Source organism: Methylocella sp. CPCC 101449 (assembly GCF_031921685.1).
GTDB lineage: Bacteria > Pseudomonadota > Alphaproteobacteria > Rhizobiales > Beijerinckiaceae > Terripilifer.
In genome coordinates, this window is the sequence record NZ_JAPDHU010000001.1 from 747,786 (window position 1) to 805,456 (window position 57,671).

The 57,671-nt window shown below is 63.6% G+C and carries 50 protein-coding genes (1 of these 50 only partly in view); 28 read left to right on the forward strand and 22 right to left on the reverse strand.

Annotation, left to right across the window (positions count from 1 at the left end; all coding sequences use genetic code 11):
• Positions 1–33: 33 nt before the first annotated feature.
• Positions 34–1,029 carry a glucokinase gene (locus OIM99_RS03370; RefSeq protein ID WP_311848911.1) on the reverse strand — a complete coding sequence of 332 codons (996 nt, stop codon included), beginning with the start codon at positions 1,027–1,029 and terminating at the stop codon, positions 34–36.
• A 121-nt stretch (positions 1,030–1,150) separates the two neighbouring features.
• Here OIM99_RS03370 and OIM99_RS03375 point away from each other — a divergent pair, with 121 nt between their 5' ends.
• The 8 genes from OIM99_RS03375 (at position 1,151) to OIM99_RS03410 (ending at position 9,587) form a co-directional block, all read left to right on the forward strand.
• Positions 1,151–1,612, forward strand: coding sequence for a MarR family winged helix-turn-helix transcriptional regulator (locus tag OIM99_RS03375; protein WP_311848913.1), 462 nt, complete (start codon positions 1,151–1,153; stop codon positions 1,610–1,612).
• 5 nt (positions 1,613–1,617) lie between these two features.
• Positions 1,618–2,886 (forward strand): HlyD family secretion protein, encoded by a 1,269-nt coding sequence (locus OIM99_RS03380; RefSeq protein WP_311848915.1) that lies wholly within the window; start codon positions 1,618–1,620, stop codon positions 2,884–2,886.
• A 3-nt stretch (positions 2,887–2,889) separates the two neighbouring features.
• A complete protein-coding gene (locus OIM99_RS03385; RefSeq protein ID WP_311848916.1) occupies positions 2,890–4,422 on the forward strand; it encodes a DHA2 family efflux MFS transporter permease subunit in 1,533 nt (510 codons plus the stop codon).
• 168 nt (positions 4,423–4,590) lie between these two features.
• Entirely contained in the window at positions 4,591–5,262 is a 672-nt protein-coding gene (locus OIM99_RS03390) for a dienelactone hydrolase family protein (protein ID WP_311848917.1), read from the forward strand.
• A 158-nt stretch (positions 5,263–5,420) separates the two neighbouring features.
• A complete protein-coding gene (locus OIM99_RS03395; RefSeq protein WP_311848919.1) occupies positions 5,421–5,915 on the forward strand; it encodes a tripartite tricarboxylate transporter TctB family protein in 495 nt (164 codons plus the stop codon).
• 12 nt (positions 5,916–5,927) lie between these two features.
• Complete coding sequence (locus OIM99_RS03400; protein ID WP_311848920.1) at positions 5,928–7,427, forward strand: tripartite tricarboxylate transporter permease; 1,500 nt, start codon at positions 5,928–5,930, stop codon at positions 7,425–7,427.
• 117 nt (positions 7,428–7,544) lie between these two features.
• Positions 7,545–8,519: a tripartite tricarboxylate transporter substrate-binding protein gene (locus OIM99_RS03405; RefSeq protein WP_311848921.1), complete on the forward strand. Its 975-nt coding sequence runs from the start codon at positions 7,545–7,547 to the stop codon at positions 8,517–8,519.
• Positions 8,520–8,696: 177 nt separating this feature from the next.
• Positions 8,697–9,587, forward strand: coding sequence for a dioxygenase (locus OIM99_RS03410; protein WP_311848922.1), 891 nt, complete (start codon positions 8,697–8,699; stop codon positions 9,585–9,587).
• Between the two features lie 389 nt (positions 9,588–9,976).
• Here OIM99_RS03410 and OIM99_RS03415 read toward each other — a convergent pair whose 3' ends face one another.
• Genes OIM99_RS03415 through OIM99_RS03425 form a run of 3 tightly spaced genes read right to left on the reverse strand, consistent with a single transcriptional unit; the run spans position 9,977 to position 12,991 of the window.
• Positions 9,977–11,494, reverse strand: coding sequence for a tripartite tricarboxylate transporter permease (locus OIM99_RS03415; protein WP_311848923.1), 1,518 nt, complete (start codon positions 11,492–11,494; stop codon positions 9,977–9,979).
• Complete coding sequence (locus OIM99_RS03420; protein WP_311848924.1) at positions 11,491–12,027, reverse strand: tripartite tricarboxylate transporter TctB family protein; 537 nt, start codon at positions 12,025–12,027, stop codon at positions 11,491–11,493. The genes OIM99_RS03415 and OIM99_RS03420 overlap by 4 nt, the downstream gene beginning before the upstream one ends.
• Positions 12,020–12,991, reverse strand: a complete 972-nt coding sequence (locus OIM99_RS03425; protein WP_311848925.1) for a tripartite tricarboxylate transporter substrate-binding protein — start codon at positions 12,989–12,991, stop codon at positions 12,020–12,022. Before OIM99_RS03425 ends, OIM99_RS03420 begins: the two co-directional genes overlap by 8 nt.
• Positions 12,992–13,238: 247 nt before the next feature.
• Between OIM99_RS03425 and OIM99_RS03430 the strand changes: the two genes are divergently transcribed.
• A complete protein-coding gene (locus OIM99_RS03430; protein WP_311848926.1) occupies positions 13,239–13,613 on the forward strand; it encodes a hypothetical protein in 375 nt (124 codons plus the stop codon).
• Between the two features lie 197 nt (positions 13,614–13,810).
• Here OIM99_RS03430 and OIM99_RS03435 read toward each other — a convergent pair whose 3' ends face one another.
• Both OIM99_RS03435 and OIM99_RS03440 read right to left on the reverse strand, forming a co-directional pair.
• The gene (locus OIM99_RS03435) at positions 13,811–15,040 is read right to left on the reverse strand and encodes a flavin-dependent oxidoreductase (protein WP_311848927.1); all 1,230 of its coding nucleotides are present in this window, start codon (positions 15,038–15,040) and stop codon (positions 13,811–13,813) included.
• A 19-nt stretch (positions 15,041–15,059) separates the two neighbouring features.
• Complete coding sequence (locus OIM99_RS03440; protein ID WP_311848928.1) at positions 15,060–16,094, reverse strand: ABC transporter substrate-binding protein; 1,035 nt, start codon at positions 16,092–16,094, stop codon at positions 15,060–15,062.
• A gap of 192 nt (positions 16,095–16,286) precedes the next feature.
• Here OIM99_RS03440 and OIM99_RS03445 point away from each other — a divergent pair, with 192 nt between their 5' ends.
• On the forward strand, positions 16,287–17,384 hold the full coding sequence (locus tag OIM99_RS03445) for an amidohydrolase family protein (RefSeq protein WP_311848929.1): 1,098 nt from the start codon (positions 16,287–16,289) through the stop codon (positions 17,382–17,384).
• Between the two features lie 60 nt (positions 17,385–17,444).
• Here OIM99_RS03445 and OIM99_RS03450 read toward each other — a convergent pair whose 3' ends face one another.
• The 4 genes from OIM99_RS03450 to OIM99_RS03465 all read right to left on the reverse strand — a co-directional run bounded on the left by OIM99_RS03450 (position 17,445) and on the right by OIM99_RS03465 (position 20,512).
• Positions 17,445–18,560, reverse strand: a complete 1,116-nt coding sequence (locus OIM99_RS03450) for a 5-methyltetrahydropteroyltriglutamate--homocysteine S-methyltransferase (RefSeq protein ID WP_311848930.1) — start codon at positions 18,558–18,560, stop codon at positions 17,445–17,447.
• A gap of 218 nt (positions 18,561–18,778) precedes the next feature.
• A complete protein-coding gene (locus OIM99_RS03455) occupies positions 18,779–19,165 on the reverse strand; it encodes a DUF6460 domain-containing protein (RefSeq protein WP_311848931.1) in 387 nt (128 codons plus the stop codon).
• A 124-nt stretch (positions 19,166–19,289) separates the two neighbouring features.
• Positions 19,290–19,724, reverse strand: a complete 435-nt coding sequence (locus OIM99_RS03460) for a hypothetical protein (RefSeq protein WP_311848932.1) — start codon at positions 19,722–19,724, stop codon at positions 19,290–19,292.
• A 122-nt stretch (positions 19,725–19,846) separates the two neighbouring features.
• Positions 19,847–20,512: a response regulator transcription factor gene (locus OIM99_RS03465; protein ID WP_311848933.1), complete on the reverse strand. Its 666-nt coding sequence runs from the start codon at positions 20,510–20,512 to the stop codon at positions 19,847–19,849.
• Between the two features lie 152 nt (positions 20,513–20,664).
• On the opposite strand from OIM99_RS03465, the gene OIM99_RS03470 reads away from it, so the two are divergent.
• Entirely contained in the window at positions 20,665–22,440 is a 1,776-nt protein-coding gene (locus OIM99_RS03470) for a symporter-like protein (RefSeq protein WP_311848934.1), read from the forward strand.
• Here the strand turns inward: OIM99_RS03470 and OIM99_RS03475 are convergent.
• Complete coding sequence (locus tag OIM99_RS03475) at positions 22,437–23,081, reverse strand: cysteine hydrolase (protein WP_311848935.1); 645 nt, start codon at positions 23,079–23,081, stop codon at positions 22,437–22,439. The genes OIM99_RS03470 and OIM99_RS03475 overlap by 4 nt on opposite strands.
• Positions 23,078–23,410 (reverse strand): hypothetical protein, encoded by a 333-nt coding sequence (locus OIM99_RS03480; protein WP_311848936.1) that lies wholly within the window; start codon positions 23,408–23,410, stop codon positions 23,078–23,080. Before OIM99_RS03480 ends, OIM99_RS03475 begins: the two co-directional genes overlap by 4 nt.
• A gap of 105 nt (positions 23,411–23,515) precedes the next feature.
• On the opposite strand from OIM99_RS03480, the gene OIM99_RS03485 reads away from it, so the two are divergent.
• The gene (locus OIM99_RS03485; protein ID WP_311848937.1) at positions 23,516–23,884 is read left to right on the forward strand and encodes a helix-turn-helix domain-containing protein; all 369 of its coding nucleotides are present in this window, start codon (positions 23,516–23,518) and stop codon (positions 23,882–23,884) included.
• Here OIM99_RS03485 and OIM99_RS03490 read toward each other — a convergent pair.
• The 3 genes from OIM99_RS03490 to OIM99_RS03500 form a co-directional block, all read right to left on the reverse strand.
• Positions 23,881–25,539, reverse strand: a complete 1,659-nt coding sequence (locus tag OIM99_RS03490) for a cisplatin damage response ATP-dependent DNA ligase (protein ID WP_311848938.1) — start codon at positions 25,537–25,539, stop codon at positions 23,881–23,883. The genes OIM99_RS03485 and OIM99_RS03490 overlap by 4 nt on opposite strands.
• Positions 25,536–26,570 (reverse strand): ligase-associated DNA damage response exonuclease, encoded by a 1,035-nt coding sequence (locus tag OIM99_RS03495; RefSeq protein ID WP_311848939.1) that lies wholly within the window; start codon positions 26,568–26,570, stop codon positions 25,536–25,538. Before OIM99_RS03495 ends, OIM99_RS03490 begins: the two co-directional genes overlap by 4 nt.
• 176 nt (positions 26,571–26,746) lie before the next feature.
• Positions 26,747–26,968 (reverse strand): hypothetical protein, encoded by a 222-nt coding sequence (locus tag OIM99_RS03500; RefSeq protein ID WP_311848940.1) that lies wholly within the window; start codon positions 26,966–26,968, stop codon positions 26,747–26,749.
• Positions 26,969–27,212: 244 nt separating this feature from the next.
• Here OIM99_RS03500 and OIM99_RS03505 point away from each other — a divergent pair, with 244 nt between their 5' ends.
• Genes OIM99_RS03505 through pdeM form a run of 3 tightly spaced genes read left to right on the forward strand, consistent with a single transcriptional unit; the run spans position 27,213 to position 31,476 of the window.
• Entirely contained in the window at positions 27,213–28,142 is a 930-nt protein-coding gene (locus OIM99_RS03505; protein ID WP_311848941.1) for a methyltransferase domain-containing protein, read from the forward strand.
• 6 nt (positions 28,143–28,148) lie between these two features.
• Positions 28,149–30,752 carry a ligase-associated DNA damage response DEXH box helicase gene (locus tag OIM99_RS03510; RefSeq protein ID WP_409371462.1) on the forward strand — a complete coding sequence of 868 codons (2,604 nt, stop codon included), beginning with the start codon at positions 28,149–28,151 and terminating at the stop codon, positions 30,750–30,752.
• Positions 30,753–30,771: 19 nt separating this feature from the next.
• Positions 30,772–31,476, forward strand: coding sequence for a ligase-associated DNA damage response endonuclease PdeM (gene pdeM, locus OIM99_RS03515; protein WP_311848942.1), 705 nt, complete (start codon positions 30,772–30,774; stop codon positions 31,474–31,476).
• Positions 31,477–31,482: 6 nt separating this feature from the next.
• On the opposite strand, the gene OIM99_RS03520 is transcribed toward pdeM, so the two are convergent.
• The 3 genes from OIM99_RS03520 to OIM99_RS03530 all read right to left on the reverse strand — a co-directional run bounded on the left by OIM99_RS03520 (position 31,483) and on the right by OIM99_RS03530 (position 37,064).
• Positions 31,483–32,253: a TIGR02186 family protein gene (locus OIM99_RS03520; protein ID WP_311848943.1), complete on the reverse strand. Its 771-nt coding sequence runs from the start codon at positions 32,251–32,253 to the stop codon at positions 31,483–31,485.
• A complete protein-coding gene (locus OIM99_RS03525) occupies positions 32,250–33,173 on the reverse strand; it encodes a sulfite exporter TauE/SafE family protein (protein ID WP_311848944.1) in 924 nt (307 codons plus the stop codon). The genes OIM99_RS03520 and OIM99_RS03525 overlap by 4 nt, the downstream gene beginning before the upstream one ends.
• 243 nt (positions 33,174–33,416) lie before the next feature.
• Positions 33,417–37,064 carry a hypothetical protein gene (locus tag OIM99_RS03530; protein WP_311848945.1) on the reverse strand — a complete coding sequence of 1,216 codons (3,648 nt, stop codon included), beginning with the start codon at positions 37,062–37,064 and terminating at the stop codon, positions 33,417–33,419.
• A 66-nt stretch (positions 37,065–37,130) separates the two neighbouring features.
• Between OIM99_RS03530 and OIM99_RS03535 the strand changes: the two genes are divergently transcribed.
• Complete coding sequence (locus OIM99_RS03535; RefSeq protein WP_311848946.1) at positions 37,131–37,940, forward strand: hypothetical protein; 810 nt, start codon at positions 37,131–37,133, stop codon at positions 37,938–37,940.
• A 110-nt stretch (positions 37,941–38,050) separates the two neighbouring features.
• Here OIM99_RS03535 and OIM99_RS03540 read toward each other — a convergent pair whose 3' ends face one another.
• The gene (locus OIM99_RS03540) at positions 38,051–39,085 is read right to left on the reverse strand and encodes a tripartite tricarboxylate transporter substrate-binding protein (protein ID WP_311848947.1); all 1,035 of its coding nucleotides are present in this window, start codon (positions 39,083–39,085) and stop codon (positions 38,051–38,053) included.
• A gap of 215 nt (positions 39,086–39,300) precedes the next feature.
• Between OIM99_RS03540 and OIM99_RS03545 the strand changes: the two genes are divergently transcribed.
• The 5 genes from OIM99_RS03545 to trpB all read left to right on the forward strand — a co-directional run bounded on the left by OIM99_RS03545 (position 39,301) and on the right by trpB (position 46,675).
• Positions 39,301–41,094, forward strand: a complete 1,794-nt coding sequence (locus OIM99_RS03545) for an acyl-CoA dehydrogenase C-terminal domain-containing protein (protein ID WP_311848948.1) — start codon at positions 39,301–39,303, stop codon at positions 41,092–41,094.
• A 94-nt stretch (positions 41,095–41,188) separates the two neighbouring features.
• On the forward strand, positions 41,189–42,397 hold the full coding sequence (locus tag OIM99_RS03550; RefSeq protein WP_311848949.1) for an acetyl-CoA C-acetyltransferase: 1,209 nt from the start codon (positions 41,189–41,191) through the stop codon (positions 42,395–42,397).
• A 21-nt stretch (positions 42,398–42,418) separates the two neighbouring features.
• A complete protein-coding gene (locus OIM99_RS03555) occupies positions 42,419–44,632 on the forward strand; it encodes an FAD-dependent oxidoreductase (RefSeq protein ID WP_311848950.1) in 2,214 nt (737 codons plus the stop codon).
• A gap of 103 nt (positions 44,633–44,735) precedes the next feature.
• The gene (locus OIM99_RS03560; RefSeq protein WP_311848951.1) at positions 44,736–45,428 is read left to right on the forward strand and encodes a phosphoribosylanthranilate isomerase; all 693 of its coding nucleotides are present in this window, start codon (positions 44,736–44,738) and stop codon (positions 45,426–45,428) included.
• A gap of 29 nt (positions 45,429–45,457) precedes the next feature.
• Positions 45,458–46,675 (forward strand): tryptophan synthase subunit beta, encoded by a 1,218-nt coding sequence (gene trpB / locus OIM99_RS03565; RefSeq protein ID WP_311848952.1) that lies wholly within the window; start codon positions 45,458–45,460, stop codon positions 46,673–46,675.
• 189 nt (positions 46,676–46,864) lie between these two features.
• Here trpB and OIM99_RS03570 read toward each other — a convergent pair whose 3' ends face one another.
• Positions 46,865–47,494, reverse strand: a complete 630-nt coding sequence (locus OIM99_RS03570) for a LysE family translocator (RefSeq protein ID WP_311848953.1) — start codon at positions 47,492–47,494, stop codon at positions 46,865–46,867.
• A 122-nt stretch (positions 47,495–47,616) separates the two neighbouring features.
• Here OIM99_RS03570 and OIM99_RS03575 point away from each other — a divergent pair, with 122 nt between their 5' ends.
• The 7 genes from OIM99_RS03575 (at position 47,617) to ppa (ending at position 55,117) form a co-directional block, all read left to right on the forward strand.
• A complete protein-coding gene (locus OIM99_RS03575) occupies positions 47,617–49,950 on the forward strand; it encodes a xanthine dehydrogenase family protein molybdopterin-binding subunit (protein WP_311848954.1) in 2,334 nt (777 codons plus the stop codon).
• Positions 49,951–49,987: 37 nt separating this feature from the next.
• Positions 49,988–50,473, forward strand: coding sequence for a 2Fe-2S iron-sulfur cluster-binding protein (locus tag OIM99_RS03580; protein WP_311848955.1), 486 nt, complete (start codon positions 49,988–49,990; stop codon positions 50,471–50,473).
• Complete coding sequence (locus OIM99_RS03585) at positions 50,473–51,267, forward strand: xanthine dehydrogenase family protein subunit M (protein ID WP_311848956.1); 795 nt, start codon at positions 50,473–50,475, stop codon at positions 51,265–51,267. The genes OIM99_RS03580 and OIM99_RS03585 overlap by 1 nt, the downstream gene beginning before the upstream one ends.
• Before the next feature lie 70 nt (positions 51,268–51,337).
• Positions 51,338–52,177, forward strand: coding sequence for a tryptophan synthase subunit alpha (gene trpA / locus OIM99_RS03590; protein ID WP_311848957.1), 840 nt, complete (start codon positions 51,338–51,340; stop codon positions 52,175–52,177).
• 10 nt (positions 52,178–52,187) lie between these two features.
• Entirely contained in the window at positions 52,188–53,072 is an 885-nt protein-coding gene (gene accD, locus OIM99_RS03595; RefSeq protein ID WP_311848958.1) for an acetyl-CoA carboxylase, carboxyltransferase subunit beta, read from the forward strand.
• A 6-nt stretch (positions 53,073–53,078) separates the two neighbouring features.
• A complete protein-coding gene (locus tag OIM99_RS03600; RefSeq protein ID WP_311848959.1) occupies positions 53,079–54,404 on the forward strand; it encodes a folylpolyglutamate synthase/dihydrofolate synthase family protein in 1,326 nt (441 codons plus the stop codon).
• Positions 54,405–54,568: 164 nt separating this feature from the next.
• Entirely contained in the window at positions 54,569–55,117 is a 549-nt protein-coding gene (gene ppa, locus OIM99_RS03605; protein ID WP_311848960.1) for an inorganic diphosphatase, read from the forward strand.
• A 142-nt stretch (positions 55,118–55,259) separates the two neighbouring features.
• Here the strand turns inward: ppa and trxA are convergent, their stop codons facing one another.
• Positions 55,260–55,583, reverse strand: a complete 324-nt coding sequence (trxA, locus tag OIM99_RS03610; protein WP_311848961.1) for a thioredoxin — start codon at positions 55,581–55,583, stop codon at positions 55,260–55,262.
• A 127-nt stretch (positions 55,584–55,710) separates the two neighbouring features.
• Positions 55,711–57,671: the 3' portion of a double-strand break repair helicase AddA gene (gene addA, locus OIM99_RS03615; RefSeq protein ID WP_311848962.1), read on the reverse strand. It continues 1,453 nt past the right edge of the window; the window shows 1,961 of its 3,414 coding nt (coding positions 1,454–3,414); its start codon lies beyond the right edge, outside the window — the gene reads right to left on this strand; its stop codon occupies positions 55,711–55,713.

Sequence of the window (57,671 nt, forward strand, 5' to 3'; positions counted from 1 at the left end):
AGGGGCCAGCCAAGACGTGCTGTTTTGTCGCCATCAAACCCAGCAGCGCGCCGGATAGTCGATCACATAATCCTGAGGTGCGGCGGCGACGCGCGCCATGCCGCGCGCCACGATCGTCTCCTCGGTCAATAGACGCACGGGAATGGAGCGCAGCAGCGGCTGCATCGGCGCCTTGGCTTCGAAGGCGGCACGGAAAGCGGTCTCATCCAGGAAGTCGAGCAGTTTCGGCAGAACGCCGCCGGCCAGCGTGACGCCACCGCGCGCCATCAGCACCAGCGCCAGGTCGCCTGCATAGCGCGCTACCAATTGCCAGAAGTGCCGCAAGGTCGCGGCTTCCGGCCCTTGCGGAGCGGCGCGTGCCGCCGCGCCGAGAGCCGCCGCCGTCAGCGGATCGGGTGGCCTGCCCGCTGCCGCGAGACGGGCCGCATGCAGACGCTCGAGCCCCGGACCGGACAACAGCCATTCGGCCGATACGCGACCGAGCGCTTTGTCGAGATGGCTCCAGATCCGCGCTTCCTCCTCGGAGGCCGGGCCGAAATCGATATGCCCGGCTTCGCTGGGCAGCACGAGCAGGCCTGCGGGCGTCTGCGCCAGGGCCGCCATTCCCATGCCGGTGCCGGGGCCGAGCACGATGCGTGTGCCGTTCCCGGTCTGCGGATCACCGATGTACCGGGCATCGGCCAGGCCGACGATCGGCAAGGACAGCGCCTGCGCCTCGAAATCGTTGAGCAGCAGCCCTTGGTCGAGCCCCAGGCGGACGGCAATCGCCGCACCATCGATCGCCCAGGCGGCGTTGGTGAGTTGCAGCCGCCGTTCGGCCATCGGCCCGGCGGCGCAGACGATCAGTGAGCGGGCAACAAGCCCGGCCTCGCCCAGAACATGCGCGGCGGCTTCGCCCAGATCGTCCCAGTCATGGGTCGGCAAAGTCCCGAGGCGCCGCAGCACGCCGCCGGGGACGTCGACATGCGAGAAACGCATGTTTGTGCCTCCGACATCGCAGAGCAGCAGCGGAAATGGGAAAATCTTCATCAATATCAACTATCTCCCATCACATTGGGTTGCACCAGCTTGAAATTGGCGCATGGCACTGCAGCCATTTACCCGCTATATGATAACGCGAGTTATTATCTCGCCTGTTATGAACGGCGTCATGAATCCCGATAAAAACCCCGAAAACGAGCCACTTTTCCTTCTATACGACGTCGGTCGGCTGATGCGCACGCGTGCCGATCAAGCCGCCCGTTCGATGGGAATGACCCGCGCCCAATGGGTCATCCTGCTGTGGGTGGAGATGCGGCCCGGCCTGTCGCAGAACGAACTCGCCAGCCTGGTGGAAGTCGAGCCGATCACGGTCGGCCGCCTGGTCGATCGGCTGGAGGCTCGTAGTATGATCGAGCGACGCAACGATCCGAAGGATCGGCGCATCCATCGTCTGCATCTCGCCGACGAGGCCAAGCCGACCCTCGATAAGATCCAGGCCTATCGCACCAACCTCAACGCGCAATTCGCGCAGATCCTGGGGCCCGAAGCGTGGGCGCAGTTGCGCCAATCGCTGGCCAAGATCAAAGCGCAGATCGTCGATGATTCCGCTCTCTTTCATAAATTCGGATAGCCTGCATGACGTCCACCCGTGACAATTCCAATGCCTCCGCCGTGGTCGTCGAACTGCGCGAGGCACGCGAGGACAGCGAAGCACCGCGCGCCGATGCCTCCGGCCGCAACGCGCCCGACGAGCGCGCGGCCGATGCGGTGCGCGACAGTATCGCGGCCAACACGGCGCGCAGCGGCCGCAAGCGGCTGCGCGGCATCCTGATGCTGGGCGGCATCGCCGCCGTTCTCATCGTATCGGGTGTCATGTGGCTGCGCGGCGGCCGTTATGTCTCGACCGACGATGCCTATGTGCGCGGCGCGAAGCTGATGGTGTCGACCGACGTGTCGGGCATCGTCGCCTCAGTCGACGTGAAACAGGGCCAGCGCGTCAAGGCTGGAGACGTGTTGTTCCGTCTCGACGATCGGCAGTTCCGCAATGCTTTGGAACAGGCGCGCGCGCAACTGGCGCAGACCAAGCTCAATGTTGAAGCGCTGCGGCAAGACTATAAGCGCATTCAGGAAGACATCTCCACCGAGGCGGCGCTGGTCGATCTCGCCCGCACGGCGTTCGAGCGCGCGCAGGCCCTGGCGCGCAGCAATTTCGGCACGCGCGCCCAACTCGACCAGACGCGCTACACGCTGGCCGCGGAAGAGAGCAAGCTCGCCTCGCTGAAACAGCAGGCGGCGGTGGCGCTCGTGCGTCTCGGCGGCAATCTCGACACGCCGATCGCCAACAATCCGCAGGTCATGCAGGCGCAGGCGCAAACCGACGAAGCGCAGCGCATGTTCGATCGCGCCGTGGTGCGCGCGCCGTTCAACGGCATCGTCACCGCCGTCGAGCAATTGCAGGTCGGCACATACCTCGTGTCGCAGACGGCGGCGCTGACCAATACGGGCGCCGTCGGCCTCGTCTCGGAAGAGCGCGTGTGGATCGATGCCAATATCAAGGAAACCGATCTGACCTATGTCAGGCCCGGCAACCATGTCTCCTTCACCGTCGATGCCTATCCGCGCCATGAATGGAGCGGCCATGTCGACACGATCTATCCGGCGACCGGCGCGGAATTCTCGATCCTGCCGGCGCAGAATGCCGGCGGCAACTGGGTCAAGATCGTGCAGCGCCTGCCGGTACGCATCGCCATCGACCGCTCGCCGGACGATCCGCCGCTGCGCTCGGGCATGAGCGCCGTGGTCGACATCGATACCGAGCACACGCGCAGCGTTTCCGATATGTGGCATCTGATTGGTCTCGGCAGCCGCACGGCAAACTCCGAGACTCGCACCGAGAAACGCTGATCCATGGCCGGCGCGTCGCCCGTCCCTCATCGCGGCATCATCGTCATGTCGACGATTGCCGCGACCTTGATGCAGACGCTGGATTCGACTATCGCCAATGTGGCGCTGCCCCATATGCAGGGCTCGCTGTCGGCGACCGCCGATCAGATCACCTGGGTTCTCACCTCCTATATCGTCGCCACCGCCGTCATGACCGCGCCGGTCGGCTGGCTGTCGACACGCTTCGGCCGCAAGAATTTCTTCGTCTTCTGCCTCGCCGGCTTCACCATCGCTTCGGCTCTCTGCGGACTGGCGCAATCGCTCGAGCAAATCGTGCTCTATCGCGTCATTCAGGGCATGACGGGCGCGGCGATCGTGCCGCTGTCGCAATCGATCATGATGGATCTCTATCCGCCCGAAGAGCGCGGATCGGCCATGGCCATGTGGGGCATGGGAGTCATGGTCGGGCCGATCATCGGCCCCACCCTCGGTGGCTGGCTCACCGACATGTACGACTGGCGCTATGTCTTCTTCATCAACGTGCCGGTCGGCATCGCCGCCGTCTTCGGCATCTGGACCTTCCTGAAGGCACCCGCCGCCAATCGCTCGCTGCGTTTCGACTGGACCGGCTTCGTCGTGCTGGCGGCCGGGCTTGGTGCGCTGCAATTGATGCTCGATCGCGGCGCACAAAACGAATGGTTCGCCTCGCTGGAAATCGTCGCCGAGACGGTGATCGCCGGCCTCGGGCTCTATCTCTTCGTCGTGCATATTTGCTTGGCCGAAAAGCCCCTTATTCCGCTCGGCCTTTTCGCCAATACGAATTTCTCCATCGGTTTGGTGATGATGTTGTGCATCGGCGCCATTCTCGTCGCCAGCGTGGTGCTGCTGGGCACCTATTTGCAGACGCTCGGCGGCTATTCGGTGTGGGAAGCCGGCCTTTTGCTCGCGCCACGCGGCCTTGGCACCATGGCGGCGATGATGCTGGCCGGGCGGCTCGCCGACCGGTTCGACCCGCGCCTGGTGATGCTGTTCGGTTTCAGCACGCTGGGCTTCGGCCTGGTGCAGATGGCGACCTGGACGCCTGACATCGACCGTTTCACCATCGTCTGGGTGACCATGGTGCAGGGCTTCGCGCTCGGCATGATCTTCGTGCCGCTGCAGGTGCTGGCCTTCGCGACCATGCCGCCGCAATACCGCACCGATGGCACGGCCTTTTTCAGCCTGGTGCGCAATGTGGGCAGCGCGGTGGGCATTTCCGTCACCACTTTCGTGCTGTCGAACGCCACCCAGCTCGCCCATGCCCGCATCGCCGAGACCCTGACGCCGTTCAATCGGATGATCCAGACCGGCGGCGCCTATCTGTTGTGGAACAGCGCCACCGGGCGCGGACGGGCGGCTCTCAACGGCGAGGTGACCCGCCAGGCCATGCAGATCGCCTATGCCCAGGACTTTCTGTTGCTCGCATTGGTTGCAGTCCCCCCAGCACTCATGCTGATCCTGATGCGCCGGCCCGCGCGGCATGGCGCCCCCGGCATGGTGCATGCGATGGCGGATTGAGCCGATTTTGATGGGTTAACAGGCATTTTTTTGCGATTCAGGCCTAGCCTTACCGGTTCGGATGTTCTTTATATGCGCCCCGTCTTCCCACTTTTCCGGTGGCGGCACGCCTCTAGCGGGGGGCGACGCGGCGCATCGTTTTCGGTCACTCACTAACAAGAGGATACTATGGGAGAACGTGTCACGCTGACCTGTAAGGACGGGCAGAAAATCGGCGCTTACGTCGCCAAGCCGGCCGGCACGCCTAAGGGCGGCGTGGTCGTGCTGCAGGAAATTTTTGGTGCCAACCAGCACATCCGCAAGGTCGCCGACCTCTATGCGGAACAAGATTATCTGGCGATCGCTCCGGCGCTTTATGACCGCGTCGAGCCCGATGTCGAACTCGGCTATACGGGCGATGATCCCAAGACCGGCATGGCGATCCGCGCCAAGACCGAATTGCCCAAGACCCTGCTCGACATCGAAGCGGCGATCGATCACGTCAAGAGCGCCGGCAAGGTCGGCGTGGTTGGCTATTGCTGGGGCGGCACGCTGGTGTTCGCCGCGACCTGCAAACTGCCGGGCGTAGCGGCCGGTTCCGCCTATTACGGTGGCGGCATCGCCCAAATGCTCGACATGAAACCGACTGCACCGATCATCATGCATTTCGGCGAAAACGACCACGGCATTCCGCTGACGGACGTGGATAAGGTTAAGGCTGCGCTCCCCGATGTTCCGGTTTACGTCTATCCGGGCGCGGGTCACGGTTTCAATTGTGACGAACGGGCCAGCTATCAGAAGGAAGGAGCGGATCTCGCTCGTTCTCGCACGCTGGAGTTCTTCGCGAAGAACCTAGCTTAGCGGTCAGCATCGACGCCACGCGATGTGCAGCCCATAGGCTGCACATTTTTTACGTTTGCGTGACGTTTAACGTTGGCCTAGGTAACCGCAGTCCGTATGATTGCGGAGGCGCTCCCGTCGGGCTGAGGGGGTCGGGCGGGCGCTCAGGGGAAAAAACAATGTCTGATACAGGTAATACAACGAACGCGCCGGGAGGCACGTCCGACAATACGTATAACGTACCGCAGGACCTCTGCGGCGGCATCTTTCTCTTCCTCATTGCCGCATTTTTCGCATGGAAGGCATGGCCGCTTCCTCTCGGATCGCTGCGCGCCATGGGCCCTGGCATGTTGCCGATGTCCATTGCCGCGATGGTCGGCATTGGCGGTCTTGTCCTGGCCCTGAACGGCTTGCGCAAGGGCAGCCTGCTGCAAGAGAAGTGGCATCTGCGCGGGCCTTTCTTCGTGCTCGGCGGCATCGTGTTGTTCGGCTTGCTGATCCGCACCGCGGGTCTCGCGGTCGCCGGACCTGTATCGATGGTCTTTGCATCCCTGGCGACCAATGAGTTCCGCTTCAAAGAGTCGGTAATCTTTGCGGTGTGCATGACCGCCGCTTGCATCGTTCTCTTCAAATATCTGCTGGGACTTCCGATCCCGATCTTTCAGTTTATGTGAGCGGGGGGAAGTATGGATCTCTTTAACCACCTCGCACTGGGCTTTGGTGTTGCGTTTACGCTGAAGAACATCGGCCTGTGCTTCGTCGGTTGTATGGTGGGTACGTTGGTGGGCGTGTTGCCCGGCGTTGGCCCCATCGCAACGATCGCCATGCTGCTGCCGATCACCTTCGGCCTCGAGCCCGTCGGCGCGCTCATCATGCTCGCTGGCATCTACTACGGCGCGCAATACGGCGGTTCGACCACCGCCATTCTCGTCAACATCCCCGGTGAAGCCACCGCCGTCGTGACAACACTCGACGGCCATCAGATGGCCAAGCAGGGCCGCGCCGGTATCGCGCTCGGCATCGCGGCGATCGGTTCGTTCTTCGCTGGTTGCGTGGCGACGATCTTCATCGCGGCGCTCGGCCAGCCGTTGACCAAGCTGGCGCAATTGTTCGGTCCCGCCGAATATTTCTCGCTGATGGTGATGGGCCTGGTGTTCTCCACGGTTCTCGCCCGCGGTTCGATCTTCAAGGCGATCTTGATGGTGTTGCTCGGCCTGCTGCTGGCCACCGTCGGCACCGACCTTGAGACGGGCCAAGAGCGCATGACGATGGGCATCCAGTCGTTGTCTGACGGCATCGACTTCACGCCGCTCGCCATGGGTATCTTCGGTTTCGCCGAGATCGTCAGAAACCTCGAAAATCCGGAAGCGCGCGATGTCGTGCGCGGCAAGATCGGCCGTCTGTTGCCCGGTTGGGCCGACATCAAGCAGTCGATCGCGCCCGTGCTGCGCGGCACCTTCATCGGCGGCATTCTCGGCATTCTGCCGGGCAATGGCGCGGTGCTTGGCCCGTTCGCGTCCTATACGGTCGAGAAGAAGCTCGCCAAGGATCCGAGCCGTTTCGGCAAGGGTGCCATCGAAGGTGTGGCTGGTCCGGAATCGGCCAACAACGCCGGCGCGCAGACCGCCTTCATTCCGCTGCTGACGCTCGGCATTCCGCCGAACGCGGTGATGGCGCTGATGGTGGGCGCGATGACCATCCACGGCATCATCCCCGGCCCGCAGGTCATGACCAAGAACCCCGACCTGTTCTGGGGCATGATCGCCTCGATGTGGATCGGCAACCTGATGCTCGTCATCATCAACCTGCCGATGGTCGGCATGTGGGTGAAGCTCCTGAAAGTGCCTTATCGCCTGATGTTCCCGGCGATCGGCATCTTCTGCTGCATCGGCATCTACTCCATCAACAACTCGGCGGAAGACGTGATGTTCGCGGCCTTCTTCGGCCTGTGCGGCTACGTGCTGCTCAAGTTCGGCTTCGAGCCGGCGCCGATGCTGCTGGGCTTCGTGCTCGGCAAGCTGATGGAAGAGAAGCTGCGTCAGGCCCTCATCCTGTCGCGCGGCAGCTTCACGACGTTCATCGAGCGTCCGGTGTCGGCGGGCCTGCTTATCGTGGCCGCGGCCATGCTCTGCTTGGCGCTGTTGCCGACATTCAGTAAGCGACGCGAAGAAGTCTTTACGGAATAATCCGTTCAACTTTGGACGTATCGCGATATTTTGCCCCTTCCGGTCCTGCCGGAAGGGGCTTAGTTTTTACACCGTGTTTGGAGCCCGCAAGCACTTTGACGGGCGAAGGGAGACACCATGAAACGCTATCTCATCGGACTTGCCGCCCTGCTGGGGGTCGCCGCATCGCCGGCACTGGCACAGGACTATCCGACCAAGCCGATTACGATGATCGTGCCGTTCGCCGCCGGCGGCCCCACCGACATCATCGCCCGCATCGTCAGCGAACACATGTCGCGCGTGCTCGGCCAACAGATCATCGTTGAAAACGTCGCCGGCGCTGGCGGCACGACGGGCGTCGCCCGCGCCGCGGGTGCGGCACCGGACGGTTATACAATCGTCATGGGGCATATGGGCACCCATGGCGCGGCGCCCGCGCTCTATCCCAATCTGAAGTACAACCCGGCCACCGACTTCGCGCCGGTCGGCCTGGCCGCCGGCACGCCGATCCTGATCGTCGCGCGCAAGACGCATCCGGCGAAGGACCTCAAGGAATTCATCGATTGGGCGAAGAAGGCTGGCGACAAGGCCAACAATGCCTTCGCGGGCGTCGGCTCCGTGTCGCACTCCACCGGCATTCTGTTCAACTCGACCATCGGCACCAAGCCGACGATGATCCCCTATACGGGCACGGGTCCGGCTCTCAACGACATGGTGTCGGGCCAGGTCGACTACATGACCGACCAGATCGTCAACGTCGTCTCGCAGATCCAGGGCGGCAACATCAAGGCTTTCGCGATCGCGCTGCCGGAACGCTCGCCCGCTTTGCCTGACGTGCCGACCACCAAGGAACTCGGCCTCGACTATCAGGTCAGCGCCTGGAACGCGATCTTCGCGCCGAAGGGCACGTCGCCGGCGATCGTCGCCAAGCTCTCCGACGCTTTGGACAAGGCGCTCGACGACGCCAACACCAAGAAGCGCCTGGCCGAACTCGGTGGCGTGATCCCCGACAAGGCGGGCCGCACGCCGGCAGCGCTGCAAAAGCTGGTCGAGGACGAAGTGGCGCGCTGGACGCCGATTCTGAAGGCCGCTGCGGCCAACGAGAAAAAGTAAGCCTTAGAAATAACAGGCACCGATTTGACTGCGGTCATAAACGGCGGGCTTGCCCGCCGTTTTTTATCGACTTGGCGCGAGCGCCACGCTTAAAACCGTTCCAATCTCTTATTTGACGCGTCTTCATGGCGTTTGATGACGTCATCAAACGCTGAACGCTATCGTGGGAGGAACGATATGATTATCCGCGATCATCAACATCTGACAGAAACCGCTCTGGCGGTGATGGAACAGACGCCCGACCCGCGCCTGCGCGAGATCATGGTCTCGCTGGTCAAGCATCTGCATGGCTTCGTCCGTGACGTGAAACTCACCGAACCGGAATTCCAAGCCGCGTTGGCGATCATCAATTCCATCGGCCAGCAATCGAGCGATACGCATAACGAAGCCTCGGTGATGGCTGGGTCGCTCGGCGTCTCGCCGCTCGTCTGCCTGCTCAACAATGGCAACAACGGCACGACCGAAACCACGGCCAATCTGCTCGGTCCGTTCTGGCGCATGAACGCACCGCGGGTCGACAACGGCGGCACACTGCTGCGCAGCGAAACGCCCGGCCCCACCATGTTCGTCAACGGCTATGTGAAAGACCCGCAGGGCAATCCGATCGCCGATGCCGATGCCGACATCTGGCATTCTTCACCGGTTGGCCTCTACGAGCAGCAAGATCCCGAACAGGCCGAGTGGAATCTGCGCGGCATGTTCAAGACCGACAAGAACGGCCACTTCTGGTTCCGCTCGGTCAAGCCCGCCGGCTATCCGCTGCCCGTCGAAGGTGTCGTGGGCGATCTCTTACGAGCGCAGAAGCGCCAGCACTACCGGCCGGCGCATCTGCATGTGATGATCGTCAAGCCGGGATTCAAAACGCTGATCTCGCAAGTCTACGTCCACGACGATCCGCTGCTCGACAAGGACCCGCAGTTCGGCGTGACGCGGGCGCTGGTCGGCGACTACACGCGCCACGACGAGCCACCGCCGGCCAATGACGTGCCGACGCCCTGGTACTCGCTCGATTTCAATTTCACGATTGAGCCGGGTGAATCGAAGCTGCCGAGACCGCCCATCAAGTAGAGACCGCCGATCAAATGAATAAGCGCGCGCATCACGCGCGCGCTTTCGGCGCCTGCGCTCACAGAGCGGCAAGCCGAACGATCAACCGATCAGAAGGCCGATGGCCAAGATAGCCAGGCCGGCAAAAATTGCAGTGGCCTTGAGGCCCACATCCGCTGCATGGGGCATGGCCGGATCCTCCGTCCCATGGAATCATGCGTCCTTTCGGACTAGTCCGGTTTAGCCGACGCTGCGGCCATGCGCCACACCCAACAATACAGTGCAGATATGCGCTTACGTATGAGCTGAATGCATAACTAAAAGTGGATGAAAATTAATCTCGTCTTACGAAGACCTGGTGCGACGACGAGCGGGCCAAGATCGTGTTTCGATCGAAACGCGATCGGTTTTCAGGAATCTCCGGCCAAAGCCTGATTTTTCAATCGCATCGACTGCCAGAGGCCGAAGAGCCTTGGCCCAGCCAAAGCCAAAAGCGCCAGGATCAGGATCGTCGCCGAGATCGGCCGGGTGAAGAATACGGTCCAGTCGCCAGCCGAAATAGTCATAGCCTGACGGAAATTTTGCTCGGCCAAGGGCCCCAGGATCATGCCGATGATGACGGGCGCGGTCGGGAAATCGTAGCGCCGCATCAGATAGCCGAGGCCGCCGATCACATAGAGCAGGATGAGATCGACCGGCGACTGGGTGATGCCATAGGTGCCGATGGTGGCGAAGACGAGAATGCCAGCATAGAGCTGCGGCGCGGGAATGCGCAACATCTTCACCCAGATGGCGATCATCGGCAGGTTCAGCACCAGCAGCATGACGTTGCCGATGAACAGCGAGGCGATGAGCCCCCACACCAGGGTGGCCTGGGATTCGAAGAGCAGCGGCCCTGGATTGATGCCATAGCTCTGGAAGGCCGACAGCATGATCGCCGCCGTGGCCGAGGTCGGCAGGCCGAGCGTCAGCATCGGCACGAGCACGCCGGCGGCCGAGGCATTGTTGGCAGCCTCAGGCCCAGCCACGCCCTCGATCGCGCCATGGCCGAATTCCTCCGGCTTCGACGAGAGTTTCTTCTCGACGTAATAGCTGAGGAAGGTCGGAATTTCGGCGCCACCCGCCGGCATGGCGCCGATGGGAAAACCGAGTGCCGTGCCGCGCAGCCACGGCTTCCAGGAGCGGCCCCATTCCTCGCGGGTCATCCAGAGCGAGCCCTTGAGCGGAATGATCTCGTCGACGCCGCTGCGATAACGCGAGGCGACATAGAGCGTCTCGCCGACGGCGAAGAGGCCGACCGCGACGATGATGACATTGATGCCATCGAGCAATTCGGGAACGCCGAAGGTGAAGCGCGCCTGGCCGGTTTGCAGATCGACGCCGATCAGCCCCAAGAAAATGCCGAGGAACAAGGTCGCCAGACCGCGCGTCGCTGACGAGCCGAGAACGGCCGAGACAGTGACGAAGGCCAGGATCATCAGCGCGAAATAATCGGCGGGGCCAAAGCGCAACGCCCAATCAACCACCACCGGCGCCAGAAAGGTGATGCCCAACGTGCCGATGGTGCCGGCGACGAAAGAGCCGATGGCCGAAGTCGCGAGCGCCGCGCCGGCGCGGCCGTTGCGCGCCATCTTGTTGCCTTCGAGCGCGGTGACGATGGTGGCGCTTTCGCCGGGCGTGTTGAGCAGGATCGACGTGGTCGAGCCGCCATACATGGCGCCGTAATAGATGCCCGCGAAGAGAATGAAGGCGGCCGCCGGATCGACCTTGAAGGTGATCGGCAGCAGGAGCGCGATGGTCAGCGCCGGGCCAAGGCCCGGCAGAACTCCGATGGCGGTGCCGAGCGTCGTGCCGACCAGGCACCACATCAGATTGACCGGCGTCAGCGCGACGGCGAAGCCGTGCAGCAATTGATCGAAAGCGTTCATGACGGCACCACGCCGAAGAATGTGCTTTCAAGCCAGTTCTCGAGCAGACCCGCGCCGATGTTGATGCCGAGCGTCTTGGCGAAACCAAAATAAGCGATCAGCGCGAAGGCGAGGCCAATGCCGGCATCACGCAAGGGATTGCGCGAGCCAAAGCCCCTGGCCACGCAGACATAGAGAATGACCGAGGCAATGGTGAAGCCGAGCGGGCCGATCAGCACCACGTTGAGCACGAGGCCGGCGATGATCCAGGCGAGCGCGTGCCAATCAGGCCGGGCTTCGCGCTCTTCCTCCGGTTGCCAGCCGCCACGCACGGCGGAGAGCAGCAGCAGGATGCCGAGCGCGCCCAGACCAAGCGCCGCGAAGAACGGCATGACGGTGGGGCCGACCTGGGCATAAAGCGGCGAGACCGGAATCTCGAAGACCTGCCACACCATGACCGCGGCCAGGATGATGGCGCCCAGCGCGATGCACAATTCGCCGACGGCGAAGCCGCCGCGCGGCGCCACCATGGGATCGCCGGTCGGATCAGGCAAGGCCGAGTTCCTTGAGAATGCCGCCGATGCGCGCGGTCTCGTCGGTGATGAACTTGCCGTAGTCGGGACCGCTGAGCGTGATCTGCGTCCAATCCTGCCGCTTGCAGGTCTCGGCCCATTCCTTCGAGGCGGCGAGCTTTTCGATGACGGCGATCATCGCGGTGCGCTGCGCATCGTTGACGCCCGGAGGGGCGAAGACGCCGCGCCAGTTGAACAGTTCGACGTCGATGCCCTGTTCCTTCAGAGTCGGCGCATCGATCCCCTCGATCCGCTTGTCCGACGAGATCGCCAGGACGCGCAGCTTGCCCGCCTTGATCTGCTCACCGAACTCGCCATAGCCCGAAATGCCGGCGGCCACTTGGCTGCCGAGCAGCGCCGCCGTCGCCGGCCCACCGCCCGAGAACGCCACATAAGAGACCTTGGCCGGCGGCGCGCCCACCGCCTTGGCGATCATGCCGAGCAGAATGTGATCGGAACCGCCGGCCGAGCCGCCGGCCACGGGAACCTTGGTCGGGTCGGCCTTCAAGGCATCGGCGAAGTCCTTGGCCGATTTGAACGCGGAACCCGCCGGCACGCAGAGCGCCAGGAACTCGCCGGTCAGGCGGGCGATCGGCGTCACCTGGGTCAGGCTGAACGGGCTCTTGTTGGCGATCAGCGAGCCGACCATGACCATGCCGGCGACCATCAGGGCATTGCCCTGGCCCTTCCACTGGTTGAGGAACTGCGGCATGCCGACCGCGCCGCCCGCGCCCGGCACATTGGTGATCTGGACGCCATTGACCGCCTTGGTCGCCCGAAGCGCCGCTTCGAGGGCGCGCGCCGTCTGGTCCCAGCCACCGCCCGGTGCCGCCGGCACGAACATTTTCAGCATGTCGAGCGTCTGCGCCTCAGCGAGCGAAAGCCCAAGGCCTTGCGCCGCTCCAGCAGCAACCGTGGTCGCCAAAAGTTCGCGTCTGGTCAGCATGGAACGGCATCCTCCCCTAATTCGTCAGTGGCCTCATCCCACGGCAATGTGGCCCAAGGCAACCGCAGGGGCAAGCCAAGAGAGCGTAGTACGAATGTCGTGCGATCGTCATGTTCGTAAAGCGATCGTTTCGCGAGCGTGTAAGAAGACGATAAAAGATTCAATCTCTTGTCGTGCTTTAGCGGTTATCGATGCAGCGGCCGCACATCATCTGGCCAAATGGACTTCGGGGCCAAGCGAGGAAGAAATGCGCCTTATACCTTTGATCAGTGTCGTCGCGCTCGCAGCTTTGCTCGCAACCGCCAGTTCAGCGCAAATGATTTCGCCACCGATGCCGGTCAATCCGCGCGCCCTGGGAACGCGGGTGAGCGTCACCATTCAGATCACGACACCGATTCCGGCCAATACGGACACCGATGCGCAAATGCTGCTGATCGAAAACGCGCGCAAGCGCCTCTACCAGAGCACGGCGGCCGAATGCGCTATTTTGACGGAAGTCTATAAAAGCGAATGCCGGCTCGTCTCCGTCAATGCCAACAGTTCCATACAGATGCGCGGCGGCACGGTCGGTGACGTGGTCAACGCCACCGGCAGCGCCGTCTACGAACTTCTGGCGCGCTAGCAGGCTGATGAACAGCCTTGGTGTCATCCCGGACGCGCCAACGGCGCGATCCGGGAACCAGGGGCGAGCGGTAGAGCCTACAATCGCAGCGGTGAAGCGGCATTCGCAATCAACCCAGATTTCATCACGCGCCCCTGGTTCCCGGATCACGCTTCGCGTGTCCGGGATGACACGAAGGCTGCAGCCTATTCAACTGACTAGACCGGCTGCGGCGCGGCGAAACCGGCGATCTTCTTGTAGTTGTCGGAGAGGGCGCGCAGCTCGTCCTGGGTGATGTATTTGTCGAGATTGTCGAACGGCTTGTCGCCGACCAGTTCCTCGACTTTGATGTTGATGAAGTCAGGCGGATTGGAGCGGTTGGTCATCACCACTTTGTTGGCGACAGCGACGCGGGCCGTATCATAGGCGATCAGCGCCGAGGACACATCCTTTTGCGCCTGCAGGCAATCGGCCAGCGTGCGCGCGTCGATCGCCGCCTGGGCTGAACCGTTCGAACCGCGCGGGTACATCGGATGCGCCGCGTCGCCCACCAAAGTGACACGGCCGAAGGTCCAGCGATCGACCGGATCCTTGTCGACCATCGGATATTCGAGAATCATCTCCGACTTCTCGATCATGTCGGCGACATCGAGCCAGTCGAAACGCCAATCCTTGTAGATATGCTTGAAGTCGTCGAGATTGCCGGACTGGTTCCAGTCGTTCTTCTTGCCGAGTTCCGGCTGTTCGATCTCGGCCATCCAGTTGATGAGCTGATTGCCCTCGCCATCGACATTATCGATGATCGGATAGATCACCATTTTGCCGGTCTTGATCGAACCCACCCGCATATAGCTGCGCCCAGACAGGATCGGCTTGTGTTTGGTGACGCCGCGCCAGGTGTTGATGCCACCGAAAGCGACCTTGTCGTCGGGATAGAGCTGCTTGCGGATGACCGAATTGATGCCGTCGCAGGCGATCAAGGCGTCGGCGCGGATCGACGGACGCGTCTCGCCGGCAAAGGTCTTGAAATGGACGGTGACGCCTTTTTCGTCTTGTTCGAAACCGGCGCAAGACCAATCGGTGATCACCTTGTCGGCGCCGAGCCGCTCCTTGGCCGCCTTGAATAAAGTAAGATGCAGCTTGCCGCGATGAATGCCGACCTCGGGCTGCGGATAGCCGGCGAACCTGCCGCGCGGCTCCTTGTAGATGAGCTGGCCGAAACGGTTGAAGAAACAGCTATCGATATTGGTGATGCCCTGGCTCTGCAATTCGTCGGCCACACCGAGTGCCGCGAATTCGCGCATGGCGTGGGGCAGCAAAGTGATGCCGACACCCAGTTCCTTCACATCGGGCACGCGCTCATAGACCGTGCAATCGATGCCGCGGTTCTTCAGGTTCAGCGCCAGACACAGGCCGGCGATGCCGCCGCCCGCAATCGCGATATGCATTTTTGCCTCCGTCGTTTCTTCAATCCGGCTTCTTATAGGGACCAAGTTCCGCCTGCACTTGCTTGACGAAACTCATATCGATCACATCGGATGCCTTGATGTTCTTGTCCTGGATCAGGCCTTCGCTCTTGAAGAAAGCGAGATCGTCATCGAGACTGGCGATATTGACATTGCCATCGGGATCGCAGGCGCTCGGCGTCGTATCGCGATGCAGGTTGGCGTCCTTGACCTCGGTATATTGCACGAGGGTGGCGATGACGTCTTCGGCGCCCTTGCCGGCGATACGGCCGCCTTTCAGGGAATCGTTGTAGTCGCGCGCGCCGCGAATATAGGCGCGCATGAATTTCAGCGCATCGCCTGCCCGCTCCTTGCGAAACTTGTCGGCATAGAGCAGCACCGCCGTCTGATGATCGGGATAGACCTGCTCGTTCTTGTCGACCCGCACGGCAAGACCGGCGCGCTCGATCAAGGTCAATGTCGGTTCGTTGGTGATGCTGGCGTCGATGACCTTGTTGGCATAGGCGGGATAGTGCTGCGGGAAACCGAGCTCCACCACATCGGCGTCCTTGAACGCGATGCCGCCGAGTTTCAGCGCGAAATTGAGCGTCGCCGCATTGCCGGTGCCCTTGGCGACCGTGGCCAGTTTCAGACCTTTGAGATCGGCGAAGGTCTTGTAGCGACCGCTGTCGACGAGATCCTTGCGCACCATCAATTGCGAGAAGTTATAGCCGGGCTTGCTCGACCCTTTATCAGCCACGATGGCAATGCCGATCTTGCGCGAAAAGGCATTATAGAGCCCGGCCGAAACGGTGCCGCCGCCGACATCGAGTTCCCCCGTCCCCAAGGGCGCGATCATCCGGGCGGCCGAGGAGAAACCGACGAATTCGATATCGAGCCCCTCGGCTTTGAAATAGCCTTTCTTGTCCGCGATATAGATGGAAATGTCGCTGACCGTGTTGACGTTGCCGACTTTAACCTTGCTCTGCGCCTGTGCCGGCAAAGCCGAAACCGCGAGCCAAAAAGCCATTAGCGGCAGTCCAAGCCGTTGCATCATTGTTTCCTCCCCCGCGACGATCTTTTGTCCGCCGTCGCAAATTTTTGTCGCAAATTTTTGCAGTCGTCCCGCCCTCGTTTTAGAGGATGAAGCCACCACGTGTCGACAGGCATTGCGAAATGACAATTGCCAGTATGGCAAGGCAGCCCTAGATTTTGCCGCGGGGCGCAAGACGCCTCGAGGGAGGACTGCATGTCGAAATTCAGCGCAAGCGCCGTCGGCGCCGACGATCCTGTTGTATGCACTGGTCCCTGTTGCGGCGTCTCGCGTCGTGGTTTCTTGGCAAGTTTCGCGGCGGCGGGTGCTGCCACGGCGCTTCCCACATCAAGTTTTGCCCAGACGACGCCGGCCCCCAAGCGGCGTGTCATCGACGTGCATCACCATTACTTCCCCGATGTCTTCAAACAGTCCTCGGCGCGTGAGGGACCATTGCCGCCGTTCGTGCGCGATTGGTCGCCGCAGCGCATGATCGAGGAGATGGACAAGAACAATATCGAGAAGAGCGTGTTGTCGCTCGCTTCGGTGCCGGTCGGCTGGTTCCGCATGACGCCGGACGAATTGCGGCCGATCATCCGCACCTGCAATGAATATGCGGCCAAACTGGTACAAGACAACAAGGGCCGCCACGGCCTGTTCGCCTATGTCTCGTGCAAAGACGTCGACGGATCGTTGCAGGAGATCGCCTATGCCTACGATACGCTGAAGGCCGACGGCATCGAAATGTCGACGAGCTTCGGCGACAAATGGCCGGGGGATCCAGCCTTTACCCCCGTCTTCGAGGAATTGAACCGGCGCAAGGCCATCGTCTATTTCCATCCGCTGGCGCCGTTCTGCTGCGGCAATCTCGTCAGCGGCGTGCAGGATTCCTGGATCGAATATCCTTACGATTCCGGCCGCGCCATTCTGAGCCTGCTCTTCAACGGGACGCTGGCGAAGTTCCGCGACATCCGCTGGATCTTCTCGCACAGCGGCGGCGCCATTCCCTATCTGTCGCATCGCGTCGACTATCAGAGCCGGCCGCTGAAGAACCTCAAGGAGGTGGCGCCCGACGGCGTGCTCAACGAATTCCGCAGGCTGCATTACGAAACGGCAAATGCCGCCTCGGGTCCAGCCATCGCCGGACTGCTGAAACTCGTGCCGATCTCGCAGGTGATGTACGGCTCCGACTTCCCCTATGTGACGTCGGAGTACAATCTCGCCAATCTGCGCGGCAATGGCCTGAGCGACGCGGATATGACCGCCATCGAATATGGCAATGCCGAGAAGCTGATTCCGGCGCTCAAGAGCTGATCGAAACGATGCGCGAAACGACAATGGCCGGGCGTTGCCCGGCCATTTTTATTTGGACGATCAGTGCGCCGTGCCCCAGGCTTTCTCGGCCACGGCCACCACCTGTTCGAGCTTGCGGCGCTCGACATCCTCGCCCAGCGCATTGCCACGGAAGCTCGAGGCAAAGCCGCATTGCGGCGAAACGCAGAGCTGATCGAAGGGCATGAATTTCGCCGCTTCGTCGATGCGTTTGGCGATGACGTCGGTCTCTTCCATCTCGGCGACCTTCGAGGAGATCAGGCCGAGCACGACGCGCTTCTTGCCGTCCTTCGGCACGAAACGCAGCGGCTCGAAGCCGCCGGCCCGCTCGCTGTCATATTCGAGGAAATAACCATCGACATTGAGTTCGCCGAACAGCTTATCGGCCACCGGCTCATAGCCGCCGGACGCGGCCCAGGCGGACTGGAAATTGCCGCGGCAGATGTGGGTGCAGAAGGTCATGCCCGCGGGTTTCTGCGCCAGCACCATGTTGAACAGCTTGATATAGCGGTTGAGCACGTCGGCCGGTTCATCGCCCTTAGCCTTCATGTCGGCGCGCATGCCCTCGTCGCAGAGGTAAGCGAAATTGGTGTCGTCGAACTGCACATAGGTGCAGCCGGCATCGGCCAATTGCTTGAGTTCGGCGCCATAGGCCTTGGCCACGTCTTCGAGATAGAGATCAAGGTCCGGATAGGCTTCCTTGCTGATCGCGGCGCGACCGCCACGCAGACACATGGTCGGCGACGGCATGGTGATCTTCGGCGTGCGCTTGGTCGCCGATTTCAGGAATTTGAATCCTTCAAGCTCGATCGGCTTGGCATGGCGGACCTTGCCGGTGATGGCGAGTTGCGGCGGCCGAAACACTTTCGGCGCATTGGGGTCTTGTGGCCGGTCGGCGATCTTGGCTTCGACGCCATCGAGCTTGCCAAGGAAGTCGAAATGAAACGAGGTGCGGCGGAACTCGCCGTCGGTGATGGAATGGAGCCCTGCCTCTTCCTGCAGCTTCACCGCCTTGCGGATGTTCTCGTCCTCAAGATCACGCAGGCTCTCGTAAGTGCGCTGGCCCACGATCGCCAGTTCGCGCGCGGCGCGCAGCTCGGCTGGACGCAGCAGGCTGCCAACATGATCGGCGCGGAAGGGCGCGCGAGCTTCGCTCATCTTTTCTTCTCCCTAGACATGTGGCGCCACAGGCGCCCGTTCGCTTCAGTTCATTGCACAGAAAGCATCAGCTTCAGCAACAGGTAGAAGCACGGATCGGCGCTTCTGCCAACACGTGGGATACAACCCCCAGCGGCAGCGTGTTGGGCACGCGCGACGGCCGCCCTCCTCGCAAGCGAGGAAGACGGCGGCGGAATAAAATTGGTTAAGCGAGTCGCTTAGCGCTTCTTGCCGGCGTTCAGCAGGCGCAGCACGATCCAGACTGGAATGACGATGGCGGCACCGGCGATCACATAGATAATGACTTCGCGCACCGCATCGAAACCGAGGTTCCACAGCCGGGTGAGGAAGCGCTGCACGCCGTAGAAAACGTCTATCGGCCTGATGTCGAGCCACATCAGCAGCGCGCCGACGATGAGCGAGACCACCAGCAGGCGCACCGCCACGGCGGCGGGCGAGCCACCGATGAACTGTTCCAGCGTGTTGCCAGGGGTGGCGTCGGTCACCCCGCCAGTGCCCTCTTGACGCGAGCCGGACCAGCTCGCGCCGCCCCAGCCGGTCGAACCCTGGGATTGGGATTTCGGCGGATCAAGGCGATCGGTCATGGTCTACCCTCTCGGATGACGGCAGGAGGCGCCGACACGGGCCATTATGCGGTAACAACGGCCAAGTTTCCAGCCGGCCGGGGCGCACGGTTAACACCTGACAGGATCGCTTAAATCCGGTCACTTAAATTCGATCTCCCGCCGGTTCCTCGCGGAACACGCGCATCATCCGGCGCATGAATTTCTCCATCACGTCCAGGGCGCTGTTCATTTCGGTTTCAGTCGGCAGGGCATTGCGCAGCCGCGCCGAAGGGGCCTGATCGGTCGCTTCGGCGAGTTTGCGGCGCAGGTCCGCATTGTCGCGGGTCAGCCGGTCGATCTCTTCGTTGAGCGCACCACGCTCGTCGGCACCGGCGCGGCATTGCACGCCATCACCTTTCAGGGTGCAGCGCGAAACGATGCCCGTGCGCGTATCAAGACGCAGGAAGCCATCGGGCGCCGGCGTCATCGTATAACGGCCGTTCTGCGTATCCGTATCGAGCGATTGCGCCAACGCCGGCGATGCCCCGACGGTGGCCAAACCGGTGGCGATGACGAAACAGAGAGAGGATGCGTGCATGGCTCACTCCAATCACAACGCACTTGAGCGACCCGGCACTATGGCGCGCGCAGGCGGCAATAATGAGACAACCGCGCCAGCCGGGCGAAACCCCTATTCCATCAGTCTATTCGGCTTTTTTGCTATTCGGTTATTTTGGCGCCCTGCCAATTGCCCTCGATCTTCGAGGCGGCGATGACGGCCTGGGTGCGGCTGTCGACGTCAAGCTTCTGCAAGATCGCCGAGACATGAGCCTTCACCGTCGCTTCCGACACGGAAAGCTCGTAGGCGATCTGCTTGTTCAGCAAACCCTCCGACAACATCATCAGCACGCGCACCTGCTGCGGAGTCAGCGTGGCGAGGCGGCGCATGATGTCGGTCGTGTCCTTGTCGGCAGGTGTCGACAGATCGACATCCGGCGGCGTCCAGGTCTTGCCGGCGAGAATGTCGCGGAACGCCTGGCGCATGCCGACAATATCCGTTGTCTTGGGCACATAGCCTGACGCGCCGAAATCGATGCAGCGGCGAATCACGTCGCGGTCCTCGTTGCCCGAGACCACCACCACCGGCACGTCCGGATGCTGGGCGCGCAGATAGAGCAGGCCGGAAAAGCCGCGCACGCCGGGCATGGCGAGATCGAGCAACACCAGATCGGCCTCGCCCGATTCCTCCAGCGCCGTCGTCAACTGATTGAGATCACCGCATTCGACGATTTCGGCGCCGGCCACCGCGCCGCTCACCGCTTCGCGCAGAGCTCCACGGACCAAAGGATGATCGTCAGCAATCACTATTCTGGCGTTCTGCAACACGTGTCCCCTCTGCCACGACCCCTTCCCGGCTCGTCCCCCACCGGTCTTGCTTTTCTTCCGGCAATTCTATTGTTGGACCCAGCGGGCAGGCGGCGCAAGCCGCTCGCTTGAGATAGTTATTAGATAGCCGTTTGCGGCCCGGAGCGCGACACGTGCGGAAGCCTCTGACCGACGAAGATCTGCTGGAACGCGCCAGTATCGACGGGCGTGTCGCCTTCGCCGTGACCGCCTTCGTCCTGGCGGTCGGCCTGGTGGCTTTGCTCGACCGGGTCGGCGTGCCGGAGCGAATCGTTGGCGTGCTGGCGCCTGTCGTTCTGCTGGCCGGCCTCGCCATCGTCGGCTTGTTGCTGCGCAGCATGCGCATTTCCCGTTTCCACGCGGCCGGGCGGGCGGTGCCCGCACCCTATGCCGGCCTCGCCTTCATGGCGCTGAGCGCCGGCCTGTTCCTGCCTTTCCTGCCGCCGGTGCCCGGCGGCGCCTCGCTGACCGGACTGCTGATCGGTTTCGGCCTCGGCCTCCTGCTGGCCGCCCTGGTGACAGGACCGTTGTTGCGCAAAACCGGCGCCTTCTCCCTGCCGGACCTTTTATCAGGGCGTTTTCCGCAGCTCGGCCTGCGGCTCGGTGTCGTCACCGTGGTCGGGGCGGTGGCCCTGCTGATCGCCGCTGCTGGCTTCGAGATGGCCGTGCGTGGCTTAATCCTGATCATCGACATGCCGCGCCCCTTCGCCAGTCCGCTGGTCGGGCTGATCCTGGTGTTCATCGTGGCCCCGGGCGGCATCGCCGGGGTGGTGTGGGCCGCCACCGGGGCAGCCGGCATTCTCCTCGCCAGCCTGGTGTTGCCGCTGGCCATTCTGGTGGTGCAGGGCGCGTCACTGCCCTTCCCCGTCATCGGCGACCGGGCATTGTGGCAACAGGCTTCCGACATGATGGCCGCCTGGCAGGGCGCCACCCCCGGCGTCTTCGACAACGGCGGCCTCCTGACCATCGTCGCCATTGCGCTCGGCATCGCGGCCCTCGGCCCGCTGCTGCAACCGGCGATGACCTGCAACGACGTCTCCTCGGCCCGCCGCGCCGGCTTCGCCGCACTCGGCTGGTCCGGCGCGCTGATCATCATCGTGGCGATCAGCATGGCGAGTTCGGCGCTCGCCGTCGACATGATGGCGGCCGGCCAAGCCGCCGATGCGCTGCCCGGCTATTTCTACATCGCCTCGGGCAAAGGGCTTTTGACGATTTGCGGACAGGTGGCCGCCACGCCTGACGCGGCGCTCGCCGCCTGCAAGGCCCAATCCGGCTTTGCCGGCACCTTGCGGCCGCAGGACATCGCCGTATCCGGTGCCGGCCTCGTCGCCGGCCTGCCACGCCTGCAAGGTTTCGGTGCCGCCTTCGCCGGCCTGGTCGGCGCAGGTTTGACCGCCGTCGCCATTACGCTGGCGAGCAGCGGCGTGCATGCGTTCGGCACGGCCATCGGCCACGATCTGTTTTTCCGCGTGCAGGACACCGGCGCGCTCGGCAGCCGCCGGCTGGCGGTGAGCCGCCTGGCGATGGCCGGCGCCATCGTCTTCATCGGCGTGGTTGCAGCGCGCACGCCCCTCAACCCCACCGCGATGATCAGCATGGCGCTCGTCTTCTCCGCCGCCGTGGTGGCCCCACTGACAGCGCTGTCGCTGTGGCCGCGCGCGGCCGCCCCCGATGCGGCGATCGCTTTGCTGGTCGGCCTGCTGGTGGCCGGTGTCGTCATCGGCTTGGGCGACGGCAATCCCTCGCCGGAGCGGCTGGCGGCCAGCGCGCTGGCGGCTTTCGCCGCCGCGCTTGCCACCGGCATCGCCACCAGCCTGCGGCGCAACGAAGAGCAATCGCGCGGCGGTCGCATCTTCGTCGAAGGCGTACTGCATGGCGACAGCGATTTGCTCAACACCGATCGCGGCTAGAGCGCCTGTAAGGCAGCGCAAAATGCAGCGGTATCGGTGACGATCGTCTCGCCGATGAAGTCCAAGGTCGCCAACGAACGATCACGCGCCTCCCGATTGCCGAAGCCGCAGGCGTCCGAGAGCAGGATCGCCGTAAAACCGTTGTCGGTCGCCTGACGAACCGTTGGTTCGATGCCGATCTCCATCGCGATGCCGGCGACAACGACGGTGCAGATACCGCAATCGTGCAAAGCGAAACCCAGGGACGTCGAATCGAAGGCCGACATGGTCAGCTTGTCGAACACCGCCTCGTCGGCGCGTGGCGCCAGTTCCGGGACGATCGCGGTGGCCGGCGCATCGGGGAGGAACCACGGCTCGACGGAATCCGGATCGTCTTTGCGCTGCCACGCCATGGCGGTGCGCAATTGCGTCGTGCCCATCCAGGCGCGCGGCAGCGACAGATGGCGCGTGAAGGCGACACGCATGCCATGGCTGCGCGCCGCATCGAGGGCTGCCGCCGTGCGTTCGATGATCGCGTCAGCACCTTTCACCTGGCTGCAAATGCCAATTTGCATGTCATAGATGAGCAGCGCGGCACGGCTGGGATCGCACCACTCGGCCAATGTCGTCGGCACCTCGATACCATGTTTCGACCGGATCATGTGGCCACCGTCCGATCCCAGGGCGTGTTGACGTCAACGGTCGGATCGAACAGGAATTCAAGCGGCAAAGGCGCATCGAAAGCGAGGAAATGCCATTCCAGCAATCCGGCCTTCGATAACGGGAAATCGTCGGTGTAACGCTTCGCCTCATCGACACTGTCGAGTTCGAACACGATGATCACGCCGCCTACATCGGCGCGAGCGTAGTTTTCACGCACGATTCCGGCCTTCCAGAGCCGCCAAACGTTCGACACTTCGTCGCGCAGGTAAGGCTTTAGGTCGTCGAGCGACACCCCTGCCTTGAAATTGTCATAGGCGATGATCTTCATGAACGCGCTCCGGCAAGAATGTGCGGGTTAGACAATCGGCTTTGACAGCGAAATTCAACGCACCGATTGGTAAGTGGAGTCCGCCACAATTGAGAGGGTCGTCCGATGGTGGTGCCAGAAGGCCGTTTATATGGATGTCCCATCGAACTTGCGTTGGACGTGATCGGCGGTAAATGGAAAACCGTCATCCTGGCCCGGCTGAAGGATGCGCCCTTGCGTTATGGCGAACTGCGTCGCGCCATCCCGACGCTCGCCGACAAAGTGCTCACGCAGCGTTTGCGGGAACTCGAAGACAGCGGCCTGGTCGAGCGCAGCGATCGGGATGGGGCCTCGGTCTATGCGCTAACGGCGCGCGGCTTGACGCTGGGCCCGGCGCTCGAGGCGCTCTATGCGTGGGGGCAGACACAAGGCAACGCGGCGAGAGCGCGCTTTCGCAACGACGAACGCGATTTGATCGAGAGCACCAAGGTCTAAGCGGGAATCAATTTTTCCAACGTTTCGAGCCAGTCGGCATCGCGCGAGGGCTTATCCCAGCGGATGCGCGAAATACGCGGGAAGCGCATGGCAACGCCTGATTTGTGCCGCGTGGAGCGTTGCACGCCTTCGAACGCCACTTCCAGCACGAGCCCTTCCTCCACAGTGGCGGTGACTTCGCGCACCGGACCGAAGCGATTGATCGTGTGATCGCGGACATAACGATCGAGCTGCTTCAGCTCTTCGTCGGTGAAGCCGAAATAGGCTTTGCCGACGGGCACGAGTTCATCGCCGCCTTGACCCGTGCGCCACAGACCGAAGGTATAGTCTGAATAATAGGACGAGCGTTTGCCGTGACCGCGCTGCGCATACATCAGCACCGCATCGAGCGCGAAAGGATCACGCTTCCACTTCCACCACAGGCCTTTCGGACGGCCGGGCACATAGGCACTGTCGGCGCGCTTCAGCATGACGCCTTCGACAGCCTGGGCGTCATCGCCCGCGTTGGCGGCTGCCGGATCGGCGCGCGCGGCGGCCAGAGCCGGCCAATCGGCAAAGGCGATCTGCGGCGAGAGATCGAGCCAGGGCGCGGCGGCCTGCGTCACGCAAGCTTCGAGGCGAGCGCGCCGCTGCGAAAACGGCAACGGACGCAGATCCTCGCCATTCTCGTAGAGAAGATCATAGGCGCGCACATGCGGCGGATAATCGGCCATCAATTTGGCCGATACGGTTTTGCGATTGAGCCGCTGCTGCAAAACGCCGAACGGCTGTACCTTGCCATCGAGCACGATCAGCAATTCGCCGTCAAAACACACATCGCTCAAGCGCGACAGATGGATCGCCTCGACGAGATCGGGAAAGGCCGCCGAAATATCCTCGCCGGTGCGCGAATAAAGCCGCACGAGGTTGCGGCCGTCGCGTCCCGCTCCACAGGCGACCTGGATGCGAATGCCATCCCATTTCCACTCGGCGCTGTAATCACGGGGATCGAGCGTTTCGAAGTCCTTGTCCTCGATGGCATGGGCGAGCATGGGCGTGCGAAACTGCACCGCATTATCAGCAGCCGGTTTGGCGCCCTGGCCATCGAGCCAGGCAAAGAGCGGCAGATAGGGAGGCGACAGACCCGGCCAGACATCCTCGATCTCGTTGACGTCGCAGCCGTTCAGCGCTGCCAAAGCGGTCTTCGCCAAGCGTGCCGAAACACCGATGCGCAGACCGCCGGTGATGAGTTTCAGCAGCGCCCAACGGCCTTTCTCGTCCAACTGGTCGAGCCAGGTGACGATGAGGCGCGGCAATTCAGAGCGACCGGCACTGTTGAGCGTTTCGACGATCGTCGCCAAGGCCGCCGCATCGGAATTGCGCGCGGCCTCCGCCGGTCGCGGCGATGCGGGCCAGAGCAGCGCCACTGTTTCGGAGAGATCGCCGACATAGTCGTAGCTCAAGGCGAACAGCACCGGATCGACCCGCTCAGCGATGAGGCCGCGAATGAGAGCCGGCTTGGCGTTGGCGAAACTCAAAGCGCCCGTCAGCGCCGCCAGCGCATAGCCGCGATCGGGATCGCCCGTGTGGCGGAAATAGTCGGTCAACAGGCGCAGCTTGCCGTTGCGCGACGGCTCGAAGGCCAGACGATCGAGAAGTTCGGCGAAACGATTCATGTTTCCGCCGCCGTTTCGCTTTGATCGCCGCCGTCTTCCTCGTCGCCATAGCCCAGCATATGCAGCGGCATGGCTTTCAGCCCCTGGGTTTGCGCCCAATGCACCAGCGCATCGCCCTCGCCATGGGTGACCCAGACTTCACGGCAGCCGGTCTCTTCGATGGTGCGGGTCAACTCCGGCCAATCGGCATGATCGGAAATGACCAAAGGCAGTTCGACGCCGCGTTGGCGTGCCCGCGCCCGTGTGCGCATCCAGCCGGAGGCGAAACAGGACACCGGATCGGCGAAGCGACGCGACCAGGCATCAGCCAAGGATGTAGGCGGACAGATGACGATTTCGCCCGGCAGTTTGGTCTTACCGACATCGGCGACTTTGCGGATTTCGCCGAGATCGATCCCCTCAGCGATATAGAAATCGGTGATCTTCTCGACGGCGCCGTGAATATAGACCGGCCGATCCCAGCCGGCCTGGCGGATCAGCGCCATCAGCCGCTGCGCCTTGCCAAGCGTATAGGCGCCGACCATGTGGGTGCGCTCGGGAAACAACCTCAGCGAAGCGATGAGCTTGCCGACTTCCTCACTCGCTTTGGGATGATGGAAGATCGGCAGGCCGAAGGTCGCCTCGGTGATGAAAATATCGCAGGGTACCACTTCGAACGGCAGGCAGGTCGGATCGGCGGCGCGTTTGTAGTCGCCGGAAACGACGATGCGCTCGCGCGTGTTGCCGATGGCGATCTGGGCCGAACCCAACACATGGCCGGCGGGATGAAAGGACACATCGGCATCGCCAATGCGCAAAGCCTCGCCCAGGCGCACCGGCTGCTGCGTGCCGGCGAACTGCGTGCCATAGCGCAAGGCCATGATGCCTAGAGTTTCGGTGGTGGCGAGCACGGCGCCATGGCCGGCGCGGGCATGATCGGAATGGCCGTGGGTGATCAGCGCCCGCCGCACGGGCCGCACCGGATCGACAAAGAAATCACCCGCCGGGCAATAGAGCCCCTCGGGGGCGGAGACGAGCAGAGACGAAGCCATTGCCGCTTAGATAAGCACAACGGCGGAGGCGAAAAAGTGGAGGCCGGCTTTTCGCTGAAATCCGCTGTTCTTTTGGGCGTCGGGCCAAGCAAAACCGCCAAGCAAAGCCGCCGTCCGCGGGGGCTCGGACGGCGGTCATGGGCTGATCCGGGAGGAGGCGACCCGGAGCAGAAAAACTATTCGCGGCAGATCACGCCCTCGGAAATACCGGAGCGAGCCGTGTTCCAGCAGCGGGTGTCGCTCTGGATCGTGCGTTCAAAACGGATGCCCGCGCCGTTACCAAGCGCCGGAACGGCGATTTTTTGCGACGTCAGCCCAGCCATTTGAATGGGCGAAACGACGTTTGGAAACAATCCATTGGCGAGGGAAACCGCGCCCAGCCCGATGCCGAAAGCCATGCCGAGAGCAACGGGCAAAACCATCCGAAAAGTAGGGTTTTTGACTGTGCTAGCCATGATTTCATCTCCGCATTGCGGATTTGGTTATTAAACGCAGGAGGGACCATGCCGGTTCCGTTCACATTTTGATGTGCGCTGGCGCACCTCTCTCACTTTCTCGTGTCATTCCCCTTGCTTGCCCCTTGCCTAGAAGCCCGCGCCTATGGCTTAACCGCCGCCCCTGCAGGCGGAGCGCCAAAGCCCAGTGAACGAAACGGCCAATCAGAGTTCGGGCAATCTCGTGCTCGACCGGCGTTTCGCCTGGGCGCAGGCCGCGGCCCATGAAGGGGCCCATGCGGCGGCCGCCGAAATTCTCGAACAGATCATCGCCGAGGCGCCACGCTGGGCGGCCGCCTGGTTTGCCTTGGGCGAAGCCCGCGAAAAGGCGGGCGACCACCCCGGCGCGATCCTCGCCTTTCAGCATCTGGCCGAGGCCGATCCGTCCGGGCTTTTGGGCGCCGACCTGCATCTCGCCCGGCTGGGTGCGGGCGCTGCGCCCGCACGTGCGCCGGATGCCTATGTGCGCGGCCTGTTCGACACCTATGCCGCCCGGTTCGATGCGCATCTCACCGGCGATCTCGCCTATCGCGCGCCACAACTGCTGAACGAGGCGCTGCGAGCGGCCTGCGAGCGGGGACGCCAGATCTTCCATTTCCCGCGCGTCATCGATCTGGGCTGTGGCACCGGATTGATGGCGCGATCGCTTTCCCCCCACTTCGACGACATGCAGGGGGTCGACCTCTCCCCCCTGATGATCGAGGAAGCCCGCCGCACCGACCTCTATGCCAGCCTGCATGTCGGCGAACTCGCCACTTTTTTGCGGGAGCGCCCAGCCCAATCGGCGGAACTCGTCATCGCCGCCGACGTTCTGGTTTATCTCGGCGCCCTGGAAACGACATTCACGGAAGCCGCGCGCGTGCTGACATCAGACGGCCTGTTTGGCTTCAGCGTGCAACAGGGCGATGCCCAGGATTGGGTGCTCGGCCAGGACATGCGTTATTTCCATTCCCGCGCCTATCTTACGCGCCTGGCCGCGACGGCCGGCTTCGAAGTGATTTCCATCGATGCGGCGTCTTCGCGCAAGGATGCCGGCCATGACGTGCCGGGGCTGGTCGCGATCCTGAGGCGCGCGTAACCTCGCGTGGTGAAGAAGCCGAAGCCGCCGCCCGCCCTCCTGTCTCGCGCCCTTTTGCCGCCGCGCTTCACCGCCTGGTTTGCCCAGCGCGGCTGGGAACCGCGCACCCATCAGATGGCGCTGCTGGAAAAGGCGCAGCAAGGCGAGAGCGCCTTGCTGATCGCCCCGACCGGCGCCGGCAAGACGCTCGCCGGTTTCCTGCCCTCGCTGATCGACCTGGAGCAGCCGCGCAACCGCAGCGGCCTGCACACGCTCTACATTTCCCCTTTGAAGGCGCTGGCGGTGGACGTCGCCCGCAATCTCGAAACGCCGGTGCAGGAGATGGGCCTGCCGGTGAAGATCGAAACACGCACCGGCGATACTTCGGCCGCCAAGCGCATGCGCCAGCGCCGCCATCCGCCCGACATTCTGCTGACGACGCCGGAACAATTGGCCTTGCTGCTCGCCACAGCCGACGCACAACCCTTGTTCTCGACCTTGCGGCGCGTCGTGCTCGACGAATTGCATGCCATGGTGACCTCGAAGCGCGGCGATCTGCTGGCGCTGGGTCTGGCGCGGCTGCGCGCCATCGCGCCGGCAATGACGGCCGTCGGCTTGTCGGCGACGGTGCGCGATCCCGACGAGTTGCGGCGCTATCTCGTCGATCAGAACGGCGCCAATCCGCTGGCGGGCCTGGTAACGACACCGGCGGGTGCGGAAGCCGATATCCAAATGCTCGATACGCGCGAGCGCCTGCCCTGGTCGGGCCATAGCGCTTTACATGCGATGCGCGAAATCTACGCCGCCATCAAGGCGTCGCGGATGACTCTGGTCTTCGTCAACACGCGCGCCCAGGCCGAGGCGATCTTCCAGCAATTGTGGACGATCAACGACGATAATCTCGCCATCGCTTTGCATCACGGCTCGCTCGATGCGGGCCAACGCCGCAAAGTCGAGGCGGCGATGTCGGCGGGGCAGCTCAAAGCCGTGGTCTGTACGTCGACGCTCGATCTCGGCATCGACTGGGGCGATGTCGATCTGGTCATCAATGTCGGCGCGCCGAAAGGCGCAAGCCGCATTGCGCAACGCATCGGCCGCGCCAATCACCGGCTTGACGAGCCGTCGCGCGCGCTGCTGGTGCCGGCCAATCGCTTCGAAGTGCTCGAATGCCGTGCCGCCATCGATGCCGCCAAGGCCGGCGAACAGGATACGCCGCCCCGGCGTATCGGCAGTCTCGACGTGTTGTGCCAACACATTCTCGGCATGGCCTGTTCCGAACCGTTTCAAGCCGATGCGCTCTATCAGGAAGTGCGTTCGGCCGAACCCTATTCCGATCTGCCGCGCGGGGATTTCGACGATGCGCTCGATTTCGTCGCCACCGGCGGCTATGCGCTCAAAACCTACGACCGCTTCGCCAAGATCAAACAGACCAAGGATGGCCTGTGGCGCGTCGCCAATCCGAAAGTGGCGCAATCCTATCGCATGAATGTCGGCACGATCGTCGAATCCGACATGCTGAAAGTGCGGCTGGTGCGCGGGCGCGCGCAACAGCGCGCCGTGCCGGCGCCCTCAGCGCCATCGGGCTCCGGCGGCCTGTGGTATCCGACGCGCTTGCAGGGCGAACAGACGCGCGCCGCCTATACCGGCCCGCTCATGCGCGGCGGACGTGTGCTCGGCGAGATCGAGGAATATTTCCTTGAGACCTTGGCGCCGGGCGACACGTTTCTTTTCGGCGGCGAAATCCTCGCCTTGCAGGGCATCGTCGAGAACGAAGCCTTGGTGGCGCGGGCGCGCTCCGACACGCCGAAAGTGCCGTCCTATGCCGGCGGCAAGTTTCCGCTCTCCACCTGGCTGGCGCAGCGCGTGCGCCAGATGCTGTCCAATCCACGGTTTTGGAAAGCCCTGCCGTCGCAGGTCGGCGAATGGCTGAAGCTGCAACAGCATTTCTCCATGCTGCCGCCATCAAGCGATCTCCTGGTCGAGACCTTTCCGCGTGGCGAGCGCTATTTCATGGTCGCCTATCCGTTCGAGGGGCGGCTGGCGCATCAGACGCTCGGCATGTTGCTGACGCGGCGGATGGAGCGGCTGTCGCTGCGGCCAATGGGCTTCGTCGCCAACGACTATGCCATCGCCATCTGGTCGCTCGGCGATATCGGCGAGCAGCTTTCTTCGGGCAAACTCAGCCTAAGCACCCTCTTCAACGAGGATATGCTGGGCGACGATCTCGAGGAATGGTTGCAGGAATCGGCGCTGATGAAGCGCACCTTCCGCAATTGCGCCGTGGTCGCCGGCCTGATCGAACGGCGGGCGCCGGGCCGGGAGAAAACCGGCCGGCAGGTGACGATTTCGACCGATCTCGTCTATGACGTGCTGCGCAAGCACCAGCCGGACCATATTTTGCTGCGCGCAGCGCGCGAGGATGCCCTGACCGGCCTGCTCGATCTCGCTCGCCTCGCCGGAATGCTCTCGCGCATCCAGGGGCGAATCGTCCATAAGAGGCTGGATCACGTCTCGCCCCTGGCCGTGCCGGTGATGCTGGAAATCGGCCGCGAGCCGGTTTACGGGGAGGCGCAGGAGCAAGTGTTGAAGGAAGCCGCGGACGATCTGATCCGTGAGGCCATGAGTTCTTGAAGGTAATGAATTGATGAATATGCAGGCGCGACTCAAGACCGAAGCCACGGCGCATATCGCCGTCGCCGATGTGCGCCTGCTGGCCGACCCCGGCGGCGTGCTGGTGCATGAATCCGAACGCCTGCTTGTCGTCGCTGACCTGCATTTCGAAAAAGGCTCGGCCTTCGCCAGCCGTCGGCAATTGCTGCCGCCTTACGACACCGCCGCCACCCTGGCGCGGCTGACCCGGCTGATCATGCGTCACGATCCCAAGACCGTGGTGGCGCTCGGCGATTCATTCCATGACGTGCGCGCCGGCGAGCGCATCAGCATCGCCGATCGCGAGGCGCTGAAGGCTTTGATGCAACGCCGGCAGTGGATCTGGATCGCCGGCAACCACGATCCGGCTTTGCCCCAGGATATCGGCGGCGAAATGCTGGAGACTTTGCGCGTCGGCGCCCTGACTTTCCGCCATGAGCCGCGGGCGGGCGCGGCGCCCGGCGAGATCGCCGGCCATTTGCATCCCGCCGCGCGCGTCACTTCGCCTTCGGGCAGCGTGCGCCGGCGCTGTTTCGTCGGCGATGGAACGCGCTGCGTGATGCCGGCCTTCGGCGCCTATGCGGGCGGGCTCAACATTCGCGACCGCGCTTTCGCGCCGCTGTTTGGCGGCGCAACGCCCACGGCCCATGTGCTCGGCCAATCACGCGTCTATGCGGTGGGTTGGAGCGCCTGCGGCCACGATTAGCAAAGCTCAGTCGCGGCGGAAGATCACGCTCGCCAGCCAGCCAACCAACAGCGCCAGGATCGACGTGCCCAGGCCGAACCAGATACCGTGGTCGGCGGCGATGGTCGCCAAGGTCTGCTCGGCGGCGGTCTTGGCGACGCGGAACTTGGTGTTGCCGCGCGCGATCATGGCGCCATTGGCGAAGACCATGACATCGACATCATAATCGCCGAGCGGCGCCGTGCCGGGCAGATCGACGGCGGCCTGAAAGACATTCGGCGCGATGAAGCGCACCGCTTCGGGATTTTCGCGGAACAGGCCTTGCGCGATGCGTAGCCGCTGCAATGCCTCGCGGAAACGCGGATCGTTGGCACCGCGCGCAACGATCTGCTGGGGCACCTGGGCATTGATGCCGATGCGCAAATCCTCGCGCACCGAGGCGGAAGCGATCGACGTCAGCGCGCGGTTCGACTGCACCGCCAGGAAAGCGGGAATGGCGATATATTTGCGCTCGTCGAGATTGAGCCACATCGGCCCATATTGTTCCTTGCGACGCACGGTAACGGCGCCGCGCGGGCCGCGCACGGTGACGACCGCATCATAGGCCGCCGATGCGCCCTTCTCGTCGCCCTCGCGCTGGATCACGCCGAACAACGACAGGCGCTCACCGGTGAAATTCGACTGGATGAGAATATTCTCGCGCGACAGTGAGACGATCAGCGTTTCGGCACGCGTGATTCCGGCTGCGCCGATCAGTGCCAGCGCCAGAAGAGTGGTCCTGGCCAGCCGCGCGCTCATCGAACCGTTTCCGTCAATGTGGTCGAGAACGGCTCCTTCGGCTGGGTGAAGACATCGCCAGCGAAACGGATCGCGACCGAGAGGATGAGCAGGCCGAGGAGGACGCGAAAATAATCGCCGCGGATCTGCGCGCCGGCACGTGCACCGAACTGCGCGCCGAACACGCCGCCGACCATCAGCAGCAAGGCCAGGAACAGATCGACCGAATGGTTGGTCGCGGCATGCAGCACCGTGGCGCCCAGCATGGTGAAGAGAATCTGGAACAGGCTGGTGCCGACGACGACCTGCGCCGGCACGCGAAAGATATAGATCAGCGCCGGCACGAGAATGAAGCCGCCGCCGATGCCCAGCACCGCGCCGGCAAAGCCGATGAGGATGGCGATGAAGACGATCGGAATGACGCTGATATAGAGGCCCGAGCGATGAAAGCGCAGTTTGAACGGCAGGCCTTCATACCAATTGTGACGGCCGGCGGTGCGACGGCGCGGCGGCACCTTGCCGGCCTTGATCACGGCAGCCAGGCTTTCCCAGGAGACCAGCGTGCCGACACTGCCGAGCAGCACCACGTAGGACAAAGTGATGACCGTTTCGAGCTGGCCGATGCGGCGCATCTGGTTGAAGAACAGAACGCCGAGAATCGTGCCGATGAAGCCGCCGACCAGCAGGACGCCGCCAAGTTTGAAATCGATCGACTTGCGCCGCCAATAGCTGAGCGCGCCAGTGGTCGAGGACGCGGCGATCTGCGGACCCTGGGTGGCGACGGCGACTGCCGGCGGAATGCCGACGAAGATTAGCAGCGGCGTCAGCAGAAAGCCGCCGCCAACACCGAACATGCCCGATATGAACCCTACCGCGACGCCCATTCCGAGAATGAGAAACACATCGACAGGCATTTCGGCGATAGGCAGATAGATTTGCACGCGCTGTTCCGCGATCTTTGATTTTGACGCTGGGAATTGGGCGTCACAAAGCACGATCGCCCATCGCCATCAATTGCAAACAACGCTGCATTCGACGCGAGAGGCGACACCGTGTTCACTTTGCTTTGCGTAACTTAAAAACGCATAAACTGATCGATCCGATCAAGTTATTGTGCCTTGGGCACATCTCATCGCATGCATCCGAGACGGACGGGTCGCGTTTCTGTCGAAACGCGATCTGGATCAGAGCGTGCTCACTTTCGGCCGCGCCATGGACGGCAGACGCCGTTCCGGCTTCGCCGCATTGGTTTCCGGCTTGGCTGTCGGGGCGGCAGCGGCCGGCGCCGCCAGTTCCCAGCCGCCGGCGGGGACCGCCACTTCATTGGCGGCCTTGTCGTTCACCTTCGGCTTGAAGCCGTCGACGATCGCCTTGGCGGCTGCCAATTGCTGGGCGTTGAGCCGCGCGGCGACATCGCTGCGCTTCTTGCCGGCATCCTCATCGCCCTGCGCGGCGGCGAGCGAGAACCAGACCCAGGACTGAGTCAGATCCTGGCCGATGCCCAGGCCGCGGGCATAGAGAATGGCGAGGTTGTACTGGCTGTCGCGCACGCCATGTTCCGAAGCCTTGCGGAACCACTGGGCAGCCGCCGCATAGTCCGGCTTGCCGTCGGCGCCTTCGGCGTAGAGCACCGCGAGATTGTGCATGGCGCGGATGTTGCCGCGATCGGCGGCACGCTGATAGAGCGTTTTGGCCCGCGCCGTATCGCGCGCGACACCGACGCCCTTCTCATAGAGCGACCCGAGCCGATATTGCGCCGGCGCCAGTTCCTGCAAAGCCGCCTTCTCGAACCAGAGCGCCGACTGGCCGAGATCGCGCGTCATGGTGCGGCCTTCGAACAGGCGCGCGGCCAGTTCGTATTGGGCGGCCGCATCGCCCGCATTGGCGGCGGCGCGCAGATCGACGGCCTTGGCTGGCGGGGCAGCGGGAGCTGTGATCGAACCGACCGGCGCTGCGTCCGTATTGCCGAGGACCTGCTGCAGCGGCGACGCGGGTTTGCTTTCGGCAGCCGGCTCCTGAACGGGCTTGTCCGGACCGAGCTTGTCGCCCAGCGCCGCCAATTCGCTGGCGGTGACCGGCGACGTGGTGCCGACGTTCGGACGTGCGGCCTTGTCGACCGCCTGCGCCTGCATCTGGATCTTTGCCGGCTCGCGCGACGGCGGTTGCAGAGCGCCGACCTGCTGGCGGCCTTGCGGCGCCTGTTCGTTCATCGAGCGCACCACCGTCAGCGCGCCCAGCGCCAGGACGATGCCGGCGAGGCTGAGCAGGATCGGCCGTTTGCGCTGGGAAATGAACGCACGGGCGCGGCCGAGGGCGCCGGGGCCCTTCTCCTCGGGCTTGTCGCTATCGGCGGCGAGAGCGGCAGCCGCCGCCTTGGCGCGGGCACGGGCTTCTGCCAGCGCGTCGTCGCCCGAACCGCGCGGCGCGCGCGCCTGAGCGTCGCCGACGGCGGTTTCGCGGGCGCGGCGCGCCGCGGCGATGAAGCTTTGTTGCGCCGATCCCGGTTCCGCCTGGGGATCGAGTTCGACCATGACGGAGGAGGAGGCGGCACGGCGCTGCGCCGAGCCCTTGCGCGGCGTCGAACCCGTGCCCGGCTCGATGAGAACGTCTTCTTCGGGAACGATCGGTTCCGGCGCCGGACGGGGCGCAGCCGCACGCGTGCCGCTGGCCCGCATGATGTCATCGGCGGAAACCTGCCGCTTCAAACCTTCGGCCGTCGGCTCGCCGGTCTGCAATTGCGGGGCGCCGGCGCGCACGAAGGACGGCGCCGGGCCGGAGGCCAACAGATCTTCGTCCGGCGCGGCCTGCGGCAAGCGCGTCGCGGCTTCCGGCGCAGACCGGGCCGGTGCTGCTTGTGCGGGCGACGACGCGGAGGGCGCAGGCGCCGCCGTATAGCCGCTCTCGATCATGGCGAGGCGATCGACGACCTTTTCGAGCGTCTCGTGAACGGCCGTCAGGGTGGCGCGGGTGCGCCGATCCATGGCCTCCTGGCCATCGCGCAGGCCGGCGATCTCGTTGACGATCTGGCCGCGCGCCGGTTCGGCGGCGCTGGTCAGCGCGCCGATCTGGTTCATCGCCTCGCGGGCGGCGGTGCGCGCCGCCTGTTCGGCGGCTTCGATGGCTTGCGAACGGCTCTGCTCGATCAAGCCGACGATTTCGCCGAGCGAACGCTGCACGTCGGGCAGACGGCCGAGGCTCGCGTCCGACTGATCGAGACGGGAGGCGAGACGCGCGATCTGTTCTTCGAGCGCGTTGAAGGCGGCCGGCGGTGCGCCAGGGCGACCGGCGGTATCGACACGCTGCGCCAGTTCACGCACCGATTCCTCGAGCTGCGAGAAATCAGCGACGGCGGGCACCTGCGGCCGGTCGAGACGCGCCGCGATGTCGCGCATCATGTCTTCGAGCGCGCGCGTCTCGACGGGCGGCAGCTCCTGCTGCACGGCTTCGTCGATCTTGCGGCCGAGACCTTCGATACGCTGTTCAAGGGTGTGCAGCAGCGAGGCCGGCAGCGCATTCTCGACGGTCTGGCGGATCGCCTGAACGCTTTCGGCCACCGCATCGCCGCCGATCTTGGTCGACCCGCGCTGAGCGATGAGATCGACGCGCCGGCCGAGATCGGCGATCTGGCGCTCGATATTTTCCACCGGCATCGGCCGCGCGGCCGCCGCTTGAAGCATTTCGCGGATTTCGCGCGTTTGCTCGTTGAGCCGCGTCAAGGTCGCCGTATCGACGCCCTTGCCGACCGAGCCGACGCTCTCCGCAATCGTGCCGATCTCGCGTTTGATCGCATCGATCGTGGCGCGCGGCGAGAATTCCGTGAGGATGCGCTGGATATGTTCGACCAGGGCCTCGATCGGCTGCAGGATGTTCTCGCGCACACCTTCCTGGCGTGAACTCTCGACGCGGCTGATGAGATCGCGCGTCGCGGTTTCGAGCGCGGTGAAGGATTCGCGCTGCGGCAGCGTCGCGACCACCGTTTTCATCTCGGCGATCTGCTGACGCAATTGCTCGACCGCACCAGCTTCGACCGGCGGCACGACGGCAGCAGCGGCGGCCGCGATCTGGGCGCTCTCGCGCTCCTTCATGTCGCCACGCAGCGCTTCGAGGCTGGCGGAGAGCGCGGCAATGTCGCTGCGCAGGGCCGAGGCTTCACGCTCCTGCGCCGCCACGGCGGCGGCCGCAGCCGCTACATCGGAGCGCGGCTCGCTGAAGCGCATCGGCTGGATCGGCGCCGGTGTCTCGGCCTGCTGATCGAGGTCACGCTGACGACGCGTGATCTGCGTCAGCGCATCCGACATCTGCAAGCGCGGCGGCCGCGCATAGCGCGGGCCGGCGGCAACGGGCGGTTCGGGCGTCGGAACGGGCCGGTTCAAGAGCGCGTTCAGCTTCTCCTCGATCCGCTGCATGTTCGGATCAGGTTCGATCGCCTTGGCGGTCGGGCCACCACCTTCCATACGTTCGACGAGCTGCGACAGTTTGCGGTCGATTTCGGCGAAATAGCCGCTGCGTTCACTTTCGTCGGCACGAGCAGTGGCGGCAGGTGGCGCGATGCGACGCTCGACGCGCGGTTCCTCACGCTGCTCTTCGCGCGCAGCGGCGGCCCGCTCGGCGCGTTCGTTGAGATGCGCTTCGAGTTCGGCGAGGCGACGTGAGAACTTGTCGAGCGTCGCATTGGTCTGGACTTGATAACGACGCGAGCCGCGCTCGAGGCCACGGATGGCATCATCGAGCAAGGCTTCCGCCTCGCGCGGCGACCCGAGATCGCCGCGAGAATTCACCACATACAGGCCTTCGTAGCGCGGCGGCTCCTGGCGCGCGGGCTCTTGGGGCACCGGCTCTTGGCGAATAGGCTCTTGCCGAACGGGTTCTTGGCGAACGGGTTCTTGGCGCAGCGGCTCTTGGCGAACGAAGCCCTGCCGGCCAGCGTCTTCGCGGCTGAAGTCTTCGCTGCTGAAGTCTTGTCGGCTGAAGTCCTGGCGGTCCTGGCGCGGTGGTTCCTGGCGCGAAGGTTCCTGCCGGTAAGCTTCCCGACGGCTGATGTCTTCGCGGCGAGCCTCTTGGCGATAGCCGTCTTGGCTGTAGCCGTCCTGATTGTAGCCCGCTTGATTGTAGCGCTCGTGCCGATGCGTTTCCTGGTCACGCGCGTCCGGCCGATAAGCTTCTTCACGGTGGGTTTGCGGACGCGCGGCGCGGGCGTAACGCGGCTCTTCCCGCTCGTCGCGTTCGAAATCCTCGTCGTCGAATTGGCGACGGCGCGGCTGGCGGCGATCGCCCCAGCGCGCCTGCTGCTCCTCATCCTCGCGGACGAAGCGCGGCTCACGCGAACGATCGGTGCGATCCTGGCGACGTTCTTGGCGTTCTTGCCGGTCCGGACGTTCTTGCCGCTCGACGCGGTCCTGCCGATAGCCCCCGTCTGGAGCCATGCGGGCGAGGCGGCGACTGACGGCCTCGACCTTCTGGTTGTCATCGACCTCGTCGGGATCGATGCCGAGTTCTTCGGCTTGATCAGCGATAACGCTGTTCAGCCATTCGCCCAGGGTCATTCCAGACCGGCGCGCCGCTTCCTTGGCGGCTTCACGCGCGTTGAAATCGACCCCTTTGATGCTCCAGGGAACCGCTTTGTTCATTACCGCCCGCCGAGGGTTGCCCCGTTGAAATTTTCTGCGCAGACGGCGGAGCGGACTGGTGAATCATCGCCCGCCATCTAACCCCCAATTTCGCGGAACTATGGTAAAGAAGTCGTTAAGGCTGATCGATTTTGAGACAGAGAGTTAAGACTCCGGCAAGATAGATTTAAAAAGGCTATCGACCGGACCGGTTATTGCGCGGGCCGGCTGACTGTCGCGGCCTTTTGGATCACCTCTGGCGGCATGGCGTAGAGGCGGTCGATCATCGCCTTAATCTCCTTTCCCGGCATCGGATTGTGCATTTCCAGGCGCATTTTCTCGACTTCGGCGCGCACCTCCGCGTCGGCGACGAAGGCATCAAAGGCAGCGCGCAGGGCGGCCAGCCGCTCAGGTGGGATGCCGGGCGGCCCGTAAACCGGGCGCCCCATGTCCTGCTGGGCGAAAATCAGCTCCAGAACCGCACGCTGTTCGTCGGTTTTCGCCACTTCGATCACGGTCGGCACGTCGGGAACGGCCGGATGGCGCTTCAGCGCCAGTTGCAGCAGGACGGTGAGAAAGCCGCCGGGGGCGATCCAGTCCGGTTTGGCCGTCATGATCGAGGAGACATGCCAGCTTGCCGTGCCCTGCACCTCGCCGCGCTCGATGGCTATGGCGACATTGCTGGTGCCGCCATAGCCGGGAATGATCTTGAATTTAGTGCCCAGCACCGCGTTCATCGTGGTGGGATAGATGACATTGCTGTCGGTGGCGAAGGAGGCGCCGACGATCAGCTCGTGATCGAGCAGATCGGCGAACCGCTTCACCGGCACGTCCTTGCGCGCCACCACCAGGCCGACCTCGCTGTTGAGACTGCCGATCCAGCCGAGTTCCCGCGCGTCATAACGGGCGCCCGGCGCGCCGAAGAGTGCAGCGGTGCCGATCTGGCCGGACGCGGCGCCGATGACCGTGCCGTCGCGCGGCTGGATGGCGACCAGGGAATTGGTCATGGCCATGCCGGCGGCGCCCGGCATGTTCTGCGGGATGACGATGGGATTGCCGGGCATCAGCCGGCCGAGATGACGGGCGAACAGGCGGGCGAAGGTGTCGTAGCCGCCGCCCGGCGGCTGGCCGATGATGAGCCGGATCTCCTTGCCCTTGTAGAAATCCGCCACCGGATCCGCTTGGGCGGCGGGCGTCACCAGGCCGCAGAGGACCGCCATCGACAACAGTCGCGTGCACGCCCACATCAGAGATCCTCCCCCAACATGCAGGCTTTTGCCCGCGTTGGGAAAATCTTGCCTGCCGGCCCCCGCGCCGTCCAGCCCCGCAGTCCGCCCTTGACGAAAACGGAGATAGTTTATATGTAAACCATCGTCCGTCGCACGGACGCCGCAGACAGGCGGAATGATCCACCTATATAAGTCACAGACGCGGCCGCACGAGCCGCGAAACGAGGAACATCATGCCCAGCTATCAGGCCCCCGTCGCCGACGCCCTGTTCCTTCTCAACGACGTGCTGCATTGGGACCGCTACAACAACCTGCCCGGCTTTGCCGATGCCTCCCCTGATGTGGTCGAGGCGGTGTTGCAGGAAGCGGCGAAGATTTCGCAAGAAATTCTGCAACCGATCAATCTGTCCGGCGACCGCGAAGGCTGCGTGCGCCACGACGACGGCTCGGTGACGACGCCCAAGGGTTTCAAGGAGGCCTTCAAGGCCTATGCGGAGGGCGGCTGGATCGGCCTCGCCACCAATCCCGACTTCGGCGGCCAGGGCCTGCCCTATACCTTGGCGACCTTGGTCAACGAGTTCAGCGCCAGCGCCAATATGGCCTTCACCATGTATCCGGGCCTGACCCAGAGCGCGATCGCAGCCATCGACAAACATGCCTCGGCCGAACTGAAGAACGCTTATCTGCCGAAAATGATCGCCGGCACCTGGTCAGGCACGATGAACCTGACGGAACCGCACTGCGGCACCGATCTCGGCCTGTTGAAGACCAAGGCCGTGCCCAATCCGGACGGCTCCTATGCCATCACCGGCCAGAAGATTTTCATCTCGGCCGGCGAACAGGACATGACCGAGAACATCGTCCATCTGGTGCTGGCGCGCATCGAAGGCGCACCGGCCGGCACGCGCGGCATTTCGCTGTTCATCGTGCCGAAATTCATTCCCGATGCCTCGGGCAATCCGGGCGAGCGCAATGGCGTCTCCTGCGGCTCGATCGAGCACAAGATGGGCATTCACGCCAATTCCACCTGCGTGATGAACCACGACGGCGCCAAGGGCTGGCTGGTCGGCGAAGCCAATCGCGGCCTCAACGCCATGTTCGTGATGATGAACGAAGCCCGGCTCGGCGTCGCCAACCAGGGCTTGAGCCAATCGGAAGTGGCCTATCAGAACGCCGTCGCCTATGCGAAGGAACGCCTGCAAGGCCGCTCCCTGACCGGCCCGAAATCGCCCGACAAGCCGGCTGATTCCATCATGGTGCATCCGGACGTGCGCCGCATGCTCTTGGAAATCCGCGCCTTCAACGAAGCGGCGCGCGCCTTGATCCTGTGGGCCTCGCTGCACGCCGACGTGTCGCAGAAGAGCCCGGACGAAAAGCAACGCCAAGCCTCCGAAGATATTCTCGGCCTTTTGACGCCGGTGCTGAAAGGCGTGTTCACCGATCGCGGCTTCGACAATGCGGTCAAAGCGCAGCAGGTGTTCGGCGGCCACGGCTATATCGGCGAATGGGGCATGGAACAATTCGTGCGCGATGCGCGCATCGCCATGATCTATGAAGGCGCCAACGGCATTCAGGCGCTCGACCTCGTCGGCCGCAAGCTGCCGAAGGATGGCGGCCGTGCGTTGACCGCCTTCCTTAACGAAGTCGGCGGCTATCTGAAGCAGGAAGAATCCGACCCGGCGATGCAGCCCTATCTTGCCGGGCTGAAATCGGGCGTCGGCCATTTGCAGCAGGCGACCATGTGGCTGATGCAGAACGCCATGGCCAAGCCCGACAATGCCGGCGCCGGCTCCTACGATTACATGCATCTCTTCGGCCTCGTCGCCATGGGCTACATGTGGTGCAAGATCGCCAAGGCGGCGCAGGCGAAGAAAGCCGCCGATGCCGGCCAGGCGGCCGCGATGGATGCCAAGCTGATCGCCGGCAAGTTCTACATGGAACGCCTGATGCCGGAAACCGCGGCGCATCTGGCGCGGCTTTCGACCGGCGCCGACACGATGATGGCGCTGCCGGCGGATGCGTTTTGACCGACACGGCTGAACGCGGCAGCATCGCGTTCAGATCAGAACTACGGCCTTCCGACTGACGGAGGGCGTGCCGTAACGATGAATGGAGGATGCAATGCCTGAAGCTTATATCTATGACGCCGTGCGCACGCCGCGCGGACGCGGCAAGGCTGACGGCGCGCTGCACGAGGTTTCGACCCTCGGCCTGGCGACGACCGCGCTCAAGACGCTGCGTGAACGCAACAAGATCGATACCAAACTGGTCGATGACGTGGTGCTCGGCTGCGTCGATCCGGTCGGCGAGGCCGGCAGCGACATCGCCCGCATGGCGGCGCTCACCGCCGGCTACGGCGATCATGTGCCGGGCGTGCAGATCAATCGCTTTTGCGCCTCGGGCCTCGACGCGGTGAATTTCGCCGCCGCGCAGGTGATGGCGGGGCAGCATGACCTGACGGTCGGCGGCGGCGTCGAAGCGATGAGCCGCGTCGGCATCGGCGCTTCGGGTGGCGCCTGGCCGGTCGATCCGACCATCGCCATTCCCGCCTATTACATGCCGCAAGGCATTTCTGCCGATCTGATCGCCACCAAATACGGCTTCACCCGCGACGACTGCGACGCCTATGCGGTGGAGAGCCAGAAGCGCGCCGCCATCGCCTGGAATGAAGGCCGGTTCGCCAAGTCGATCGTGCCGGTGATGGACGTCAACGGCCTGACCATTCTCGCCAAGGACGAGCATATGCGGCCTTCGACCGACATGCAGTCGCTGGCGGCGCTGAAACCCTCCTTCGCCATGATGGCACAGCAGGGCGGCTTCGACGCGGTGGCGATCCAGGCGCATCCGGAAGTTGAAGCCATCAACCACGTGCATCACGCCGGCAATTCGTCGGGCATCGTCGATGGCGCCGCCGCCGTGCTCGTCGGCAATGCGGAAGCGGGCAAAGCGGCGGGCCTGAAACCGCGCGTGCGCATTCGCGCCTTCGCCAATATCGGTTCCGATCCGGCTTTGATGCTGACCGGCCCGGTCGACGTGACCAAGAAAGTGCTGAAGCGCGCCGGCATGAAACTGTCGGACATCGATCTCATCGAGATCAACGAGGCCTTTTCCTCGGTGGTGCTGCGCTTCATGCAGGCTTTTGAGGTCGATCACGCCAAGGTCAACGTCAACGGCGGCGCCATTGCGCTCGGCCATCCGCTCGGCGCGACCGGCGCGATGATCCTCGGCACGGCGATCGACGAACTCGAACGCTCGGGCAAATCGACGGCGCTCATCACCTTGTGCATCGGCGCCGGCATGGGCACCGCCACGATCATCGAACGCGTTTAAGCGAAACGGGGAGCTAAGATCATGAACCTCAAGAATTTCCGTTTCGACGTCGATGGCGACGGCATCGCCGTTCTGACCTGGGATATGCCCGATCGCTCGATGAACGTGATCACCCAGGACGTAATAGCCGAACTCAGCGAAGTGATCGAGAAGGTGGCCAGCGACGCTGGCATCAAGGGCTGCGTCATCACCTCGGGCAAGAGCAATTTCTCGGGCGGCGCCGATCTGACCATGCTGGAAGGCTTCGGCAGCCAGCTCGCGGCCAAGATCAACGAAGAAGGCTACGAGAAGGCGATGCAGTTCTTCTTCGACGCCACGCGCTCGTTGTCCCTGCTCTATCGCCGGCTCGAGACCTCAGGCAAGCCGTTCGTCGCCGCCATCGATGGCGTGGCGCTGGGCGGTGCCTTCGAACTGGCGCTCGCCTGTCATTATCGCGTGCTCTCCGACAATCCGAAGACCCGCGTCGGCCTGCCGGAAGTGAAGGTCGGCCTGTTCCCCGGCGCCGGCGGCACGCAGCGTATCGCGCGCCTGATGCAAACGGGCGATGCCTTGCAGATGCTGTTCAAGGGCGACCAGTTGCGTGCGCCCGCCGCCAAGAGCATGGGCCTCGTCCATGAAGTGGCGCCGGCCGCCGAGATCGTCGCCAAGGCGAAGGCCTGGATATCAGCTGGCGGCAAGGGCGTGGCGCCGTGGGACGATCCGAAGTTCAAGCCGCCGTCGGGCCGCGTGTTCTCGGCCCAGGGCATGATGGTGTGGGCGGCCGCCAACGCCATCTACCGCCGCGAGACCCAGGACAATTATCCGGCGATCAAAGCCATTCTGCACACGGTCTATGAAGGGCTGCAATTGCCGATGGACCTGGCGCTGAAGGTCGAGAGCCGCTGGTTTGCGAAAATCCTGCGCTCGCCGGAAGCGCGCGCCATGATCCGCACCCTGTTCGTCTCCATGGGCGAATTGAACAAGGGCGCGCGCCGCCCGGCCAATCAGCCGCCGATGGCGCCCAAGAAGATCGCCGTCGTCGGCGCCGGCTTCATGGGTGCTTCCATCGCCTATGTCAGCGCGCGCGCCGGCATCGATGTGGTGCTGATCGACAAGGATCAGGAGTCAGCCGACAAGGGCAAGCAGCTCTCGCACAAACTGATGACGGACATGATCACCAAGGGCCGCGCCAAGACCGCCGAACGCGACGCGCTGCTGGCCCATATCGAGGCGACGCCCGATTACGCCAAGGTGGCCGATTGCCAGCTCGTGATCGAAGCGGTGTTCGAGGATCGCGCCGTCAAGGCGGAGGTGACCAAGAAGATCGAGCAATATCTCAAGCCCGATGCGATCTTCGCCTCCAATACGTCGACCCTGCCGATCACTTCGCTGGCGGAGAATTTCTCGCGCCAGAACGACTTCATCGGCATTCACTTCTTCTCGCCAGTCGAGAAGATGATGCTGGTCGAAGTGATCCTCGGCAAGAAGACGGGCGACAAGGCGCTGGCGATGGCGCTCGACTTCGTGCGCGCCATCAACAAGACGCCGATCGTGGTCAACGACTCGCGCGGCTTCTTCGCCAACCGCTGCGTGCTCAACTATATCCTCGAAGGCCATCTGATGCTGATGGAGGGTGTGCCAGCGGCGATGATCGAAAATCTCGGTCGCAAGGCCGGCATGCCGGTCGGGCCGCTGTCGCTCAACGACGAAGTGGCGCTCGATCTGGGCTGGAAAATCCTGCAGGCGGCTAAGAAGGATCTCGGTCCGCAGGCGGTCGATCCGAACCAGGAAAAGCTGCTCGAGGAAATGGTGGTCAAGCAGAACCGCCTCGGCCGCAAGAACGGCAAGGGCTTTTACGATTATCCAGCCGACAAGGGACCGAAGAAGCTGTGGCCGGGCCTCGCCGCCTTGCAGCCGAAGCATCTCGACCCCGACACCTTGGACAAGGAGGAGCTGAAACAGCGCCTGCTCGTCACCCAGGCGCTGGAGGCGGCGCGTACCGTCGAGGATCACGTGATCGTCGATCCGCGCGAGGCCGATGTCGGCTCGATCCTCGGTTTCGGCTTCGCGCCCTTCACCGGCGGCGTGCTCAGCCTGATCGACGGCATGGGCGCGCGCGCCTTCGTGGCCCTGTGCCAGAAGCTCGAAAGCAAATACGGCCCGCGCTTCAAGCCGAACCCGCTGCTCCTCGACATGGCTGCCAAGGGCGACACGTTCTACGGCCGCTTTGGCGCCCAGAAGAAGGCGGCCGCCTGACGACTGAATTCCGGCTGGCGGGCTCCGCCAGCCGGTTCCCATTGGGGAACGTGCCTCGGAATATCATTGGCGAGGCGCTGGGGGCTGTGCGATAGAGCCGGCCATGTCACTTTTGGTCAAAATCTGCGGGCTTTCCACCGCGCCAACCCTGGAGGCCGCCCTGAATGGGGCCGCCGACATGGTCGGTTTTGTGTTTTTTCCCAAGAGCCCCCGCCACCTGTCGTTCGACCAGGCCGGGGCGCTTAGCCCGCTGGTCGCCGGCCGGGCCGCCAAGGTGGCGCTTTCGGTCGATGCCGACGATGCGCTGATCGACGGAATTATCGCGGCGCTCCACCCCGACATGCTGCAACTGCACGGCCATGAGACGCCGGAACGGGTGCGCGACCTGAAGGCCCGCACCGGCCTGCCTGTGATGAAGGCGATCCCGGTTTCGACGCGCGACGACCTGGCCGCTGCCGCAGCTTACGAGGATGTCGCTGACCGGCTGCTGTTCGACGCCAAACCGCCCAAGGGTGCTGCTCTGCCCGGCGGCAACGGCATGGCCTTCGACTGGACGATTCTGAAAGGCGTCTCCACGCGCCTGCCCTGGATGCTGTCGGGCGGGCTCAACGGCGAGAATGTGGTGGCGGCGGTGGAAGCCGGGGCGCCAGGCCTCGACGTCTCCTCCGGTGTCGAAAGCGCGCCGGGGATCAAGGATATCGGCCTGATCCGGGATTTCATCGCCAAGGCGCGGCAGGCGGAGCGGGAACGGCAGGCGAATCCGGTTTCGCTTGGTTCTCCCGCAAAGACCGCCTAAGAGAAGCGCAACTTCACGAGGCATTGGTCTTGCAGCACACGAATCCCAACTCCTTCAGAACCGGCCCGGACGACACCGGCCATTTCGGCAATTTCGGCGGCCGTTTCGTGGCCGAAACGCTTATGCCGCTCATTCTCGAGCTGGAGAAGGCCTACAAGGACGCGCGTGCCGATCCGGCCTATCAGGCCGAACTGGACCATCTCGCCACCCATTATGTCGGCCGGCCGAGCCCGCTCTATTTCGCCGAGCGGCTGACCGAGCATTTCGGCGGCGCCAAGATCTATCTGAAGCGCGAGGAGCTGAACCACACCGGCTCGCATAAGATCAACAATGTGCTGGGCCAGATCCTCCTCGCCCGCCGCATGGGCAAGTCGCGCATCATCGCCGAAACAGGCGCCGGCCAGCATGGCGTCGCCACCGCGACCGCCTGCGCCAAATACGGCCTCGAATGCGTCGTCTATATGGGCGCGGTCGACGTCGAGCGGCAGAAGCCGAACGTGTTTCGCATGCAGATGCTCGGCGCCAAGGTCGTTGCCGTGCAATCGGGCGCGCGCACCTTGAAGGACGCGATGAACGACGCGCTGCGCGATTGGGTCACCAACGTCGACAACACGTTCTATTGCATCGGCACCGCCGCCGGTCCGCATCCCTATCCGGCCATGGTGCGCGATTTCCAGAGCGTCATCGGCAACGAAGTGCGGACGCAGATGCAGGCCGTCGAAGGGCGCTTGCCGGATTCGCTGATCGCCTGCGTCGGTGGCGGCTCCAATGCCATCGGCCTGTTCCATCCCTTCCTCGACGATCCGTCGGTTGAAATCTATGGCGTCGAAGCGGCCGGCTATGGCCTCGACGTGAAGGACGGCCATTGCGCCTCGCTCGCGGGCGGGCGCGCCGGCGTGCTGCATGGCAATCGCACCTATCTCCTGATGGACGACGACGGCCAGATTCTCGAAGGTCATTCGATCTCGGCCGGCCTCGACTATCCCGGCATCGGCCCAGAACATGCCTGGCTGAAGGAATCGGGCCGCGTCACCTATCTCTCAGCCACCGACAAGGAAGCGCTCGCCGCCTTCCAACTGCTCAGCAAGCAGGAAGGCATCATTCCGGCGCTCGAATCCTCGCACGCCCTCGCCAAGCTCGCTGATCTCGCGCCGAACAAGCCGCGCGATCACCTGATGGTGGTCAACCTGTCAGGCCGTGGCGACAAGGACATCTTCTCTGTCGCCGATTATCTCGGCGGCATGTGAGCTAGCAGATTGAAGTTTCGTCGCAGCCTTGGTGTCATCCCGGACACGCGCAGCGTGAGCCGGGAACCAGGGGCAACCGCTTCAGACTGACGGATTCTGCGCGTCGTCGCGCAAGGCAATCATTCTACCACACGCCCCTGGGTCCCGGATCGCCTGCTACGCAGTCGTCCGGGATAACACCGAGGTTGCCTAACGCCGCGCTTCGGTTGCCATGCGCACCGCGAGCGCGGCCAGCACCGTGCCCATCAGCCAGCGCTGAATGAGGGCGACGCGCGGATTGCGCGTCAGAAATAAAGCGATCGATCCGGCCGTCAGCGCGATCAAAGCATTGACCGCGACGCTGATGACGATCTGCACCGAGCCCAGCAGCAGTGATTGCACCAGGACCTGACCTGCCGGATCGACGAACTGCGGCAACAGCGCCAGATAGAGCATGGCGATCTTCGGATTAAGGAGATTGGTGAGAAAGCCCATGGCGAACAGGCGGCGTGGACTGTCGGGCGGCAAGGCATCAACGCGAAACGGCGAACCACCACCGGGCCGCACGGCCTTCCAAGCCAGATACAGAAGATAAAGCGCACCGGCGCCGCGCAGCACGTCATAAGCAAACGGTATGGCGAAGATCAAAGCGGTTATGCCGAACGCCGCGCAAAACATGTAGACAATAAAGCCCAGCGCCACACCGCCAACTGAGATCAAGCCAGCCACAGGCCCCTGCGAAACCGAGCGCGAAACGACATAGATCATGTTGGGGCCTGGCGTCAGCACCATGCTCAAAGCAATAGCGGCGAAAGCGAAGAGATGGCTGGCATCGATCATGGGGCAGCGGCCCTTGCGTCAGTTCAGGTGCTCCCCTATACGAAAAAGAGCCGCAGAAACCTAGGCTTTTTGCAAGCCCAGCCCGCAGCGGCGTAAGCAATAAATTTCATAGGTAGGAATCGATGGGCCAGTACGGCATTGGACAGCCTGTCCGACGCAAAGAAGATGTACGGCTGCTGACCGGCAAGGGTCAGTATACCGATGACATCAACATCGACGGCCAGGCGTGGGCGGCTTTCGTGCGTTCGTCGCACGCCAACGCCAAGATCAACGGCATCGATGCGACGGATGCCCTGGCACTGCCTGGCGTCGTCGCCGTCTACACCGGCTTTGATCTCGATGCGGCCGGCATCGGCACGCTGCCGAGCGAAGCCGATTATAAAAATCGCGACGGCTCATCGATGCATAAGCCGGAACGCAAGATCATGCCGACGGAGCAGACACGGTTCGTCGGCGAAGTGCTGGCCATCGTCGTCGCCGAGACCGGCGCATTGGCGCGCGAGGCCGCCGATCTCGTGCAGATCGATTTCGATCCGCTGCCGGCCATCGCCTCGACCGCACATGCGCTTGATGACGACGCGCCGAAGGTTTGGCCGGAATTCGGCACCAATCTCATCGTCCATTGGGAATATGGCGATGAAGCAGAGGTCGAGGCGAAACTGAAAGCCGCGAAGACCCGCGTCACCGTCGATCTTATCAACAACCGCGTGGCACCGAGCCCGATGGAGCCGCGCTGCGTCGTCGCCACCTATGAAGCGCCCGACGATCAACTGACCATCTATTCGCCGACGCAAGGCGGACGCCGGCTGCAAGCCAAACTGGCGACGGACCTCTTCCATATGCCGGTCGACAACGTGCGCTTCATCTCGCGCGATACGGGCGGCGGCTTTGGCGTGCGCAGCAAGATGTATCCGGAAACAGTGGCGATCGCCTTCGCAGCCAAGGCCCTCAACCGTCCGGTCAAATGGCGCGGCGACCGTGTCGAGACCTTCATGTCCGACTATCACGGCCGCGACCAGATCAATCATGCCGAAATGGGCCTCGATGCCGACGGCAAGATCGTCGCGCTGAAAGTCGAGACCCTCCTCAACGTCGGCGCCTATCTGTCGGAGAATGGCATCCGCCTGCCGATGGAAGGCGGCGGCCGCATCATCCCCTGCGGCTACCATGTGCCCGACTTCTATTTTTCCGTGAAGCCTATGTTCACCAATACGGTGTGCACCGACACCTATCGCGGTGCCGGGCGGCCGGAAGCCAATTACATCACCGAACGGCTGATGGACGCGGCGGCGGACGCCACCGGCCTCAGCATCGCTGAAATCCGCCGCCGCAATTTCATCACGCCGCAGCAGATGCCCTATCGCACCCATCTCGGCTTCACCATCGATTCCGGCGACTTCGCCGGCACGATGGACATGGCGATCAAGGCGGCCCATTGGGACAGTTTCACTGAGCGCCGCAAGCAATCGGAAGCGCAGGGCAAATTGCGCGGCATCGGTCTCGCCGTCTTCATCGAAGGCGCCGGCAGCCGGCCAATGGAAGGCATGCGCCTGCGCTTCGAGGAGAATGGCGACGTCAGCGTCATCGCCGGCACCTATTCGCACGGCCAGGGCCATGAGACGGTGTATTCGCAGCTCGTGACCGAATGGCTCGGCGTCGATTACGACAAAGTGAAACTGATCAACGGCGACACCGGCACGGCGCCGAAAACTTCGATCGGTACGTTCGGCTCGCGCTCGTCCATGGTGGGCGGCGGTGGTATTCGCCGCGCCGCCAATCTGATCATCGCCAAGGGCCGCAAGATCGCCGGTCATCTCCTGCAGGCCGATGCGGAAGCGGTCAGCTTCGCCGATGGCGTTTTCCGCGCCGGCGCCGGCAGCATGACGATCGAGGACGTGGCCGTGGCCTCGCGCGATCCGAGCAAACTGCCGGAGGGCCTGACACCGGGTCTCGACGAGGAAGTTACCTACAAGAACGAGGTGGAGAACTTCCCCAACGGCGCGCATGTGGTCGAGGTGGAAATCGATCCCGACACCGGCGTGATCCAGATCGTCGCCTATACGGCGGTGGATGATTGCGGCGTTGTGCTTAATCCATTCATCGTCCACGGCCAGGTCTATGGCGGCGTGGCGCAGGGCGTCGGTCAGGCGCTGACCGAAAGCGTCGTCTATGACGAGGACGGTCAATTGCTCACCGCGTCTTACATGGACTACGGCATGCCGCGCGCCCATACGATGGCGCATGTGGAAGCCCTGTTCAATGTGGTGCCGGCGACGACCAATGAGCTTGGCGTCAAGGGCGCCGGCGAAGCGGGTGCCACCGGCGCGCCGGCGGCCGTGGTGTCGGCTGTCTGCGATGCGCTGAAACCCTTTGGCATCCGCCATCTCGACATGCCGCTGACACCGGAAACCGTCTGGCGCGCCATCCGCGCGGCGCGCGCCGGCAAAGCCGCTTGATCTCTTCTCATCGGTCCATCCCCGGACGGAGGCACATTTGACCCTCGAAGTGAAACTGACCGTCAACGGCGTTGAACGCAGCGCCCAGGTCGAAGCCCGCACCCTGCTCGCCGAACTGCTGCGCGATCATCTGAAACTGACCGGCACCCATGTCGGCTGCGACACGACGCAATGCGGCTGCTGCGTCGTCCATCTCGACGGCAAGGCGATCAAGTCCTGCACCATTCTCGCGGTGCAGGCGCGCGGCAAAGCAGTGACGACGATCGAAGGGCTCGCCCAGCCCGACGGCACCTTGCATCCGATGCAGGAAGCCTTTCGCGAACATCACGGCCTGCAATGTGGTTTCTGCACACCTGGCATGGTGATGATGGGCGTCGACATTGCACGGCGCAATCCGGGCGCCGACGAAGACCTCATCCGCCATCAGCTCGAAGGCAATATTTGCCGCTGCACCGGCTATCAGGGCATTGTCGAAGCCATTCTGTCGGTCGCTACGCCGGGCGCGGTGAAGGGACATCACTGATGCGCGATTTCGATTATCACCTCGCCGCCGACGTCGAAGCGGCGCTCGCCCAGCTCCGCGCCAGCGAAGACGGCAAGATCATCGCCGGCGGCATGACCTTGCTGCCGACCCTGAAACAGAATCTCGCCGCGCCGACCGATCTCATCGACCTCGGCGGCATCTCGGCGCTGCGCGGCATCGCGCTCGATGGAAACATGCTAACCATCAAGGCGATGACCATTCACGCCGATGTCGGCGCCTCCGACGTGGTGAGAAAGGCCATTCCGGCATTGGCCACCTTGGCCGGCGGCATCGGCGATCCGGCGGTGCGCCATCGCGGCACGATCGGTGGTTCGATCGCCAATTCCGATCCCGCCGCCGATTATCCGGGCGCCGTGGTCGGGCTCGGCGCCACCATCGTCACCGACCGGCGCGAGATCGCGGGCGACGATTTCTTCCTCGGCCTGTTCGAAACAGCCCTGGAGCCGGACGAAATCATTACGCAAGTGCGGTTCCCGGTGCCCGACCAGGCCCATTACATCAAATTCCGCCATCCGGCCTCGGGCTATGCGGTGGCCGGCGTGATGGTGTCGCGGACCAAGGGCAAGGTCCGGGTCGGGGTGACGGGTGCCGGTCCTTACGCCTTCCGGGCGAGCGATTTCGAGACCGCCCTGGAACGGGATTTCAATCCACAAGCCATTGCTTCTATTGAAATTTCTGTGGAAGAACTGAATTCCGACATCAGCAGCAGCGCCGAATATCGGGCGAATCTCGTCCAGGTTCTGGCCCGGCGCTGCGTGACAGCCCTGATCTAGCGGGGATCAGCGCGCGACGGGACAGCGGAAACCTTCCGCTTTTCCCGCCGCCGTGCTACCGGCTGCCCCCATGACAACCCGTATCGACCAGCGTTTCGCCCTCTGCCGCGCCGAAGGCCGCGCCGCCCTCGTCACCTATCTGATGTGCGGCGATCCCGACCTCGCCACCTCGCTCGAGGTGATCAAGGCACTGCCCCGCGCCGGCGCCGATGTTCTCGAAGTCGGCATGCCGTTCACTGATCCGATGGCCGACGGTCCTTCGATCCAGGCGGCAGGCTTGCGCTCGCTGAAAGCCGGCACGACCGTGGGCAAAGTGCTTGGCGTGGTGGCGGAATTCCGCAAGCATGACCCGGACACGCCGGTCGTGCTGATGGGCTATTACAACCCGATCTACATCTATGGCGTCGATCGCTTTCTGGCCGATGCACGCGCCGCCGGGGTCGACGGCCTGATCATCGTCGATCTGCCGGCGGAAGAAGATGCCGAATTGTGTATCCCGGCGCTGAAGGCGGGCCTCAATTTCATCCGGCTGGCGACGCCGACCACCGACGACAAGCGGCTGCCGACGATCCTCGCGAACACGTCGGGCTTCGTCTATTATGTTTCAGTCACCGGCATCACCGGCTCGACCATTCCGGACTACTCGCGCGTCACCGAGGCTGTGACGCGGATCAAGCGGCATACGGCTTTGCCGGTTGCTGTCGGCTTTGGCGTGAAAAATGCCCAGTCGGCCGCCGCAATTGCGGCACATGCCGATGGTGTAGTGGTGGGCACGGCCCTGGTCGATGCGCTGAAAAGCTCGTTCGATGCCGAGGGCCGCGCGACGGCGGCCACCGTGGACACGGTGACGGCTTTCGTCGCCGATCTCGCGCAAGGCGTGCGTTCGGCGCGCCAGGCTGCTGCCGAGTAAAGGGATACCGATGAACTGGATTTCCAACGTCGTTCCGCCGCGTATCCGCTCGTTTCTGCGCCGCGAGACGCCCGAAAACCTCTGGGTCAAGGATCCGGAAAACGGCCAGCTTGTGTTTCACAAGGACATCGAGAACAATCTCTATGTCATCCCCGGTTCCGGCCATCACATGCGCATGCCCGTCAAAGCGCGATTGGAAAGCCTGTTCGACGGCGGCCTCTATGAGCAGCTGCCGACGCCGGAAGTGCCGCTCGATCCGCTGAAATTCCGCGACGTGAAGCGCTATACCGACCGCCTGAAGGAATATCGCACCAAGGCAGGCAAGCCCGATTGCGTGACGTTGGCGGCCGGCGAACTCGGCGGCCTTGCGGTGACGGTCGGCGTGCAGGATTTCGATTTCATCGGCGGTTCGCTCGGCATGGCGGCGGGCGAGGCCATTATCGCAGGCATGGAAGCGGCGATCGCCCGGCGCACGCCCTTCATCATCTTCACGGCGTCCGGCGGCGCGCGCATGCAGGAAGGCATGTTCTCGCTGATGCAGATGCCGCGTACGACGGTGGCCGTGCGCCGCCTGCGTGAAGCGAAACTGCCCTATATCGTCGTGCTCACCAATCCGACGACCGGCGGCGTCACCGCCTCCTATGCCATGCTGGGCGACGTACAGATTTCCGAGCCCGGCGCCGTCATCGGCTTTGCCGGCGCGCGCGTCATCGAACAGACCATCCGCGAGAAACTCCCCGAGGGTTTCCAGCGCGCCGAATATCTGAAGGCGCACGGTATGGTCGACATGGTGGTGCCGCGCACGGAAATGCGCCAGACCCTGGCGCGGCTCTGCCGCCTGCTGACCAAGCAGCCGGCGCAACCGGCTCTGCCGCCACCGGCCGAGGCAGCCTAATCCTGCATGGCCACAGCGACGACCTCAGATGCTATCCTGACACGCTTTCTCGATCTGCATCCGCGCAAGATCGATCTATCGCTGGGGCGGTTGGAAGCCCTGTTGGCCAAGCTCGATCATCCCGAGAAAAAACTGCCGCCGGTGATCCATGTCGCCGGCACCAATGGCAAGGGATCGACCGTCGCCTTCATGCGCGCCATGCTGGAAGCGGCGGGACAGAACGTCCACGTCTACACGTCGCCGCATCTGGTCCATTTCCACGAGCGCATCCGGCTCGGCGCCAGCGGCGGCGGCAGACTGGTCGATGAAGAGGCGTTGATCGCCGCACTCGAAGCCTGCGAACGCGCCAATGACGGCGCAGCGATCACCGTGTTCGAAATCATCACGGCGACCGCCTTGCTGCTGTTTTCACAACATCCCGCTGACGTGCTGCTGCTCGAAGTCGGCCTCGGCGGCCGCTACGACGCCACCAATGTCATCGACAAGCCGACCGTCAGCGTCATCACGCCGGTATCGATCGATCACGTCGAATTTCTCGGCAGCGCCATCGAAGGCATTGCTTTGGAGAAAGCTGGCATCCTCAAGCGCGGCGCGCCTGGTGTGATCGGCTGGCAGGATATGGTGGTGCGCGAGGTCATTGAACGGGAGGCCGAGAAAGTCGGCGCGCCGCTCGTCATCGCCGGTCAGGATTTCAACTGCTACGAAGAGCGCGGCCGCTTCGTCTATGAAGACACGATCGGCCTCGTCGATCTGCCGCTGCCGCGCCTGCTGGGCCACCATCAGCTCGAAAACGCAGCCACCGCCATCGCGGCGCTGCGCCAATTCATGCCCAATCTACCGGCGCAATGTTTCGAGGCTGGCGTGCGCACGGCCGTGTGGCCAGCGCGCTTGCACCGGCTGCGCAACGGCCCGCTGATCGCGCTTCTGCCTCAAGGCAGCGAGCTATGGCTCGACGGCGGCCACAATGTCGCCGGCGGGCGCGTGCTGGCGGAAGCCATGGCCGACTTCGAGGAGCAGACGCCGCGTCCGTTGATTCTGATTTGCGGCACGCTGACCACCAAGGACACCGCCGGCTTCCTCGCCAATTTCCGCGATCTCGCCCGTGAAGTGATCGCCGTGCCGATCGGCGGCGAACATCAGGCGCGCAGCGCCGCCGATGTGGCCGCAGCGGCGCAAACGGCGGGTCTCTCGTCGACCTTGGCGGAGAGTTTCGAGGCGGCGCTGCAAACGATCGCCACCCGCTCCTGGCCGGTGGCACCGCGCGTTCTCATCGCCGGCTCGCTCTATCTCGCCGGTGAAGTGCTGAAGGCCAATGGAACGCCTCCGGATTAGGCAAAAGCCATTATTTTCAGATCGCTTTTACCAAGCCTCCGGGTTCCCGCGACCGCCGCAAGGCTTGTTAACCTCCCCCCTTCCATAGTGCCGACGCCATAAGGCAAGGCCGATCCCGCGCCATAAAACACCGACAATGACTGTTGGTCTCCAAGAGGGTTTTTATGAATTTCGAAGCGATTTCCATCGGCAAGAATGCGCCAAACGACGTCAACGTGATCATCGAAGTTCCCGTTGGCGGCGAGCCGATCAAATATGAAATGGACAAAGATTCCGGCGCGCTGTTCGTCGACCGCTTCCTCTACACGCCGATGCGCTATCCCGGGAACTACGGTTTCATTCCGCACACGCTGTCGGACGATGGCGATCCGTGCGACGTGATCGTCGCCAATTCGCGCGCCGTCGTGCCCGGCGCCGTGATGAGCTGCCGCGTCATCGGCGTTCTCCTGATGGAAGACGAAGCGGGTGGCGATGAAAAGATTCTGGCCGTGCCGTCGACCAAGCTGACGCGCCGCTATGAGAATGTCACCAACTACACCGATCTGCCCGAAATCACGCTGCAGCAGATCGAGCACTTCTTCCAGCACTACAAGGATCTGGAACCGGGCAAATGGGTGAAGGTGCTGCGCTGGGGCGATGCGGCGGAAGCGCGCGCGATCATCTCGGCCGGCATCGAACGTGCCAAATCGAAAAAGATCAAACGCGTCGCTTAATATTTTGACGCGTCTTCATTGCGTTTGATGAGTCCATCAAACGCTGAAACGCTATGAAATAAAAATGGCGCGCACGGTTTCTTCGACCGGGCGCGCCATTTGAAATTCCGATTTTTTACGCCGGCGTCAGCCGGCGTTTTCATTACGCGATGGCGTCTTCGATCCACTTGACGAGCGCGCCCTTCGGCGAAGCGCCGACCTTCTGCGAGGCGAGCTTGCCGTCCTTGAACAGCATCAGGGTCGGGATCGAGCGGATGCCCATCTTGCCCGGGACGCCGGGGTTCTCGTCGACGTTCATCTTGACGATCTTGACCTTGCCGGCCATCTCGCCGGAAATCTCTTCGAGCGACGGCCCGATCATCTTACAAGGGCCGCACCATTCAGCCCAGAAATCGACAACGACCGGTTCGCTCGACTTCAAAACATCGCTTTCAAACGTGGCATCGGTGACTTTCGCGGTAGCCATCTGAAAATCCTCAACTTGGCTGGCATCCTTGGCCAGCGCACTTGGCCGGGATCGAATCCCGTATTCGCCGTGGAAAGTATGGAGCAGGCCCCGTCCGGTCAAGGACTCGGCCCTATCACGATTGCGCTTACCGGATAATCGCCCCTTCCAGGGCCGAAATGAGCCGTTCCGGCGGGATTTCGACCGCTTGGGCATTGGCCGTCCAGACGATGAACGGGCGGATAGCCTTGCCGGGATAAAGCGGGGCGATGGCGGCGGTATAGAGCGCCATTTGCGTGACATAGGCGGCCGGCAGATCGGCCAGCAGGCGCGGCGCGCCGGTCTTGAAATCGGCGATCAGCACGTCCTGCTCGCGCACCGCCAGCCGGTCGATCCGCCCGGCAATATCGACCAAGGCGCCCGAGCGGCGGGACACCTTGCCAGCGATGGCGACCTCGGCGCGGGACTGCGGCCCGAACAGGGCCTCCAGCGCCGGATTGTACAGAAGGGCTAAAGCTTGACCAGTAAGCCGCTCCTGCTCCTCCGGCGGCAGCGCCCGCCCCCTGGCCGCCAGGAACCGCCCGGCGGCCGCTGCCCGCAGCGAAGGAGCGAGATCGGGCAGATATTGCAACAGTCCATGCATCAGCGTGCCGACGACCAAAGCGACCGAACCACCGTCGTCGCGCACCAGCGGCTCGAGCTGGTCGGCGGCGGCCAGCGCCCGCGACGGGCTGATCGGCGGCAGCGGCGCCCGCTCCTGCGGCGCCGCTTGGCGCAGCCAGGCCGGTTCCGCCCGCTCCCGCGCCGAGCGGACTTCCGCCAGGCGGCCGCCCGCGGCTGTGCCGCCGGCCCGCAAAACCTGCTCCTCGCCATTCCAGGGCGCCGGCACCGAGCTCATGCCTTCCTCGAGAGCGGAGCGAGCGATCTGATACCAGCAATCCTCGCTCAGCTTCTGCAGACCGCGATAGCCGCAGATGTAGAGCCGCTCCTCGGCGCGCGTCATCGCCACATAAAGCAGGCGCAGATATTCGTTCTGCTGCTCCTGGCGCGACAGGCCCTTCGCCACTTCGACGGCGGGCGGATCCTCGTCCCGGTTGCGCCGCCAGACCGGCAGGGCCAGACCATCTTTGCCTTCAATGAAGACGATGTCGGGATCGAAATGCGAGCCGGGTGCGCCGGTCGTATCGGGCAGGAAGACGATCTTGCCTTCCAGGCCCTTGGCGGCGTGCACGGTCATGACACGCACCACTTCGCCCGCCGCTTCCAGATCGCGCTTCACCGTCGCTTCCGTCGCCGCGAATGTGTGCAAGAAGGCCGACAGCGAAGGCGGCTGCGATTTCTCATGCGCCAAAGCGCGATTGAGGAATTCGTCGATGGCGTCGTTGGCTTCGCCACCAAGCCGGCGCAGCAGATCGCGCCGGCCACCATCGGCGCCGAGCAGATGGGCATAGAAGCCATAGGGCGTCATCTCGGCGGCATGGGTAATCCAGCGTTCGAGACGAGCCGTCACCGCGCGATGTTTTGGATCGGGCGAGGCACGCAGGGCCTCATAGAGGTTGCCCGTGCGCTGCGGCGCGAATTGCAGGAGGTCGTCGTCATCGAGCCCGCCCAGCGGCGAGGTCAATACGCAGGCGAGCGACAGGTCATCCTGCGGCAACAGCGCGAAACGGCCGACCGCCATTAGATCCATGACGGCGATATGATCGGTGAGTTTCAAAACGTCGGCGCCGGCCACCGGCACGCCGACCGCCTTCAAAGCGCGGATCATCGCATCGAAGAAATTGTTGCGACGACGCACGAGAATGATGACATCGCCGGCATGGACCTGACGCGGCGCGCCACTGGCATCGTGAACGAATTCGCCGCTGCCGGGTCTGATCCAATCGCGAATCAAGCTCGCGATGCGCTGCGCCAACCGCACTTCCGGCGCATCCTCGCGCACCGCATCGACCGGCAGCAGCCAGGAAGTCGGCGCTTCGATCTCCACGGGCTCGATGACGTCCCAGATCTCGACCAGGCCCGGCAGTTGCGCCTTATAGGCTTCGTGGCGCAGCCAGCCATCGTCGCCCGAGACGACGCTGCGATAGGTCTCGCGCGCCATGAAAGTGC

Bases quoted from the DNA above. Each gene is read 5' to 3' on its own strand.
- OIM99_RS03370 (WP_311848911.1), bottom strand. From the start codon at position 1,029: ATGAAGATTTTCCCATTTCCGCTGCTGCTCTGCGATGTCGGAGGCACA.
- OIM99_RS03375 (WP_311848913.1), top strand. From the start codon at position 1,151: ATGAATCCCGATAAAAACCCCGAAAACGAGCCACTTTTCCTTCTATAC.
- OIM99_RS03380 (WP_311848915.1), top strand. From the start codon at position 1,618: ATGACGTCCACCCGTGACAATTCCAATGCCTCCGCCGTGGTCGTCGAA.
- OIM99_RS03385 (WP_311848916.1), top strand. From the start codon at position 2,890: ATGGCCGGCGCGTCGCCCGTCCCTCATCGCGGCATCATCGTCATGTCG.
- OIM99_RS03390 (WP_311848917.1), top strand. From the start codon at position 4,591: ATGGGAGAACGTGTCACGCTGACCTGTAAGGACGGGCAGAAAATCGGC.
- OIM99_RS03395 (WP_311848919.1), top strand. From the start codon at position 5,421: ATGTCTGATACAGGTAATACAACGAACGCGCCGGGAGGCACGTCCGAC.
- OIM99_RS03400 (WP_311848920.1), top strand. From the start codon at position 5,928: ATGGATCTCTTTAACCACCTCGCACTGGGCTTTGGTGTTGCGTTTACG.
- OIM99_RS03405 (WP_311848921.1), top strand. From the start codon at position 7,545: ATGAAACGCTATCTCATCGGACTTGCCGCCCTGCTGGGGGTCGCCGCA.
- OIM99_RS03410 (WP_311848922.1), top strand. From the start codon at position 8,697: ATGATTATCCGCGATCATCAACATCTGACAGAAACCGCTCTGGCGGTG.
- OIM99_RS03415 (WP_311848923.1), bottom strand. From the start codon at position 11,494: ATGAACGCTTTCGATCAATTGCTGCACGGCTTCGCCGTCGCGCTGACG.
- OIM99_RS03425 (WP_311848925.1), bottom strand. From the start codon at position 12,991: ATGCTGACCAGACGCGAACTTTTGGCGACCACGGTTGCTGCTGGAGCG.
- OIM99_RS03430 (WP_311848926.1), top strand. From the start codon at position 13,239: ATGCGCCTTATACCTTTGATCAGTGTCGTCGCGCTCGCAGCTTTGCTC.
- OIM99_RS03435 (WP_311848927.1), bottom strand. From the start codon at position 15,040: ATGCATATCGCGATTGCGGGCGGCGGCATCGCCGGCCTGTGTCTGGCG.
- OIM99_RS03440 (WP_311848928.1), bottom strand. From the start codon at position 16,094: ATGATGCAACGGCTTGGACTGCCGCTAATGGCTTTTTGGCTCGCGGTT.
- OIM99_RS03445 (WP_311848929.1), top strand. From the start codon at position 16,287: ATGTCGAAATTCAGCGCAAGCGCCGTCGGCGCCGACGATCCTGTTGTA.
- OIM99_RS03450 (WP_311848930.1), bottom strand. From the start codon at position 18,560: ATGAGCGAAGCTCGCGCGCCCTTCCGCGCCGATCATGTTGGCAGCCTG.
- OIM99_RS03455 (WP_311848931.1), bottom strand. From the start codon at position 19,165: ATGACCGATCGCCTTGATCCGCCGAAATCCCAATCCCAGGGTTCGACC.
- OIM99_RS03460 (WP_311848932.1), bottom strand. From the start codon at position 19,724: ATGCACGCATCCTCTCTCTGTTTCGTCATCGCCACCGGTTTGGCCACC.
- OIM99_RS03475 (WP_311848935.1), bottom strand. From the start codon at position 23,081: ATGATCCGGTCGAAACATGGTATCGAGGTGCCGACGACATTGGCCGAG.
- OIM99_RS03480 (WP_311848936.1), bottom strand. From the start codon at position 23,410: ATGAAGATCATCGCCTATGACAATTTCAAGGCAGGGGTGTCGCTCGAC.
- OIM99_RS03485 (WP_311848937.1), top strand. From the start codon at position 23,516: ATGGTGGTGCCAGAAGGCCGTTTATATGGATGTCCCATCGAACTTGCG.
- OIM99_RS03490 (WP_311848938.1), bottom strand. From the start codon at position 25,539: ATGAATCGTTTCGCCGAACTTCTCGATCGTCTGGCCTTCGAGCCGTCG.
- OIM99_RS03495 (WP_311848939.1), bottom strand. From the start codon at position 26,570: ATGGCTTCGTCTCTGCTCGTCTCCGCCCCCGAGGGGCTCTATTGCCCG.
- OIM99_RS03500 (WP_311848940.1), bottom strand. From the start codon at position 26,968: ATGGCTTTCGGCATCGGGCTGGGCGCGGTTTCCCTCGCCAATGGATTG.
- pdeM (WP_311848942.1), top strand. From the start codon at position 30,772: ATGCAGGCGCGACTCAAGACCGAAGCCACGGCGCATATCGCCGTCGCC.
- OIM99_RS03520 (WP_311848943.1), bottom strand. From the start codon at position 32,253: ATGAGCGCGCGGCTGGCCAGGACCACTCTTCTGGCGCTGGCACTGATC.
- OIM99_RS03540 (WP_311848947.1), bottom strand. From the start codon at position 39,085: ATGTGGGCGTGCACGCGACTGTTGTCGATGGCGGTCCTCTGCGGCCTG.
- OIM99_RS03545 (WP_311848948.1), top strand. From the start codon at position 39,301: ATGCCCAGCTATCAGGCCCCCGTCGCCGACGCCCTGTTCCTTCTCAAC.
- OIM99_RS03550 (WP_311848949.1), top strand. From the start codon at position 41,189: ATGCCTGAAGCTTATATCTATGACGCCGTGCGCACGCCGCGCGGACGC.
- OIM99_RS03555 (WP_311848950.1), top strand. From the start codon at position 42,419: ATGAACCTCAAGAATTTCCGTTTCGACGTCGATGGCGACGGCATCGCC.
- OIM99_RS03560 (WP_311848951.1), top strand. From the start codon at position 44,736: ATGTCACTTTTGGTCAAAATCTGCGGGCTTTCCACCGCGCCAACCCTG.
- OIM99_RS03570 (WP_311848953.1), bottom strand. From the start codon at position 47,494: ATGATCGATGCCAGCCATCTCTTCGCTTTCGCCGCTATTGCTTTGAGC.
- OIM99_RS03575 (WP_311848954.1), top strand. From the start codon at position 47,617: ATGGGCCAGTACGGCATTGGACAGCCTGTCCGACGCAAAGAAGATGTA.
- OIM99_RS03585 (WP_311848956.1), top strand. From the start codon at position 50,473: ATGCGCGATTTCGATTATCACCTCGCCGCCGACGTCGAAGCGGCGCTC.
- trpA (WP_311848957.1), top strand. From the start codon at position 51,338: ATGACAACCCGTATCGACCAGCGTTTCGCCCTCTGCCGCGCCGAAGGC.
- accD (WP_311848958.1), top strand. From the start codon at position 52,188: ATGAACTGGATTTCCAACGTCGTTCCGCCGCGTATCCGCTCGTTTCTG.
- OIM99_RS03600 (WP_311848959.1), top strand. From the start codon at position 53,079: ATGGCCACAGCGACGACCTCAGATGCTATCCTGACACGCTTTCTCGAT.
- ppa (WP_311848960.1), top strand. From the start codon at position 54,569: ATGAATTTCGAAGCGATTTCCATCGGCAAGAATGCGCCAAACGACGTC.
- trxA (WP_311848961.1), bottom strand. From the start codon at position 55,583: ATGGCTACCGCGAAAGTCACCGATGCCACGTTTGAAAGCGATGTTTTG.